Origin of the sequence: Microtetraspora sp. NBRC 16547 (assembly GCF_030268965.1) — a bacterium.
Lineage (GTDB): Bacteria > Actinomycetota > Actinomycetes > Streptosporangiales > Streptosporangiaceae > Microtetraspora.
In genome coordinates, this window is sequence record NZ_BSSE01000006.1 from 224,436 (window position 1) to 280,239 (window position 55,804).

The 55,804-nt window shown below is 69.7% G+C and carries 60 protein-coding genes (2 of these 60 only partly in view); 44 read left to right on the forward strand and 16 right to left on the reverse strand.

Translation table 11 applies throughout. The features are described from left to right. A protein-coding gene (locus QSK17_RS12090) for a helix-turn-helix domain-containing protein (RefSeq protein ID WP_285704735.1) crosses the window boundary here: on the forward strand, nt 1-847 show its 3' portion. It extends 11 nt beyond the left edge of the window; only the last 847 of its 858 coding nucleotides appear in the window; its start codon lies off the left edge, out of view; its stop codon occupies nt 845-847. 50 nt (nt 848-897) lie between these two features. After that, nucleotides 898-1,104: a DUF397 domain-containing protein gene (locus tag QSK17_RS12095; RefSeq protein ID WP_285704736.1), complete on the forward strand. Its 207-nt coding sequence runs from the start codon at nt 898-900 to the stop codon at nt 1,102-1,104. A 54-nt stretch (nt 1,105-1,158) separates the two neighbouring features. Here QSK17_RS12095 and QSK17_RS12100 read toward each other — a convergent pair whose 3' ends face one another. Beyond that, a complete protein-coding gene (locus tag QSK17_RS12100) occupies nt 1,159-1,323 on the reverse strand; it encodes a hypothetical protein (protein WP_285704737.1) in 165 nt (54 codons plus the stop codon). Here QSK17_RS12100 and QSK17_RS12105 point away from each other — a divergent pair. Then, nucleotides 1,317-2,423: a CapA family protein gene (locus QSK17_RS12105; protein ID WP_285704738.1), complete on the forward strand. Its 1,107-nt coding sequence runs from the start codon at nt 1,317-1,319 to the stop codon at nt 2,421-2,423. The two genes, QSK17_RS12100 and QSK17_RS12105, sit on opposite strands and share 7 nt — an antisense overlap. 111 nt (nt 2,424-2,534) lie before the next feature. Further along, the gene (locus QSK17_RS12110) at nt 2,535-3,185 is read left to right on the forward strand and encodes a TetR/AcrR family transcriptional regulator (RefSeq protein ID WP_285704739.1); all 651 of its coding nucleotides are present in this window, start codon (nt 2,535-2,537) and stop codon (nt 3,183-3,185) included. 37 nt (nt 3,186-3,222) lie between these two features. Here QSK17_RS12110 and QSK17_RS12115 read toward each other — a convergent pair whose 3' ends face one another. Continuing rightward, the gene (locus QSK17_RS12115; protein WP_285704740.1) at nt 3,223-3,510 is read right to left on the reverse strand and encodes a hypothetical protein; all 288 of its coding nucleotides are present in this window, start codon (nt 3,508-3,510) and stop codon (nt 3,223-3,225) included. A 173-nt stretch (nt 3,511-3,683) separates the two neighbouring features. Between QSK17_RS12115 and QSK17_RS12120 the strand changes: the two genes are divergently transcribed. Beyond that, nucleotides 3,684-4,220: a hypothetical protein gene (locus QSK17_RS12120; RefSeq protein ID WP_285704741.1), complete on the forward strand. Its 537-nt coding sequence runs from the start codon at nt 3,684-3,686 to the stop codon at nt 4,218-4,220. Between the two features lie 175 nt (nt 4,221-4,395). Here QSK17_RS12120 and QSK17_RS12125 read toward each other — a convergent pair whose 3' ends face one another. The 7 genes from QSK17_RS12125 to QSK17_RS12155 all read right to left on the reverse strand — a co-directional run bounded on the left by QSK17_RS12125 (nt 4,396) and on the right by QSK17_RS12155 (nt 12,626). Further along, a complete protein-coding gene (locus QSK17_RS12125) occupies nt 4,396-5,016 on the reverse strand; it encodes a hypothetical protein (protein WP_285704742.1) in 621 nt (206 codons plus the stop codon). Between the two features lie 97 nt (nt 5,017-5,113). Then, on the reverse strand, nt 5,114-7,708 hold the full coding sequence (gene clpB / locus QSK17_RS12130) for an ATP-dependent chaperone ClpB (RefSeq protein WP_285704743.1): 2,595 nt from the start codon (nt 7,706-7,708) through the stop codon (nt 5,114-5,116). A gap of 145 nt (nt 7,709-7,853) precedes the next feature. Further along, nucleotides 7,854-8,201 carry a heat shock protein transcriptional repressor HspR gene (locus tag QSK17_RS12135; protein WP_285704744.1) on the reverse strand — a complete coding sequence of 116 codons (348 nt, stop codon included), beginning with the start codon at nt 8,199-8,201 and terminating at the stop codon, nt 7,854-7,856. A 4-nt stretch (nt 8,202-8,205) separates the two neighbouring features. Further along, entirely contained in the window at nt 8,206-9,387 is a 1,182-nt protein-coding gene (gene dnaJ / locus QSK17_RS12140) for a molecular chaperone DnaJ (RefSeq protein WP_285704745.1), read from the reverse strand. An 81-nt stretch (nt 9,388-9,468) separates the two neighbouring features. Further along, the gene (grpE, locus tag QSK17_RS12145) at nt 9,469-10,152 is read right to left on the reverse strand and encodes a nucleotide exchange factor GrpE (protein WP_285704746.1); all 684 of its coding nucleotides are present in this window, start codon (nt 10,150-10,152) and stop codon (nt 9,469-9,471) included. Then, nucleotides 10,149-12,020: a molecular chaperone DnaK gene (gene dnaK / locus QSK17_RS12150; RefSeq protein WP_285704747.1), complete on the reverse strand. Its 1,872-nt coding sequence runs from the start codon at nt 12,018-12,020 to the stop codon at nt 10,149-10,151. Before dnaK ends, grpE begins: the two co-directional genes overlap by 4 nt. 153 nt (nt 12,021-12,173) lie before the next feature. Further along, on the reverse strand, nt 12,174-12,626 hold the full coding sequence (locus QSK17_RS12155; RefSeq protein WP_285704748.1) for a hypothetical protein: 453 nt from the start codon (nt 12,624-12,626) through the stop codon (nt 12,174-12,176). 78 nt (nt 12,627-12,704) lie between these two features. Here QSK17_RS12155 and QSK17_RS12160 point away from each other — a divergent pair, with 78 nt between their 5' ends. The 10 genes from QSK17_RS12160 to QSK17_RS12205 all read left to right on the forward strand — a co-directional run bounded on the left by QSK17_RS12160 (nt 12,705) and on the right by QSK17_RS12205 (nt 21,138). Further along, nucleotides 12,705-13,439: an ABC transporter ATP-binding protein gene (locus QSK17_RS12160; RefSeq protein WP_285704749.1), complete on the forward strand. Its 735-nt coding sequence runs from the start codon at nt 12,705-12,707 to the stop codon at nt 13,437-13,439. After that, a complete protein-coding gene (locus tag QSK17_RS12165) occupies nt 13,436-14,170 on the forward strand; it encodes an ABC transporter permease (RefSeq protein ID WP_285704750.1) in 735 nt (244 codons plus the stop codon). Before QSK17_RS12160 ends, QSK17_RS12165 begins: the two co-directional genes overlap by 4 nt. 95 nt (nt 14,171-14,265) lie before the next feature. After that, a complete protein-coding gene (proC, locus tag QSK17_RS12170) occupies nt 14,266-15,060 on the forward strand; it encodes a pyrroline-5-carboxylate reductase (protein WP_285704751.1) in 795 nt (264 codons plus the stop codon). Between the two features lie 200 nt (nt 15,061-15,260). Continuing rightward, on the forward strand, nt 15,261-16,406 hold the full coding sequence (locus QSK17_RS12175) for an acetoin utilization protein AcuC (protein WP_285704818.1): 1,146 nt from the start codon (nt 15,261-15,263) through the stop codon (nt 16,404-16,406). 37 nt (nt 16,407-16,443) lie between these two features. After that, complete coding sequence (locus QSK17_RS12180) at nt 16,444-17,223, forward strand: phosphatase (RefSeq protein ID WP_285704752.1); 780 nt, start codon at nt 16,444-16,446, stop codon at nt 17,221-17,223. A 311-nt stretch (nt 17,224-17,534) separates the two neighbouring features. After that, entirely contained in the window at nt 17,535-17,738 is a 204-nt protein-coding gene (locus tag QSK17_RS12185) for a helix-turn-helix domain-containing protein (protein WP_030456159.1), read from the forward strand. Between the two features lie 161 nt (nt 17,739-17,899). Next, entirely contained in the window at nt 17,900-17,998 is a 99-nt protein-coding gene (locus tag QSK17_RS12190) for a 30S ribosomal protein bS22 (RefSeq protein WP_018654693.1), read from the forward strand. A gap of 75 nt (nt 17,999-18,073) precedes the next feature. Next, complete coding sequence (locus tag QSK17_RS12195) at nt 18,074-19,069, forward strand: NAD-dependent epimerase/dehydratase family protein (protein WP_285704753.1); 996 nt, start codon at nt 18,074-18,076, stop codon at nt 19,067-19,069. After that, nucleotides 19,066-19,971 (forward strand): lysophospholipid acyltransferase family protein, encoded by a 906-nt coding sequence (locus tag QSK17_RS12200; RefSeq protein WP_502889190.1) that lies wholly within the window; start codon nt 19,066-19,068, stop codon nt 19,969-19,971. Before QSK17_RS12195 ends, QSK17_RS12200 begins: the two co-directional genes overlap by 4 nt. A gap of 132 nt (nt 19,972-20,103) precedes the next feature. Further along, complete coding sequence (locus tag QSK17_RS12205; RefSeq protein ID WP_285704754.1) at nt 20,104-21,138, forward strand: alpha/beta fold hydrolase; 1,035 nt, start codon at nt 20,104-20,106, stop codon at nt 21,136-21,138. A 177-nt stretch (nt 21,139-21,315) separates the two neighbouring features. Here QSK17_RS12205 and QSK17_RS12210 read toward each other — a convergent pair whose 3' ends face one another. The 3 genes from QSK17_RS12210 to QSK17_RS12220 form a co-directional block, all read right to left on the reverse strand. Beyond that, on the reverse strand, nt 21,316-22,182 hold the full coding sequence (locus QSK17_RS12210) for an HAD family hydrolase (RefSeq protein WP_285704755.1): 867 nt from the start codon (nt 22,180-22,182) through the stop codon (nt 21,316-21,318). Between the two features lie 180 nt (nt 22,183-22,362). Beyond that, nucleotides 22,363-23,073, reverse strand: coding sequence for a DUF5667 domain-containing protein (locus tag QSK17_RS12215; RefSeq protein ID WP_285704756.1), 711 nt, complete (start codon nt 23,071-23,073; stop codon nt 22,363-22,365). Between the two features lie 83 nt (nt 23,074-23,156). Further along, nucleotides 23,157-23,858, reverse strand: coding sequence for a sigma-70 family RNA polymerase sigma factor (locus QSK17_RS12220; protein ID WP_285704757.1), 702 nt, complete (start codon nt 23,856-23,858; stop codon nt 23,157-23,159). A 102-nt stretch (nt 23,859-23,960) separates the two neighbouring features. Between QSK17_RS12220 and QSK17_RS12225 the strand changes: the two genes are divergently transcribed. Beyond that, the gene (locus tag QSK17_RS12225; RefSeq protein ID WP_285704758.1) at nt 23,961-25,448 is read left to right on the forward strand and encodes an antibiotic biosynthesis monooxygenase; all 1,488 of its coding nucleotides are present in this window, start codon (nt 23,961-23,963) and stop codon (nt 25,446-25,448) included. Between the two features lie 246 nt (nt 25,449-25,694). On the opposite strand, the gene QSK17_RS12230 is transcribed toward QSK17_RS12225, so the two are convergent. Next, a complete protein-coding gene (locus QSK17_RS12230; RefSeq protein ID WP_285704759.1) occupies nt 25,695-25,943 on the reverse strand; it encodes a glutaredoxin family protein in 249 nt (82 codons plus the stop codon). A 474-nt stretch (nt 25,944-26,417) separates the two neighbouring features. On the opposite strand from QSK17_RS12230, the gene QSK17_RS12235 reads away from it, so the two are divergent. From QSK17_RS12235 to ccsB, 13 genes are all read left to right on the forward strand, one after another. Continuing rightward, nucleotides 26,418-27,155, forward strand: a complete 738-nt coding sequence (locus tag QSK17_RS12235; protein ID WP_285704760.1) for a redox-sensing transcriptional repressor Rex — start codon at nt 26,418-26,420, stop codon at nt 27,153-27,155. Then, a complete protein-coding gene (locus tag QSK17_RS12240; RefSeq protein WP_285704761.1) occupies nt 27,152-28,459 on the forward strand; it encodes a glutamyl-tRNA reductase in 1,308 nt (435 codons plus the stop codon). Before QSK17_RS12235 ends, QSK17_RS12240 begins: the two co-directional genes overlap by 4 nt. After that, a complete protein-coding gene (gene hemC / locus QSK17_RS12245; protein ID WP_285704762.1) occupies nt 28,456-29,367 on the forward strand; it encodes a hydroxymethylbilane synthase in 912 nt (303 codons plus the stop codon). The genes QSK17_RS12240 and hemC overlap by 4 nt, the downstream gene beginning before the upstream one ends. Then, a complete protein-coding gene (locus tag QSK17_RS12250; protein WP_285704763.1) occupies nt 29,364-30,953 on the forward strand; it encodes a bifunctional uroporphyrinogen-III C-methyltransferase/uroporphyrinogen-III synthase in 1,590 nt (529 codons plus the stop codon). The genes hemC and QSK17_RS12250 overlap by 4 nt, the downstream gene beginning before the upstream one ends. Nucleotides 30,954-31,011: 58 nt before the next feature. After that, nucleotides 31,012-32,001 (forward strand): porphobilinogen synthase, encoded by a 990-nt coding sequence (gene hemB, locus QSK17_RS12255; RefSeq protein WP_285704764.1) that lies wholly within the window; start codon nt 31,012-31,014, stop codon nt 31,999-32,001. 89 nt (nt 32,002-32,090) lie between these two features. Further along, nucleotides 32,091-32,735 (forward strand): bifunctional DNA primase/polymerase, encoded by a 645-nt coding sequence (locus QSK17_RS12260; RefSeq protein WP_285704765.1) that lies wholly within the window; start codon nt 32,091-32,093, stop codon nt 32,733-32,735. Nucleotides 32,736-32,769: 34 nt separating this feature from the next. Then, nucleotides 32,770-34,059 (forward strand): glutamate-1-semialdehyde 2,1-aminomutase, encoded by a 1,290-nt coding sequence (gene hemL / locus QSK17_RS12265; RefSeq protein ID WP_285704766.1) that lies wholly within the window; start codon nt 32,770-32,772, stop codon nt 34,057-34,059. 87 nt (nt 34,060-34,146) lie between these two features. Continuing rightward, entirely contained in the window at nt 34,147-35,043 is an 897-nt protein-coding gene (locus QSK17_RS12270) for a LysR family transcriptional regulator (RefSeq protein WP_285704767.1), read from the forward strand. Between the two features lie 22 nt (nt 35,044-35,065). After that, complete coding sequence (locus tag QSK17_RS12275) at nt 35,066-35,704, forward strand: histidine phosphatase family protein (RefSeq protein WP_285704768.1); 639 nt, start codon at nt 35,066-35,068, stop codon at nt 35,702-35,704. A gap of 75 nt (nt 35,705-35,779) precedes the next feature. Next, complete coding sequence (locus QSK17_RS12280) at nt 35,780-36,361, forward strand: TlpA family protein disulfide reductase (protein ID WP_285704769.1); 582 nt, start codon at nt 35,780-35,782, stop codon at nt 36,359-36,361. Then, entirely contained in the window at nt 36,348-37,085 is a 738-nt protein-coding gene (locus tag QSK17_RS12285) for a cytochrome c biogenesis CcdA family protein (protein ID WP_285704770.1), read from the forward strand. The genes QSK17_RS12280 and QSK17_RS12285 overlap by 14 nt, the downstream gene beginning before the upstream one ends. 1 nt (nt 37,086) lies before the next feature. After that, the gene (resB, locus tag QSK17_RS12290; RefSeq protein WP_285704771.1) at nt 37,087-38,739 is read left to right on the forward strand and encodes a cytochrome c biogenesis protein ResB; all 1,653 of its coding nucleotides are present in this window, start codon (nt 37,087-37,089) and stop codon (nt 38,737-38,739) included. A gap of 3 nt (nt 38,740-38,742) precedes the next feature. Further along, nucleotides 38,743-39,735 (forward strand): c-type cytochrome biogenesis protein CcsB, encoded by a 993-nt coding sequence (ccsB, locus tag QSK17_RS12295; RefSeq protein ID WP_285704772.1) that lies wholly within the window; start codon nt 38,743-38,745, stop codon nt 39,733-39,735. Nucleotides 39,736-39,822: 87 nt separating this feature from the next. Here ccsB and QSK17_RS12300 read toward each other — a convergent pair whose 3' ends face one another. After that, nucleotides 39,823-40,149, reverse strand: coding sequence for a PLD nuclease N-terminal domain-containing protein (locus QSK17_RS12300; RefSeq protein WP_285704773.1), 327 nt, complete (start codon nt 40,147-40,149; stop codon nt 39,823-39,825). A 484-nt stretch (nt 40,150-40,633) separates the two neighbouring features. On the opposite strand from QSK17_RS12300, the gene QSK17_RS12305 reads away from it, so the two are divergent. Both QSK17_RS12305 and QSK17_RS12310 read left to right on the forward strand, forming a co-directional pair. Continuing rightward, on the forward strand, nt 40,634-41,416 hold the full coding sequence (locus QSK17_RS12305) for a hypothetical protein (RefSeq protein WP_285704774.1): 783 nt from the start codon (nt 40,634-40,636) through the stop codon (nt 41,414-41,416). 10 nt (nt 41,417-41,426) lie between these two features. Further along, entirely contained in the window at nt 41,427-41,735 is a 309-nt protein-coding gene (locus tag QSK17_RS12310; RefSeq protein WP_285704775.1) for a hypothetical protein, read from the forward strand. 217 nt (nt 41,736-41,952) lie between these two features. Here QSK17_RS12310 and QSK17_RS12315 read toward each other — a convergent pair whose 3' ends face one another. Further along, nucleotides 41,953-42,192, reverse strand: a complete 240-nt coding sequence (locus QSK17_RS12315) for a BldC family transcriptional regulator (RefSeq protein ID WP_285704776.1) — start codon at nt 42,190-42,192, stop codon at nt 41,953-41,955. 235 nt (nt 42,193-42,427) lie between these two features. Between QSK17_RS12315 and QSK17_RS12320 the strand changes: the two genes are divergently transcribed. Then, entirely contained in the window at nt 42,428-42,637 is a 210-nt protein-coding gene (locus QSK17_RS12320; protein ID WP_285704777.1) for a DUF4229 domain-containing protein, read from the forward strand. On the opposite strand, the gene QSK17_RS12325 is transcribed toward QSK17_RS12320, so the two are convergent. Then, nucleotides 42,634-43,872, reverse strand: coding sequence for an NHL repeat-containing protein (locus QSK17_RS12325; protein ID WP_285704778.1), 1,239 nt, complete (start codon nt 43,870-43,872; stop codon nt 42,634-42,636). The genes QSK17_RS12320 and QSK17_RS12325 overlap by 4 nt on opposite strands. Nucleotides 43,873-43,973: 101 nt before the next feature. Here QSK17_RS12325 and QSK17_RS12330 point away from each other — a divergent pair, with 101 nt between their 5' ends. The 12 genes from QSK17_RS12330 to QSK17_RS12385 form a co-directional block, all read left to right on the forward strand. Then, on the forward strand, nt 43,974-44,711 hold the full coding sequence (locus QSK17_RS12330; RefSeq protein WP_285704779.1) for a demethylmenaquinone methyltransferase: 738 nt from the start codon (nt 43,974-43,976) through the stop codon (nt 44,709-44,711). 129 nt (nt 44,712-44,840) lie between these two features. Then, nucleotides 44,841-46,148, forward strand: a complete 1,308-nt coding sequence (locus tag QSK17_RS12335) for a geranylgeranyl reductase family protein (RefSeq protein ID WP_502889192.1) — start codon at nt 44,841-44,843, stop codon at nt 46,146-46,148. Between the two features lie 43 nt (nt 46,149-46,191). Continuing rightward, entirely contained in the window at nt 46,192-46,551 is a 360-nt protein-coding gene (locus QSK17_RS12340; RefSeq protein ID WP_066942238.1) for an NADH-quinone oxidoreductase subunit A, read from the forward strand. A 2-nt stretch (nt 46,552-46,553) separates the two neighbouring features. Next, a complete protein-coding gene (locus QSK17_RS12345) occupies nt 46,554-47,105 on the forward strand; it encodes a NuoB/complex I 20 kDa subunit family protein (protein ID WP_285704781.1) in 552 nt (183 codons plus the stop codon). Nucleotides 47,106-47,160: 55 nt separating this feature from the next. Further along, a complete protein-coding gene (locus QSK17_RS12350) occupies nt 47,161-47,850 on the forward strand; it encodes an NADH-quinone oxidoreductase subunit C (RefSeq protein WP_285704782.1) in 690 nt (229 codons plus the stop codon). Further along, on the forward strand, nt 47,847-49,163 hold the full coding sequence (locus tag QSK17_RS12355; RefSeq protein WP_285704783.1) for an NADH-quinone oxidoreductase subunit D: 1,317 nt from the start codon (nt 47,847-47,849) through the stop codon (nt 49,161-49,163). The genes QSK17_RS12350 and QSK17_RS12355 overlap by 4 nt, the downstream gene beginning before the upstream one ends. Beyond that, complete coding sequence (nuoE, locus tag QSK17_RS12360; RefSeq protein WP_285704784.1) at nt 49,160-49,831, forward strand: NADH-quinone oxidoreductase subunit NuoE; 672 nt, start codon at nt 49,160-49,162, stop codon at nt 49,829-49,831. Before QSK17_RS12355 ends, nuoE begins: the two co-directional genes overlap by 4 nt. After that, a complete protein-coding gene (gene nuoF / locus QSK17_RS12365) occupies nt 49,828-51,114 on the forward strand; it encodes an NADH-quinone oxidoreductase subunit NuoF (RefSeq protein WP_285704785.1) in 1,287 nt (428 codons plus the stop codon). The genes nuoE and nuoF overlap by 4 nt, the downstream gene beginning before the upstream one ends. After that, nucleotides 51,111-53,558, forward strand: a complete 2,448-nt coding sequence (locus tag QSK17_RS12370) for an NADH-quinone oxidoreductase subunit G (RefSeq protein WP_285704786.1) — start codon at nt 51,111-51,113, stop codon at nt 53,556-53,558. The genes nuoF and QSK17_RS12370 overlap by 4 nt, the downstream gene beginning before the upstream one ends. Next, entirely contained in the window at nt 53,555-54,919 is a 1,365-nt protein-coding gene (gene nuoH, locus QSK17_RS12375; protein ID WP_285704788.1) for an NADH-quinone oxidoreductase subunit NuoH, read from the forward strand. The genes QSK17_RS12370 and nuoH overlap by 4 nt, the downstream gene beginning before the upstream one ends. Continuing rightward, a complete protein-coding gene (gene nuoI, locus QSK17_RS12380) occupies nt 54,906-55,421 on the forward strand; it encodes an NADH-quinone oxidoreductase subunit NuoI (protein ID WP_082776637.1) in 516 nt (171 codons plus the stop codon). Before nuoH ends, nuoI begins: the two co-directional genes overlap by 14 nt. Then, nucleotides 55,414-55,804, forward strand: the 5' end (the start) of a protein-coding gene (locus QSK17_RS12385) for an NADH-quinone oxidoreductase subunit J (RefSeq protein WP_285704790.1). The gene runs 524 nt beyond the window's last position; the window shows 391 of its 915 coding nt (coding positions 1-391); its start codon is at nt 55,414-55,416; its stop codon lies beyond the right edge, outside the window. The genes nuoI and QSK17_RS12385 overlap by 8 nt, the downstream gene beginning before the upstream one ends.

Consider the following 55,804-nt stretch of genomic DNA (forward strand, 5'->3'; position numbering starts at 1 on the left):
CGGGAGTCCTACCGTCCGTCGGCGCAGGCTCGGACAGGAGCTTCGCCGCCTTCGGGAGCGGGCCGAGCTCACCGGAGATCAGGTCGCCGCCCAGCTCGGCTGGTCGGCGGCGAAGGTCAGCCGCATCGAGACCGCCAAGACCTCGCCACGCAAGGCGGACGTCGAGGCGCTCCTGGAGACGTACGAGGTCGATTCCGGTCAGCGCCAAGAGCTGCTCGACCTGCATCGGGACGCCGCGCGAAAGGGCTGGTGGGAGGACTACCAGAGCTCCCTGCCCCATGAGTACACCACGCTCCTGGCGCTGGAGGTGGAGGCCACCTTCGCGCGCAACTGGGAACCCCAGGTGGTGCCCGGCCTCCTGCAGACCGAGGAGTACGCTCTCGAGATCGTCAAAGCGGCTCAACCGATCACGCGTTTCGCCCAGGGGGGTGTGCGCAGCCGGGTCGAGGCGAGGATGGCCCGGCAGCAGATCATTCTCCGGGACGACGCGCCGCTGAACCTGCTGGTGGTCCTGGACGAGTCCGTGCTCCTGCGCGGCTTCGGGAACGCGGCGGTCATGCGGGGGCAACTGGACCGCCTGCTGAGTCTGTCTGGATTGCCCAACATCCGGATTCAAGTGCTGCCCCTGGATGCCGAGCATCCGGTCAACACCGGGTCTTTTCTTCACCTGAAGTTTCCGGAGTTCCACGACGTCGTGTACCTGGAGTCCCTTTTCGGTGCACGCTTCCTCGAAGAGGAGGAGACCGTGTACGGCTACGAGATCGCCTTCGACCGATTGCAGGCCGAGGCCCTCGACGTCGACGCCAGTCGGGAGCTGATCCGAAAATCAATCGAACGCTGGAAGTGAACCGCTTCCCTACATCGCCTCAGAACCTCTTCTGAGGAGAAAGACCATAAATGTACTCGATCGATCTCTCCGATGCGGCATGGCGTAAGAGCCGCCGCAGCGCCGGCAACGGAAACTGCGTCGAAGTGGCGACGCTCCCCGAGGGGCACGTCGGGGTCCGTGACAGCAAGGACCAGGATGGTCCTGTCCTCGTCTTCACGCCCGGCGAGTGGGATGCCTTCATCGGAGGCGTCAAGGACGGCGAGTTCGACCTTTGAGCTCGCGCGCGCGGCCCCCGGCGTCTGACGCCGGGGGCCGCGCGTGTGTTCGGGTCAGGCGATGCCGAGGCTTTGAGCGACGCCCTGGCCGAGGTCCTTGTGGATGTCGGTCCAGTAGTCCACGACCCGCTTCTTCATGTCGGACGTGACCTCGGGAGCCGAGGCGTGGCCGGGACCCGACAGAAGACCTATTCCCCAGAGATCGCCAAGAGATGGCATGCTCGGATGCCGTGAAGTCTCGTGTCGCAGCCTTGGTCACTCTTACCCTCCTCGCCGCCGCCTGCTCGGCCGCCGAAGGCGAACCGATTCCGGAGGCGTCGGGCAAGGCCGGCTCCACGGCCGTCCCGTCGGTACCGGCGGAACCGAAGCCGACCCCGGAGCCGTTCACGATCTCGTTCGCGGGCGACGTGCACTTCGAGGGGGTGCTGCGGAACCGGCTGAACAGCGACCCGCGCACCGCGCTCGGCCCGATCGCGAGCGTCCTGAGCAGGTCCGATCTCACGGTTCTCAACCTGGAGACCGCGATCACCACCGGTGGGACGCCGGCACCGGGCAAGCAGTTCACCTTCCGTGCGCCCGCCACCGCCTTCACCGCGCTCAAGGCCGCCGGGGTGGACGCCGTCACCATGGCGAACAACCACGGCATGGACTACATGGAGAGCGGGCTGCAGGATTCGCTCGCCGCGATCAAGCGCAGCAAGTTCCCCGTCATCGGCATCGGGAAGAACGCCGCCGAGGCCTACCGACCGTTCCGGGCCACCGTCAAGGGCAACCGGGTGGCGGTCATCGGCGCGACGCAGGTGCTCGACTCCGAGTTCATCCAGTCCTGGACGGCGACGGACGACAAGGCGGGCCTCGCCTCCGCCAAGGAAGAGCCACGCCTCCTCCAGGCGGTACGGCAGGCGCGCAAGACCTCCGACACCGTGATCGTGTTCCTGCACTGGGGCGCCGAGCTGGTCAAATGCCCCACCGACGTCCAGCGTGACCTCGCCGACAAGCTCTCCAAGGCGGGCGCGGACGTGATCGTGGGCAGCCACGCGCACATCCTGCTCGGCGGCGGCTACGCGGGTCGGAGCTACGTGCAGTACGGCCTGGGCAACTTCGCCTTCTACAACTGGGGCCCGGAGACCGGCAAGACGGGCGTGCTCACGCTCACGATCAACGGCAGGAAGGTGCTCAAGGACCGGTGGACCCCTGCCCGCATCAACGGCGGCGTGCCCATCCCGCTGACCGGGGCGGCCGGACAGCAGGCCGTGGCGGAGTACGCGTCGTTGCGCCAGTGCACCGGCCTGTCCGCCAAACCGTCCGCCGAGCAGTGATCCGTACCTGTGATCTGCGTGGTGATGATCCGTACGGAGTGAAGCGGAGGCAAATCAACGGACTCCCCGGGAGGGCCTGACCGGACGGCCTCGAAAGGGCAATATGGAGGGGTGTCCACCCAGCTGGAAGAGGACGTCGACCCGGCCTCGTCGGACCCGCTGCGCCGCCGGCCGTCGCAGCGCCGCAGCGCTCGCCGGGTCGAACGGATGCTCGACGCGTGCGCCGAGCTGTTGGATGAGATCGGTTACGAGGCCCTCACCACGACCCGCATCGCCGAACGCGCCGGTGTCGCGATCGGCTCGGTCTACCAGTTCTTTCCGGACAAGCACGCCATCAGCCAGGCGCTGACCCGGCGCCATGTCGAGCTCTTCGTCGCCTGCGTGGGCCGCCGGTTCATCAGCGAGGACTTCGCCGACTGGTGGGACGCCATCGATGCCATCATCGAGGAGTACGTCGAGATGCATCGGACCGTTCCAGGATTCCGGTCGCTGCACTTCGGCGACGTCGTGGACCTCAACCTCCTCGACTCGGTCTCCGACAACAACACCGTGATCGCCGGGCGGCTCCGGGCTCTGCTGCTCCAGGAGTTCGGCCTCGCCGACAGCGAGGAGTTGGACCGTGCCGTCCTGGTGGCGGTCGAGGCGGGCGACGCGGTGCTGAAGCTGGCCTTCCGACGCGATCCCCATGGTGCGCCGGAGATCGTGGCCGAGGCCAAGCAGCTCATCCGCGGATATCTCTCCCGTCAGCTGCGCATCAGTTGACCTCGTGCCCCTCCCGGCACTAGTGCCGACGTAGCTCCTAGGGCTCCCCGTGGTCTCCGGGATCCACGCGCTCCCCGGCCAGCGGGTCCGAGAGCGGCATCAGGCGATATTTCACCCGTATGTGAACTGCGCGCTTCTTCTTCAGCGGCCGGGCGATCAGGCAGGACGAGGCGACCTGGCGCATCGAGACGCCGGTGGAGTACACCTCGGACTGGAGCCGCGTGAGCTCCGCACTGGCCCGCTCCAGGGCCTCCGACTTGGCCGTGGCGTAGCCGACGAGCCCAGGGATCACAGCGGAGAGCGAGATCACCGCAGTGAGCGTCACACTCACCTGCCTGAACACCCGCATCACCGCCCTCTGATCTCCTAGGAGCGAGAGCAATATGCCCGATTACCCCCCACGAAACACACTTCGTAGTTGATCGCATGCAAATCGTGATATTGGGAATGCTGCCAGTTGTCCGGGCAAACAAGGGCCGGCCTCGATAGCCTCCTTCTGTGGCGCATGTGACACATGAGCAGCTGGATCGACTGCTCGAACAAGCACTGCTGCTCGATGACCACGGTGCCCTGGCGCGCCAGCTCGACGCGCTGGCCCGGCTCTACGAGTCGGGAGAGATGTCACGGGCGGCGATCCTGGTCATGGCGGCCGAGGAATGGCGGCAGGCGGGTCAGCCGGCGGCGGCCCTGGACCGGTTCCACGAGGCCGCGCGGGACGGGGGCGAGGTGCTCGTCGATCCGCGCTCGGGCATCGCCGACACGCTCTTCGAGCTTGACCGCCCCGACGAGGCGAGGGAGGTCATCGCCGCGATCCGTGGCGGCGTCTGGAACCCCGCCACCGCGCTCACGGTCGCCGAGACGCTGGTCGCGTACGGGGATCTGGACGGCGCGCACGAGTGGGCCACGGACGGGGCCGCGGCCTGTGCTCCGGGCACCACGATGCGCGAGGCCCTGCTGCGCACCAGGTACCGCATCAGGGTCGATCTCGGGCTGCCGGAGGACGAACTGGACGCCTCGCTCGACATCGCACGCTGACCGCGACGCCAGACCTGGCCGGGCCGTCCGGACCGACATGACGAAGGGGCCGCGGTCGCGACCCCTTCTCGTTTCGTCGTCCCTGCTCGTCGTTTCCGTCGTCGTTTCCCTGTGGGCGTTCTCTCGTGAGTGTTCCCGGAGGACCCGTACAGGCGAGCAGGCGCGCACAGTCCCGCTACGGCAGGATGGTGGTGCCGATCAGCTTCTTGGTGATCTCCGTCACCGGCCCGTCCTTCTTGCCGGACCGCGTCTCCGGCGCCTTCGGCGCGACCCGCACCTTCTTGCTCGGCGCCGTCCGCTCGGTCTTCGCCGGCTTCTGCGGAGCGGCCTGCGGCTCCTGGACCCGTGGGGTGGCCGGCTGCGCGGGAGCGTCGGGCCGGGTGGGGACCGCGGGCAGCGCCGGGACGTCCGGGAGCACCGGAAGCCGCACCGGCACCGTGAGGGTGCGCGGCAGATCGGGCACCGCCGACGGGGTTTCGGTCACCGCCGGGACGCCGGGCAGCCCGGAGAAGCCCTGGCCCGCGGCCGCGCCCCCGGCGTCGGCGATGCTCAGCACGCCGGACGCGGAGGAGAGGCCGGGCAGGCCGGCCGCGTCGGCCAACTTGTCGATCGTGATGGTGCGAGCGACCTTGACCGGGCCGCCTGCACCGGTGGAGTCGCAGGCCGCGACCGTCGTCGTGCCCACGCACGGTCCCGCCGCCGCGACCGCCGGACCGCTGGCGAACCAGCTCACCCCGGCGGTCATGGCGGCGAGCGCGGCATGCCGCCCACGGATGCTTCGTGATGTCCCTGACATCGAAGTCCTCCTGTGTACTTTCTGTGTTCCCATGAACACAGAAAGTACCGTCGAGGGAATCCCTAGGGGCGTGCTTGCCGTAATGGTGGGAAAGTCCTTACCGTACGGCCCGCACGGTAAGGGTGTCCCCGGCCTCGTCCAGGTCCACGGCCACGTCGTCGCCGTCGCGGATGTCGCCGGACAGCAGCGCCTTCGCGAGCGTGTCGCCGATCGCGGACTGGATCAGCCGCCGGAGCGGGCGGGCGCCGTACACGGGGTCGTAACCGGTGAGCGCCAGCCACTCGCGTGCGCCGGGCGTGACGCTCAGCTTGAGCCGCCGGTCGGCGAGCCGTGCCCCGAGCCGCGACACCTGCAGATCGACGATCTGCGACAGCTCCTCGGTGCCGAGCGCGTCGAACACGATGACGTCGTCGAGCCGGTTGAGGAACTCGGGCTTGAAGGCGCCCCTGACGGCCGTCATGACCGCCTCGCGCTTGGCGCCGTTCTCCATCTTGGGATCGACGAGGAACTGCGACCCGATGTTGGACGTGAGGATCAGGATCGTGTTCCTGAAGTCGACCGTACGGCCCTGGCCGTCGGTGAGCCGTCCGTCGTCCAGCACCTGGAGCAGCACGTCGAAGACCTCCGGGTGGGCCTTCTCGACCTCGTCGAGCAGCACCACGGTGTACGGGCGGCGGCGCACGGCCTCGGTGAGCTGGCCGCCCTCCTCGTACCCGACGTATCCGGGCGGCGCGCCGACCAGCCTGGCCACGCTGTGCTTCTCGCCGTACTCGCTCATGTCGATGCGGGTCATCGCCCGCTCGTCGTCGAAGAGGAACTCGGCCAGCGCCTTGGCCAGCTCGGTCTTGCCGACGCCGGTCGGGCCGAGGAAGAGGAAGGAGCCCGTCGGGCGGTCCGGGTCGGCGATGCCCGCCCTGGCCCGCCGTACGGCGTCGGAGACGGCCTGTACGGCGGCGCGCTGGCCGATCAGACGCCCGCCGAGCTCGTCCTCCATGCGCAGCAGCTTCGCGGTCTCTCCCTCAAGAAGGCGGCCGGCGGGGATGCCGGTCCAGGAGGAGATGACGTCGGCGATGTCGTCCGGGCCGACCTCCTCCTTCACCATCGGCTGCGCGTCGGTGTCCTCGGCCTCCTCGGCGGCCCTGGTCGCCTCCGCCAGCTCCTTCTCCAGCCGGGGGACCTCGCCGTACATCAGGCGGGACGCCTCTTCGAACTTGCCGTCGCGCTGGGCCCGTTCGGCGGCGCCGCGCGCCTCGTCGAGCTGCTTCTTCAGCTCACCGACCTTGTTGAGGCCGGCCTTCTCGCGCTCCCAGCGGCCGACGAGGCCGTTGAGCTCCTCCTGGCGGTTGGCCAGCTCCTCGCGGAGCTTCTCCAGCCGCTGGCGGCTCGCCTCGTCGGTCTCCTTGACGAGGGCGAGCTCCTCCATCTTGAGCCGGTCCACGATGCGCTGGAGCTCGTCGATCTCCACCGGCCGGGAGTCGATCTCCATGCGAAGCCGGGACATGGACTCGTCGACCAGGTCGATGGCCTTGTCCGGCAGGAAGCGCGCGGTGATGTAGCGGTCGGACAGCGTCGCGGCGGCCACCAGCGCGCTGTCGGAGATCTGCACCTGGTGGTGAGCCTCGTAGCGGCCCTTCAGCCCGCGCAGGATCGCGATCGTGTCCTCGACGGTCGGCTCGCCGACGTAGACCTGCTGGAACCGGCGTTCGAGCGCGGGGTCCTTCTCGATGCGCTCGCGGTACTCGTCGAGCGTGGTCGCGCCGATCATGCGCAGCTCGCCGCGCGCCAGCATGGGCTTGAGCATGTTGCCGGCGTCCATCGCGCCCTCGGCCGCGCCCGCGCCGACCATGGTGTGCAGCTCGTCGATGAAGGTGACGATCTGGCCGTTGCTCTCCTTGATCTCGTTGAGCACGGCCTTGAGGCGCTCCTCGAACTCGCCGCGGTACTTCGCGCCCGCCACCATCGCGCCGAGGTCCAGCCCGACGAGCCGCTTGTTCCTGAGGCTCTCCGGCACGTCGCCGGCGATCATGCGCTGGGCCAGGCCCTCGACCACCGCGGTCTTGCCGACGCCGGGCTCCCCGATCAGCACGGGGTTGTTCTTGGTGCGGCGGGAGAGCACCTGGATGACCCGGCGGATCTCCGCGTCCCGGCCGATGACCGGGTCGAGCTTGCCGGACCTGGCCCGCTCGGTGAGGTCCACGCCGAACTTCTCCAGGGCGCGGTAGGTGTCCTCGGGGGTCTCGCTGGTGACCCGGGCGTGCCCGCGGACCTTCTCGAACGCGTCGAGCAGGGCGTTCGGCGTGGCGCCCTGCGCCTTGAGCAGGTCGGCGACCTGGCCGCCGTCGGCGGCGAGACTGACCAGCAGGTGCTCGGTCGAGACGTACTCGTCCTCCAGCTGCTTGGCGCGCTGGGCGGCCGTGTTGAGCACGGTGAGGAGCTGCCGGGAGCTCGACGGGGCGCTCACCGTGGCGCCCTGCGCCTTCGGCAGCGCGGTGAGCAGCTCCTCGGCCTTGGTCCGGAGCTGCTTCCAGTCGGCGCCCACCGCTTCGAGGAGGGGAACGGCGGTGCCGCCCGTCTGGGCGAGCATGGTGGTGAAGAGGTGGGCGGGGGCCACCTCGGGGTTGCCCTCCGCGGCCGCCCGCCGGACCGCCCCGGACAGGGCCTCCTGGCTCTTCTGCGTCAGCTTGTAGTCCATGGTCGTTCGTGGCCTCGCTTCGCTCAGCGGGCACGCGGCACCGGCGCGGAGGATGCCGTCCGCGTCGGGCGGTTCGGAAGGGCTGTGCTCCCCGAACCGTCCGGCGGGTTCACCACCGCGGCGCGCGAGCCCGTGAATTCCCGGATCAGGCTGGTGGAAGTTCGTATCTGATCAGCGCGCGCATCATGGTCAGCTCGCCTCGGAGCTGTCCCACCTGGTCGCGCAGGCGCAGGTTCTCGGTTTCGAGTTCGAGGATGCGCTTGATGCCCGCGAGGTTGATGCCGTCCTCCTGAGAGAGCCGTTGCACCTCGCGCAGCAGCACGATGTCCCTGGTCGAGTAGAGCCGCCCGCGCCCGGCCGTACGCCCCGGGCTGACCAGGCCGAGCCGGTCGTACTGCCGGAGCGTCTGCGGGTGCAGGCCGGAGAGCTGGGCGGCCACCGAGATGACATAGACCGGTGTGTCGTCGGACAGATCGAAGAAGTTGGCATCCATTGGCTCACTCGCTTCTGGCCTGCTTGATCAGCTCTTCTCTCAGGTCGGTTCCCTCGCTGGCGTCACGGAACTCCTCCAGAGCGGCCCGCGCCTTGTCATCGAGGTGCGGCGGCACGGTCACCTGGACGGTGACGAGCAGGTCGCCCTTCGTGCCGTCCTTGCGGGGGGCGCCCCGGCCGCGTACGCGGAACGTGCGCCCGTTGGGCGTGCCCTCCGGGATGCGGAGGGTGACCGGCATGCCCTTCAGCGTGGGCACCTTGATCTCGGCGCCGAGCGCCGCCTCGGGGAAGGTGACCGGCACGGTGACCGTGAGGTTCTCGCCCGTGCGGCCGAACACCGGGTGCGGCTTGACATGGACCTGGACGTAGAGGTCGCCCGCGGGGCCGCCGTTCTCGCCGGGCGCGCCCTTGGCCTTGAGCCGGATGCGCTGGCCCTCGCCGACTCCCGCCGGGATGCGGGCCTGGATGGTGCGGGTGCTCTTGCCCCGGCCGCTGCCCTCGCACACCGGGCAGGGGTCGTCCACCAGGAGACCCCGGCCACGGCAGTCGCGGCACGGCTCGGAGAAGGCGAAGTTGCCCAGGTTGCGGCTGGCGGCGCCGGTGCCCTCACAGGTCGGGCAGACCCGGGGCGTGGTGCCGGTCTTGGCGCCCGTGCCGCTGCACGCCGCGCAGGCGGACGAGCTGGTCAGCCGCAGGGAGACCGTGGTGCCCTCGATGGCCTCGCCGAACGCCATCGTGACCTCGGACTCGATGTCCTGGCCCCGGCGCGGCCGGGTGGCGCCGGTCGTCGTGGTCCGCCCGCCGCGGTTGAACAGGCCGCCGAACAGGTCGTTGATGCGGTCGCCCGCACCGCTGTGGCCGGTGCCGCTGCCGGAGAACAGGTCGCCGAAGTCGAAGTTGAAGCCGCCTCCACGCGACGCGCCCGTCCCGGCGTATCCGCCGACTCCCGACCCGAAGAGGGTGCGGGCCTCGTCGTACTCCTTGCGGCGCTTGGTGTCGGAGAGGACGTCGTAGGCCTCCGAGACCTCCTTGAACTTCTCCTCGGTCTCGGTGTTGCCCTTGTTGGCGTCCGGGTGGTACTGCCTGGCCAGCTTCCGGTACGCCGTCTTGATCTCAGCGGCGGTGGCGGACTTGGGCACACCAAGGACGGCGTAATAGTCCTTCTCCAGGTAGTCCTTGGTGCTCATCTATCGCTTTCCTCCGCGCAAGGGGGTGTGTCTGGGTGGGCCTCTCCCGATCCTGCCGGATCGGGAGAGCCTCCCGGGGTTTCAGTTTTCGCCGGATTCGGCGGAGTCGTCGGAGTTCCGGGAATCCGCGGGCTCGGCCGCCGGGGCGGCCGCCACGGTTTCGTCGGGCTCCGCGACGGCCACGCGGGCCGGGCGCAGGATCTGCTCGCCTATGCGGTAACCGGGCTGCAGGATCTCGACGCAGGTCGGCTCGGTGACGTCGCCGGAGTAGCTGTGCATGAGCGCCTCGTGCACGTTCGGGTCGAACGGGTCGCCCTTCGCCCCGAACCGCTCCAGCCCGAGCTTTCCGAGGGTCGCCTCCAACAACTCGCTCACCTTGGCGAACCCGCCGGTGAGCTCGCCGTGGTCATGGGCTCGCCCGATGTCGTCGAGCACCGGCAGCAGCTCGGTGAGAACGCCGGCCACCGCATGCTCCTTGACGGCGGATCGGTCCCGATCCACCCGCTTGCGGTAGTTGGCGTACTCGGCGTGGAGCCGCTGCAGGTCGGCGGTGCGCTCCGCGAGCAGGTCCGTCCCGTTGCCGCCCGCCGCCTGGCCGGGCGCCTCGGCCGTCGTGCCGGCCCCGGCGTCCGCCGGGGCCTCCGCCCCGTCCGGGGCGGCCGCTCCGGAGGACTTCCCGGTGCGGGCCGTCCCGGTCTCCGGGTCGATCTTGCGGTTGTCGCGGATCATCGGCTCCTGCTCGGAACCGTTCTCACGCGCGGTCACTTGTTGCCGCCCTCCCGCTTCGGGTCCTCGTCGACGATCTCCGCTTCGACCACGTCCTCTTCGGCCTTGGCCTGGCCGTCGCCGGAGGCCGCGGTGCTCTCAGCGCCGGCCGCGGCGCCCTGCGACTGGGCGTAGATCGCCGAACCCATCTTCTGGCTGACGGTCGCGAGCTTCTCGGCAGCAGCGCGGATCGCGGCCGAATCGGTGCCCTCAAGGGTCTTCTTCAGCTCGGCGAGCGCGTCGTTGACCTCGGTCTTGACGTCGGCCGGGACCTTGTCGTCGTTGTCGTGCAGGAACTTCTCGGTCTGGTAGGCCAGGGCGTCCGCGTTGTTGCGGACCTCGGCCTCCTCACGGCGCTGCTTGTCGTCCTCGGCGTAGGACTCCGCCTCGCGCATCATGCGCTCGATGTCGTCCTTGGCCAGCGCGGAGCCGCCGGTGATCGTCATCGACTGCTCCTTGCCGGTGCCGAGGTCCTTGGCGCCGACGTTGACGATGCCGTTCGCGTCGATGTCGAAGGTGACCTCGATCTGCGGGATGCCGCGCGGAGCCGGAGCGATGCCGGTCAGCTCGAAGGTGGCCAGCTTCTTGTTGTAGGCCGCGATCTCGCGCTCGCCCTGGTAGACCTGGATCTGCACCGACGGCTGGTTGTCCTCGGCGGTGGTGAAGACCTCCGACCGCTTGGTCGGGATCGTGGTGTTCCGCTCGATGATCTTGGTGAAGATGCCGCCCTTGGTCTCGATGCCCAGGCTCAGCGGGGTCACGTCGAGCAGCAGGACGTCCTTGACCTCGCCCTTGAGCACGCCGGCCTGGAGCGCCGCGCCGACCGCGACGACCTCGTCCGGGTTGACGCCCTTGTTCGGCTCCTTGCCGCCGGTCATCTCCTTGACCAGGTCGGTCACGGCCGGCATGCGGGTCGAGCCGCCGACGAGCACCACGTGGGCGATGTCGGAGACCTTGATCCCGGCGTCCTTGACGACCTGGTGGAACGGGCCCTTGCAGCGCTCGAGCAGGTCGGCGGTGATCCGCTGGAACTCGGCGCGGGTCAGCTTCTCCTCGAGGTGCAGCGGGCCCTCGGCGGAGGCGGTGATGTAGGGCAGGTTGATGGTGCTCTCGGTCTGGCTGGAGAGCTCGATCTTGGCCTTCTCCGCCGCCTCACGCAGGCGCTGGAGAGCCATCTTGTCCTTGGCCAGGTCGACGCCGTGCGCGTTCTTGAAGCGGGTCACCAGCTCGTCGACGACGCGCTGGTCCCAGTCGTCACCGCCGAGGTGGTTGTCACCGCTGGTGGCGCGGACTTCGACGAAGCCGTGGCCGTCCTCCTGGCCGACGTCGAGCAGGGACACGTCGAAGGTGCCACCACCGAGGTCGAAGACCAGGATGGTCTGGTCCTTCTCCTTGTCGAGGCCGTAGGCCAGGGCGGCCGAGGTCGGCTCGTTGATGATCCGCAGCACGTTGAGGCCCGCGATGGTGCCGGCCTCCTTGGTCGCCTGCCGCTGGGCGTCGTTGAAGTAGGCCGGGACGGTGATCACCGCGTCGGTGATCTTCTCGCCCAGGTAGGCCTCGGCGTCCTGCTTGAGCTTCTGCAGGACGAAGGCGCTGATCTGCTGAGGGGTGAACTTCTTGCCGTCGATCTCGACGGACCAGTCGGTGCCCATCTCGCGCTTGACCGAGCGGATCGTCCGGTCGACGTTGGTCACGGCCTGCCGCTTGGCGACCTCGCCGACGAGCACCTCACCGTTCTTCGCGAAGGCGACCACGGACGGGGTGGTCCGCGAGCCCTGGGCGTTCGCGATGACCGTGGGCTCACCGCCCTCGAGGATCGAGACGACAGAGTTGGTCGTCCCCAGGTCGATACCTACCGCACGTGCCATGAGTTCGTCCTTGTGGTCAAAGTTGAGTCGGTACGACTCAATATTGGGTCGCACCCCAGGCTTTGTCAAGCGACTTGAGCCTAGTGGACTCAACCTCATGGCGCGCGCGTGGATTCCACCTTTTGCCGGTCGTCGAGGGCGTGGGCCGTACAGTCAAGGCCGGGCGCCGTCGACCACCTCGCGACCGTCGAGAGGGGCGGAGAGCCGCACCGTCGTCGTCTTCTGCATCGCGATGGCGATGCAGACCGCGTCGGGGAAGCGTGGGTCCCCGCCCTCGTAGAGGGTGACCGTGACCTGCTTCGCGCCCTCCTCCACCTCGACCCGGTCGAGCACCGTGCAGGGCGCGACGCCTGACCACCAGACGATGGCGAGCGACCTGCCGTCCGTCGACGGGGTCGCGCTGGTCCACGCGATCTTCCGCGGGTCGCGCGTGCCGCCCATGGGCGTCTCCGGCGAGGGCGATCCAGTCGGCGCTTCGGAGCTCGCGGGCGCGCTGGTCGGCTCGTTGGGCCCGGGCGGTGACGTGGACGACGTGGACGACGTGGACGGCTGTTGCCCGCAGGCCGCCGCCATGAACAGGAGCGCTATGGCCCAGAACCTTCGCATATCTCATTAAACGAGGTCGCCGCCAGGACGGTTCGATGCCCTGTTGACGGTGGCCTGGCGGAGGTCTAATTTCAACGCATGATGAATTTGTCCGGACCGGCGATAGCCGTACGGGATCTGCGGGTTTCACGGGGCGGGACGGAGGTCCTGCACGGGCTCACCTTCGAGGTGCCACGAGGACAGGTGACCGGGCTGCTCGGGCCCAGCGGATGCGGCAAGACGACCCTTATCCGGTCGATCGTGGGGGTCCAGATCGTCGAGAGCGGAGAGGTGGCCGTGCTCGGCGAGCCGGCGGGCAGCCCCGCGCTCCGCCGCAAGATCGGCTACTCCACGCAGAGCGCCGCCATATATCGCGATCTGACGGTGCTGGAGAACCTGCGGTACTTCGCCGCCGTCCTCGGCGCGGGCAAGGACGACGCCGAGCGGGTGATCGAGGAGGTCGGCCTGGCCGGTGCCAGGAAGCAGCTCGGCGGCTCGCTCTCCGGCGGCCAGCTCAGCCGGGCCAGCCTCGCCGTCGCGCTTCTCGGCACCCCCGAGCTGCTGGTGCTCGACGAGCCGACCGTCGGCCTGGACCCGGTGCTGCGCCAGGACCTCTGGCGGCTCTTCCAGAGCCTCGCGGAGCGCGGCGTGACCCTCGTCGTGTCCAGCCATGTCATGGACGAGGCCGCCCGCTGCCACCGCCTGATCATGTTGCGGGAGGGCGAGATCCTGGCCGACGGCAGTCCGGAAGGGCTGCGCGAGCACGCCGGGACGACCGATCTGGAAGAGGCGTTCCTGCGCCTCATCGAGGAGAAGGCGGAGCGCGTGCGATGAACGTCGCCATCACCCTGGCCACGGCGGGGCGCATCCTCGCCCAACTGCGTCACGACCGCCGCACGCTCGCGCTACTCGTCGGCGTGCCGAGCGTGCTGATGATCCTGCTCAGGTACGTCATCGACGACCCCTCGGCGTTCAACCGGCTGGGCCCGACGCTGCTCGGCATCTTCCCGTTCGTCGTGATGTTCCTGGTCACCTCGATCACGACCCAGCGCGAGCGGGCGACCGGCACGCTCGAACGGCTGATGGCCGGTCCACTCGGGAAGTTCGACCTGCTGGTCGGATACGCCCTCGCATTCGGCGCCGTGGCCGCGGCCCAGGTCACGGTCGTGCTCGCCATCTCCCTGACCTGGCTCGGCCTGGACCTCGCCGGATCCGTCTGGACATTGATCCTGGTCGCTGTGCTCGACTCGCTGCTGGGCATGGCGCTCGGCCTGTTCTTCAGCGCGTTCGCCCGCACCGAGTTCCAGGCGGTGCAGTTCATGCCGGCGGTCGTGCTGCCGCAGGCCCTGCTGTGCGGGCTCATCGTCCCCCGCGACGCCATGGCCCCCTGGCTGGAGTGGCTGTCCGACGTCATGCCGCTCTCGTACGCGGTGGAGGCGATGCAGGAGACGGCGCGGACCGGTGACTTCACCGGCGTGCTGGTCCGTGACGTCCTGATCGTCGGCGGGTGCACGATCCTTTCGCTCGTCCTCGGCGCCGCCACCCTGCGCCGGCGCACGCCGTAACCGGGGCGTCGGGCCGTAGGCCGCCCGGGCCGCCCGGGGGCGCCCGGCCCGTCGGTAAGCTGCGGGACGGTACCCCTAAGCAGCGAGGAATGGTCATGATCGCGATTCTCGGCACCGGCAAGATGGGCGAGGCGCTGCTCTCCGGGCTGGTCCGGGCCGGGCTGCCGCCGAGCGAGATCATGACGACGGCACGGCGCGAGGATCGGGCGGAGTCGCTGCGGAAGACCTACGGCGTGCGCGTGGTCTCCAATGCCGAGGCGGCCAAGGCGGCCGACACCGTCATCCTCGCGGTCAAGCCGCAGGACATGGCGAGCCTGCTCGCCGAGATCGCTCCCTACGTCCCCGCCGACCGGCTGGTGATCTCCGTCGCGGCGGGGATCACCACGGCCTTCGTGGAGTCCCGGCTCGGGGAGGGGGTGCCGGTCGTCCGTGTCATGTCCAACACGCCGGTCCTGGTCGACGAGGCGATGAGCGTCATCTCGCCCGGCGCGCACGCCGAGGAGCGCCACCTGGAGCGCACGGAGGCCCTGCTCAAGCCGGTCGGCAAGGTCCTGCGCATCCCCGAGTCGCAGCAGGACGCCGCGACCGCGCTGTCGGGCAGCGGCCCGGCCTACTTCTTCTATCTCGTCGAGGCCATGGTGGACGCCGGGATCCTGCTCGGCATGCCGCGTGCCGCCGCCCTCGACATGGTCACCCAGTCCATCGTCGGCGCCGCGATCATGCTGCGCGACTCGGGCGAGCACCCGGTGATCCTGCGCGAGGCGGTCACCTCCCCGGGCGGGACGACCATCGCCGCCATCGCGGAGCTCGAACGTCACAAGGTCCGGGCCGCCTTCCTGGACGCCATCGAGGCAGCCAGGGATCGCAGCCGCCAGCTCGCCTCCGGCTGACCGTTTCGCGAGCCCCTATGAGTCGATGCCGTACGGCTCGTACGGATCCGATCCACGCGCCCGGTGAACGCACGGAAAGTGGCCTATGTCACGAGGGGGCGAATCCGCGCCGAGGGCCGTACGGTAGCGTCACGATCGTGCGGCGAGGAGGCGGCGGCATGATCGAGGCGACAGGCGGGCAGGGATGCGGCTCCGTCCGTGTGGTCTGGGACGAGGCGCTGACGTCGTACGACTTCGGCCCGGGGCATCCGCTCGCGCCGGTCCGGGTGGAGCTGACCATGGCGCTCGCCCGGGACCTCGGCGTGCTCGACCGGGTCGAGATGGCCGGATGCGTGCCGGCGAGCGACGACGAGCTGGCGATGGTCCACCGGCGTGACTACATCGACGCGGTGAAGACCGTGTCGAAGACCGGGCGGCCCGATCTGCGCTGCGGGCTCGGCACGGAGGACAACCCGGCGTTCACCGGGGTGCACGAGGCGTCGGCGCTGATCGCCGGAGCGTCCCTGGAGGTCGCGAGGGCGGTGTGGACGGGGGACGCGCGGCACGCCGTGAACGTGGCGGGCGGTCTGCACCACGCGATGGCCGGTACGGCCAGCGGTTTCTGCGTCTACAACGACCCGGCGATCGCGATCGCGTGGCTGCTCTCCCAAGGGGCGACGAAGGTGGCCTACGTCGACGTGGACGTCCACCACGGCGACGGAGTGCAGGCCGCGTTCTACGACGATCCGCGGGTGCTCACCATCAGCCTCCACGAAAGCCCGCAAACGCTCTTCCCGGGAACCGGATTCCCCAGCGAGACCGGGGCGCTCGGCAGTGCCGTCAACGTGGCGCTGCCGGCCGGGTGCGGCGACAGCGGCTGGCTGCGCGCCTTCCACGCCGTCGTGCCGCCCCTGTTGCGGGAGTTCGGCCCGGAGGTGCTCGTCACCCAGCACGGATGCGACAGCCACGCCCTCGACCCGCTGGCCAACCTCATGCTGAGCCTGGACGGCCAGCGTACGGCCTACGCCGCGCTGCACCGGCTGGCCCACGAGACGGCGGGTGGCCGGTGGATCGTCACCGGCGGCGGGGGATACGAGCTCGTCCAGGTGGTGCCGCGCGCCTGGACCCACCTGATCGCGGAGGCGTCCGGGCATCCCGTCGAGCCGACCACGCCCACCCCGCAGAGCTGGCGGGCCCTGGTCAGGGAGCGGACCGGTGAGCTGCCGCCGCTGACGATGACCGACGGACGCCACCCGCAGTTCTCCGACTTCTCCGATGGTTATGATCCGGCCGATCCGATCGACCGGGCCATCATGGCCACCAGGAAGGCCGTTTTCCCCCTCCACGGATTGGACCCCCTGCCATGACGGGAATCCCGGCGGCGAGAGGAGCGCTGTGGCGCCTGTGAACGCTCCCTCCCGCACAGACCTCCGTGACCACCTGATCAGAACGCGCATCGCCGGTGATGTGGCCACACCGCGTGAGAACAACCTCGACAACTACCGCTCGCTGGCCAACCGCGACCCCCACTACATGTTCGGCCTCTCGTTCTCGGCCGAATGGGACTTCCGCGCCGTGCTGGAGCAGATGGCCAAGTCCGTGGGCGTGGTCGCCGATCCGGAGCATCGGGAGGGCCGGGACACCATCGATCCCGACCTGACCATCGACGCGCTGGAGGCGATGGGCGACCGCGTCGGAGAGGTGCTGGCCAGGGGCGACGCCCGTATCGTGATCGCCACTGGGCATCCGACGGGCCTGCTCACCATCCACCTCGCGGTCGCCAGGCTCGCCCGCTCATGCGGTGCGACCCTGCTCACCCCGGCCGAGCGCTGGAGCTACTCGGGCCACGGATTCGGGCGCGTACGGCGGATCCGCTATCTCGACGACGTCGCGATGCTGGACGACGGGTCGGCGCTGGTGCACACCCACGACGCGGATCCGATGCGCGCCATCCTGGCCGAGGAGCGGCCCGACTTCGTGATCGCCGATCACGGGTGGGCGGGCGCCGCGGGCGAGGCGGGCGTCGAGACCGTCGGCTTCGCGGACAGCAACGATCCCGCGCTCTTCATCGGCGAGGCGGAGGGCAAGATCGCGGTCGCCGTGCCGCTCGACGACAACGTGTTGCCGAGATATTACGGTCCGCTGACGGACTACCTCCTGGCCAGGATCGCCCGGCACCTCTGACCGCGTAACGGACTGTCCGTTTCGCGCATTTCGCGGCCCCCTTTGCCCCGGTCTGCCGGGCGTTTGCCAACTCTTTCGTGTGCCGGGGCGACTCTTATGTGAGAGAAGTTGGTCCGTTCCAAGATTGAGGCGAGGGGCACGACCCGGCTGCTGCCAGGGAGTTTCTCCATTTTGACGGCATAAGGCTGCGGTGACTGATGAAATGGGGGGTTTGCCTAATCGCAGTCCCGACTTACGCTGACGGAAGTACACGTGCGTGAGCGATGGCACCAGTGGGGATAACCCGGAAACACGTGCGGAAGAGGCGTCCGATGGGTGCAGGCGAAAGACCTCTCAGCGAGGTGAAGTTCCTGACGGTGGCGGAAGTCGCCACGGTCATGCGAGTGTCCAAGATGACGGTGTACCGGCTCGTCCACTCAGGTGAGCTGCCGGCCATCCGTGTCGGCCGATCCTTCAGGGTGCCCGAGCAGGCGGTACACGACTATCTCAGGGATGCGTTCATCGAGGCTGGATGACACGCCGAGGCGGTCCGGACCCGCGCTGACCAGGCGCGGGATCGGGCATCGGCCACGCGGTGTCCCCCAGGGGGCGATCGACCGTGGATCGCCGGTAGTCTGTTGTGCCGGTGTGCGCTCGCGCACCGGTCTGGCATTCTCTACCTTCACCTGGGGGTCCCGTGGGCTCTGTGATCAAGAAGCGCCGCAAGCGCATGGCCAAGAAGAAGCACCGCAAGCTGCTCAAGAAGACCCGCATCCAGCGGCGTAACAAGAAGTAGTACGGAGCGCGCACCGGTCCCGAGGGGCCGGGCGACCGAACACCATTCCCCCACCAGTCCCCCAGTGAGGCGACGATGACCCACACCGTGTTGGTCACCGGGGTCTCGCGTCACATCGGAGCACGAGTGGCGAGCGTGCTCGCCGCCGACCCGGGCATCGGCCGGGTCATCGGAGTGGACACGGTTCCGCCATCGCCGACCCGAGACGGCGGCTCACTGTTCGGTCGCACCGAGTTCGTCCGCGTCGATCTGCGCAGTCCGGACATCGCGCAGGTCATCGCGGCGGCGAACGTCGATGTCGTCGTGCACATGAGCCTGGTCAGCGGCCCCGCCAGGAGCCGGTCGGCCATGAAAGAGCACAACGTCATCGGCGCGATGCAGCTGCTCGGCGCGTGCCAGCGGTCCGCGACCGTGCGCAGGGTCGTGGTGCGGTCCACGACCGCCGTGTACGGCTCCGCGCCGAACGATCCCGCTGTGTTCACGGAGGACGGCGAGCCCGCCGAGGTGCCGCACTCGGGGTACGCCAAGGACGCCAGCGACGTCGAGGGCTACGTCCGGGGCTTCGCCAGGCGGCGTCCCGACGTGGTCACCTCGACGCTCCGTTTCGCCAACTTCATGGGTCCCGGGGTGGACTCACCCCTCACCCGGTACTTCACGCAGCCGGTTCTGCCGACGGTGTTCGGTTTTGACCCCCGGTTGCAGTTCGTACACGAGGACGATGGGGTCGAGGTGCTGCGCCGGATGGCCCTGGAGGACCACCCGGGCACGTTCAACGTGGCCGGCGACGGCGTCCTGCTGCTGTCCCAGTGCCTGCGAAGGGCCGGTCGGCTGCCGCTTCCCGTTCCGTCTCCGCTGTTCCGTTTCCTGGGCGAGGTGGCGCGGGCCGGGGGCCGGGTCGACTTCTCGCCGGAGCAGCTGGCGCTGATGTGCCACGGCCGCGTCGTGGACAGCGGGCGGCTGATCCGGGAGCTCGGGTGGAAACCCAAGTTCGGCACGGCCGCCGCGTTCGAGGACTTCCTTCGTTCGCGCGGCATCTCCGGCGGTTTTCTCGCCACCATGGCTGGGGCGTGAGCGACGTGACGCGCATCTCCGAGGAGGGCTCGGCCGGCGTTCCCGGGGATGCCCCGGACCCGTCGGACGACGAGCGGCTCGCCGAGCTGTTCTCCTTCCTGCGCCGCCGTCTCACCGGTGAGTACGAGGTCGACGAGTTCGGGTTCGACCCCGAGCTCAACGACAAGGTCCTGCTCGAACTGATCCGGCCGGTGTACCGGCACTGGTTCCGGGTCGAGACGCTCGGCCTCCAGCACGTCCCCGCGGACTCGGGGGCCCTGGTCGTGGCGAACCACTCCGGGACGCTGCCGGTCGACGCGCTGATGATGCAGGTCGCGCTGCACGACGAGGCGCACCGCGCGGTCCGGCTGCTCGGTGCGGACCTCGTCTACCAGCTGCCGCTGCTCGGCCACCTGTCCCGCAAGACCGGCCACACGCTGGCCTGCCCGGAGGACGCCGACCGCCTGCTGCGCAAGGGCGAGCTCGTCGGCGTCTTCCCCGAGGGCTTCAAGGGCGTCGGCAAGCCCTTCTCGCAGCGCTACCGGCTGCAGCGGTTCGGCCGGGGCGGCTTCGTGGCCTCGGCTATCCGCGCCGGAGTGCCGATCGTCCCCTGCGCCATCGTCGGAGCCGAGGAGATCTATCCCAAGATCGGCGACCTGCCCGCGCTGGCCCGGCTCCTGGGCCTGCCGTACCTGCCGATCACGCCGTTCTTCCCGTGGCTCGGCCCGCTCGGGCTGGTGCCGTTGCCGTCCAAGTGGCTGATCGAGTTCGGCGAGCCGATCAGGATCGACGACTACGACCCCATCGACGCCGACGACCCGATGCTGGTGTTCAACCTCACCGATCAGGTACGCGAGACGATCCAGAGCCAGCTGGACGCGCTGCGGGAGCGCCGTGGCCCCGCGTTCCCGCCGATCTTCTGACCCCTCCGGTTGACCTGGGCCTGAGGCCGTCAGGTGTCCACTTCGTGAAGTTTTACCCGGGCTTATTAGTCCTGGGGTCTAACGATGGAAGCTACCCATCGGTATGGTGTACTCCACCAAGAGGAGTACATCATGCATCAAAGCGGGATAAAACGGAAAGTTCTGCTCGCCGGCATGGCCCTGGGGTACGCCGCGGGAGTGGTCCGGCGGCGTGCGGAAACCGTTCCGGCGGTGGCGGACGGCTCCCGGCTCGGCTGCCTGGTGGGCAAGCCGATGACCGTGATCACCGACGATGGTGTGCACCTCGCTGTGGACGTCGACGAGCATCCGGATCCCGAGTTCGCGGTGGTCTTCGCGCACGGCTGGGTGATGAACCGCCACTGCTGGCACATCCAGCGCGAGGCGCTGGTCGGCCGGGCCACGCTCATCTTCTACGACCAGCGCGGGCACGGCGCCTCCTCGGCCGGCCCGATCGACGACTGCACGATCGACCGGCTCGGCGACGACCTGGCCGCGGTCATCGAGCAGGTGGTGCCGGAAGGGGTGCCGGTCCTGCTGGTCGGCCACTCGATGGGCGGCATGAGCATCATGGCGTTCGCCGCCCGGCATCCGGAGCTGCTCGCCTCCCGCGTACGCGGAGTCGCGCTGCTGAGCACGTCGTCGGGCGGGTTGTCCCGGCACACGTTCGGCCTTCCCTGGCCGGTGGGGCGGCTCGCCGGGCTGATCACGCCGATCGTGTTCGAGGGCCTGCTGACCAGGGCGGCGTGGATCGACCGCAGCGTGACGCTGAAGACGCGCACCCACCTCCCGGTGGCGCGCTACATCGCCTTCGGCGGCGGCGCGCGGCCCGATCACGTGCGGTTCGTGAGCGACATAGCGGCGGCCACCCCGACCGAGGTGATGGTCGGCTTCTTCCGCGGCCTCTGCGGGCACGACAAGCTGGCCGCGCTTGAGGCACTGCGCTCGGTGGAGACGCTCATCATGGTGGGGGAGGACGACCGGGTGACCCCTCCCGCGCACAGCCGCAGGATCGCCGAGTCGCTGCCCCGCGCCCGGCTCACGATCGTCCCCGACGCCGGGCACATGATCGGCTTCGAGCGCCCGAACCTCGTCAACCAGGCCCTGAACGACTTCCTCGACCGGGCCGGCCGCCTCGCGCGCCGATGACCCGGGCTCCTCAGGATGACCCACGCTCCTGGGGACTACCCCACGCCCCTCAGGGTGACTCAGGCCCCTCAGGGTGACTAGGCCCTTACGATGACTCAGGCCCCTCGGGATGATCCACGCTGCTCGGGATGAACCCGCGTCCGGCGGGTGGGATCCGTGCGCGCGTGGACTGGCGGATCAGGACGAGCGGTAGTGCTTGCGGAGCGCGATGCCTGCGGCGATGCCGCCGGCCACGGCGCCCGCGGTCGCGGCGATGGGCAGGCCGATCAGTGTGGCCTTGCGCCCCGTGCGGAAGTCGCGGATCCGCCAGCCGTTCTCCTTGGCGTGCTCGCGCAGCTCGCTGTCCGGATTGACGGCGTACGGCAGGCCGACCAGCGACAGCATGGGCAGGTCGTTGGCCGAGTCGCTGTAGGCCGCGCAGTGGGACAGGTCGAGGCCCTCCCGGCGGGCCAGCGCCCGGATGGCCTCCGCCTTGGCCGGGCCGTGGAGGAGGTCGCCGACGAGGCGGCCGGTGTAGACGCCGTCCGCGGTCTCCGCGACCGTGCCGAGCGCGCCGGTGAGGCCGAGGCGCTGGGCGATCACCCGGGCCAGCTCGACCGGGGTCGCGGTGACCAGCCAGACCCGCTGCCCGGCGTCCAGGTGGGCCTGGGCCAGCGCGCGCGTCCCGGCCCAGATCCGGTCGGACATGACCTCGTCGTAGATCTCCTCGCCGAGGCGCACCACGTCATCGACCTTGAGGCCGGCGACGAAGGCCAGCGCCGTCTCCTTGGCCTTGGCGATGTGGTCGGGGTTCTCGTTGCCGCGTACCCGGAACCAGGCCTGCCCGAGGGCGAACTTCACCAGGTCGTTGGTGGTGAACAGGCCGCGCGCGGCCAGGCCGCGCGCGAAGTGGTAGATCGAGGCGCCGCGCATCATGGTGTTGTCCACGTCGAAGAACGCCGCGGCCGTCGCGTCCGGCTCGGCGCTCGGGGTCGGGACCACCGCCGCGGCCGCCACCTCACCCGCGGTCTCCGTCGCTTCCCGCCGTCGCATAAGCCGCCTCATAGCGCATCAGCTTAACCGCCCGGTTGGCGGATGACGGTGTACGCGGCGTTAGCACCGAGTGACCGTATTCCCCGACATTCCCCGGCCTTCCACGGCGTTGCCGGCCTTCCACGGCGTTCCCGGCCTTCCATGCCATTCCTGTCACTCCGTGCCATTCCCCGGCCTTCCGCGGCAAGCGGGTCACTGCGTGGTTCCCGTGAAGGTGTCGATGTAGGAGAGGTAGTTGGCCGCCTTGTCGCGGTTCTCCCGATCGAGCTTCGGGAGCAGCGGCTCCACCGCCGTGCGCTGCTCGCGGGCGAACCGCCGTATCTCGCCGCTGGGCTTGCCGCGCGGCTTGACCCGGGCGAGCGCCGCCCGGGTCGTCCGCGCCATGTCGTCGAGGGCCTGCTTGATGAGCCTGTCCCGGTCCGGTCCGGGCGCGCCGGCCAGCGTCGCCGCCTCCGCCGCCCTCTGCCGCGCGGCCGTCATCTCCCGCTTCGCCAGCTCGGTGTCGTTCGTGGCCAACCGCAGCACGGTCGCCTCCGCCGCCCGCTTCAGCGGATAGAGGATGTCGCCGGGCACCGAGTCGTACGCCCGGGAGCCGGTCGCGAACATCACACCCAGCAGCATCGCGAACACCGCCAGCGGGCGGAGCCGTACGAGGAGAGAGGGGCGGCGAACCTCCTGGCGCTCCGCGGGAGGCTCGGCGGGAGGCTCGGCGGGAGGCTCGGTGGCCGGAGTCCGCTCGGCGGCGTGCGCCTGCAGCAGATCCGCGCGCAGCCTGGCCCGGAAGTCCGGGCGGGGGTCGCCGCCGATCCGGGAACCGACCTCGGAGATCCTCGTGGAGACACGATCGGTGGCACGCCTCGCCCACCGGGCCCGCCGCCGGTGCCCCGGACGCCACCAGCCCATGAACGCTCCCGAGATCCCCCGTTGCCGATCCACGCCTGTGCCATGTCCAACGAGGTGACCCGGTCCGGGTTACGGCACGTGAGCTAACCGAGATCTTTCGGGAGCGCGCGGCCCAGCGCCTTGATGGCGCGGAACTGGAGCGCCTTGATCGCGCCGCTCTGCTTGCCCATGATCATGGCCGTCTCCGCGAGCGACATCCCGTGCAGGAAGCGCAGGACGACGCACTCCTGCTGCTCGGGGTTGAGCCGCTTGATCGCGCGCAGTACGTGCTCGTTCACCATGCTGGCGACGACGGCGTTCTCCGGGATGTGCTCGCCACCGAGAGGGGTGTCGAGGATCTCGGCCGTGCACACCTCCAGCCGGCTGCGTCCCGACTTGAAGTGGTCGGTGACCAGATTCCTGGCGATGGTGACCAGCCAGGCGCCGAAGTCACGCCCCTGCCAGGTGAAGCCGGAGATGCCGCGCAGGGCGCGCAGGAACGTGTCGCTGGTCAGGTCCTCGGCGAGCGCGTGCGAACCCACGCGGAAGAAGACATAGCGGTAGACGAGATCGACGTACCGGTCGTAGAGCACACCGAACGCCTCGCTGTCGCCGGTCTTGGCGCGCAGGACCAGCGTGCGTATCTCGTCGTGCTCGAGTTGTGCCGCCGCGGGGACGGCGGAGGGCGCCTGCCGCACCACTCCAGCGGCGGCTGGAGGGGAGAGCCCGGCGAACGGCCACGATGTCGGCATCCGGTGATCCCAGGGGGAGGGGAAGTCGGCGTGCTCGAACACTCTAGAAATCATCGCGAGATTACACAATCCACCGCGCACGGTAATCACTTCGCGTAACGGGACGCACCATCGGCTACCGGTCCGCGCGCGAAGTCCGGCAGCATATGGTCCACCATGGAAGTCCTTGTCGCTGTCATCGCGTTCGCCGGCGCCGTTCTCGCCGCCATCACCACCGGTGTCGTCGTCGGTCGCATCCGCGAGGAGCCGTCGGGATGGCTGGTCGCGTGGAGCATCACCACAGGTGCGCTGTGCCTCTCCCTGGGACTGATCGCCACAGGTCAGCTGATCGGGTTCGGGGCCGTGACCTTCCGGTTGTTCCAGATCACCGGATCCCTGATCGCCCCGCTCTGGCTGGCCGTCGGCGTGTCGCAACTGATCGCCAGAAAGGCGTTCCCCCGCTTCGCGGGCTGGCTCATCGGCGGCGCGCTGACGGGCGTCGGCGCGGTGATCATGCTGATGGATCCGATCAGCAAGACGTTCACCAAGGAGTTCCCAGCGGCCGACGAATTCTGGGACATCTGGCCCGAGTGGCTCCTGCGCGCCGTCCACGTGGTCGTCATCGCGATGCTGGTGATCTGGCTCGTGATCGCGGTGCTGCGTGGGCGCAAGGGCGACGACTACGACCTCGACAACATGAACGCGACGGTCGCGCTCGCCCCTGGCGGCATCGCCGTCTCCGTCGCGCTGGAGTTCACGCTCCCCGGGATCGTCGTCGTCGCCGCCATGGCCGCCACCGCCGGAGCCGTGTGGTACGCCCTCGCCCGGCCGCTCGCGCCGTACGAGGACGACGAGGACGAGGACGAGGAGAACGACCGCGAGCCGGAGGACGAGTGGTCGCGCCGTGGCAGGCGCGGCGCCGAGGCCCGGTCCGAGGCCCGGTCCGAGCCGCCGGCGCAGGCCACTCCCCGGCGCTCCGGCCTCGGAGACCTCGTCGCGGAGTACCGCGCGGGCGAGCAGGGCGACGTCGACTACGCCGGCCGCATGCAGCCGTCGGACGCCTTCGGCAGCCAGCCGCCCGGCCCCCCGGCCGGCCAGGACGCGTACGGCGGTCCGCGGGGACGCGAGTACACCATGCCTCCGGCGGCGGACGCCGACTACGCGATGCCCGGTGGGGGCCCGGAGTACAACATGCCGCAGGGCGCCCGGCCCGAGTACGCCATGCCGGCCACGGGCACGATGTTCCCCGGGGCGGAGGCGGCCGCGAACCTCGGTGTCGGTTTCGGCGGCTCGGGCGCCGCGTCCTCCAGGGCGCAGGGCGGATCGGTGCGGCCGTCGCCGAGCATCTACGGGTTGCTCACCGTGTTCACGCTGATCGACGGTGCGGGTGAGGCGTTCGACAAGCTCGCCGAGGAGACGGTCGAGGCGGTGCAGCGCAACGAGCCCGACACCCTGATCTTCGTCTGCCACGGCGTGAAGTCCGCGCCGCTGCAGCGCATCGTGTACGAGCTCTACCGCGATGAGGTGGCGTACACCGAGCACCAGCGCCAGCCGCACATGGAGCGGTTCGCCACGGAACGCACGGCGCTCGTGCTGGCGGCCAACGTCATCGAGCTGACCGTGAACGCCGCGAAGGTCGTCCCCCTCCCCACCGCCTTCAGATAGCCCCAGCCACGATCACGCCGTGAGGGGCGCGGCGGGGAACCAACCGAGGAGCGACTCCGAGTGACGAGGGCGGGAGTCGCCTCAAGGGGCGCCCCGAACGGCCGTGCCGGAGGCGCGGCGAATCAAGCACTGAGGGGCGCGGCGGGGAACCAACCGAGGAGCGAGTGGGGAGCGGAGCGACTCCGAGTGACGAGGGCGAGAGTCGCCTCAAGGGCGCCCCGAACGGCCGTGCCGGAGGCGCGGCAATCAAGCACTGAGGGCGGCGCGGAGGCGGGCTTCGTCCACGCGCCAGAAGTCGTGCTGGACTCCGTCGATCAGGGTGACCGGGATCATCTCCCAATATTTGGCGTGATCCTCCTCGGAGGCGGTGATGTCACGCTCCTCCCACGGCACGTCGAGGTCCGCGGCGACGCGCTCGATGACGGCGCGTGCGTCGTCGCACAGGTGACAGCCGGGCTTTCCGAAGAGGGTGATCCGGTGCTCGCTAGGTGCCATGGCGTCAGCCTATTGGGCGATCCGGGCGGTCCTTCGGCGAGCGGCGCCCGTCCACCAGGGGTACCTAGTGCCCCGCCCGTCAATCTTTGCCCCGTCGCGTCGCCCAGGGCGGCACCTCGCCGCGTTGTCGCCCCACCCACGAAAACTCCTCGCAAGCTCGGACTTTCCGCGGGGCCCGGGAATGTCGGCCGTAGGCTCCGCTACGACCTCCTCCTCCGCCTTGCGATGCACCACCCTGGACACCGCTCCTTCCGGGCAAACCTTGCCGGTTGGGGCACTAGCGGGCTGTCCGAAGCGGTCGCATGGCCAGGGGCTGAGTTTGAGGCCGGTGCCGCGCTTTGGGACAGTGAACGAGCACTGACTTTGTGCATCGCTTCACAAAGGCACTAACCTGTAGGAACGCGAAAATCGGTTACATCCACTCGTATGGTCGGGGACGCTCTCCGGCTGTCCGTCCCCCTGGAGCACTGGCAAGTGATCCGCCGTATCCCTCAAGCGCGTGAGCGTGGCATTCCCGATGCGACGGTCGCGAGACTGCCGCTCTATCTGCGTGCGTTGAACGGGCTGGCCGAGCGTGGCACCGCCACGGTGAGTTCGGAGGACCTCGCGGTCGCGGCCGGAGTGAACTCGGCCAAGCTCCGCAAGGACCTCTCGCACCTCGGGTCGTACGGCACTCGGGGGGTGGGGTACGACGTCCAGTACCTGATCTACCAGATCTCGCGTGAGCTAGGTCTCACCCAGGATTGGGCCGTCGCCATCGTGGGGGTGGGTAACCTCGGGCGAGCACTCGCGAACTACGGAGGGTTCGTGTCCCGCGGCTTCCGGGTCGCGGGCCTTTTCGATGCCGATCCGGCAGTGGTGGGCGAGCGGATCGCCGGGCTCGTGGTGGAACATGCCGACGTGCTCGAGTCAGTGATCAAGAAGCGTGGGGTGTCGATAGTGGTGATCGCGACGCCGGCGACGGCGGCGCAGGAGGTCTGTGACCGCGTCATCGCCGCGGGCGTCACCAGTATTTTGAACTTCGCCCCCGTGGTGCTGACGGTGCCGGACGGCGTTGATGTCCGTAAAGTCGATTTGTCCATTGAACTGCAGATTCTTGCGTTCCACGAGCAGCGTAAGGCGAGTGGAGGGCCCATGATGGGCGATGAGTGGCCCGATGGGGTGGTCGTAGTGAGCGAGCGCGGTGCGCCGCTGGGCGAGGCGAGCCAATGAGCATCCTTGTCGTCGGCCTGAGCCACCGGACGGCTCCGGTGGCCCTCCTCGAACGCGTCTCGGTGAGCGGTGACGCCCTCTCCAAGCTGCTCCTCGACGTCCGCGGCGAATCCGCCGTCTCCGAGGCGATGGTCGTCTCCACCTGCAACCGGGTCGAGGTCTACGCGGACGTGGACCGGTTCCACGGTGCGGTGACGGCCGTGACCGACCTGCTCGCGACCCACTGCGGCATCCCCCAGGAGCAGCTCACCCCGCACCTCTACGTGCAGTACGAGGACCGCGCCGTCCACCACCTGTTCTCGGTGGCCTGCGGCCTCGACTCGATGGTCGTCGGCGAGGGCCAGATCCTCGGCCAGATCCGCGTGGCGCTCAAATTCGCCCAGGACCAGGACACCGTCGGGACCGTTCTCAACGAGCTCTTCCAGCAGGCCCTGCGGGTCGGCAAGCGGGCGCACGCCGACACCGCCATCGACCGGGCGGGCGCCTCCCTCGTCGGCGTCGGCCTGACCCTGGCCGAGCGGGAGCTCGGCCCGATCTCCGGGATGCGGGCGCTGGTCGTCGGCGCCGGCTCGATGAGCGCGCTGTCCGCGGCCACGCTGGTCCGCTCCGGCGTGACCGACATCGTCATCGCCAACCGCACCTACGACCGCGCCGTACGGCTGGCCGAGTCGGTCGGCGGGCGGGCGGTGCGCCTGGACGAGATCCCCGCCGAGATCGCCGAGGCGGACATCGTCATCTCCTGCACCGGCGCGGGATCGTGCCTGATCACCCCGGAGACGATCGCCGGCGCGGTGGGCCGCGGCCGGGACCTCTTCCTGCTCGACCTCGCCCTGCCCCACGACGTCGACCCCGGCGTACGGGCGCTGCCCGGCGTGACGCTGGTCGACCTGGAGTCCATGCAGCGGGCCGGCGTCGCCGACGACATCGGCGACGGCGGCCGGGCCGAGGCCATCGCGGCGGTCCAGGCGATCGTCACCGAGGAGGTGGCCGCCTACCTCGACGCCGAGCGCGCCGCCCGGGTGACGCCGACGGTGGTCGCGCTGCGCAGCAAGGCCGCCGAGGTGGTCGAATCGGAGATGCTTCGTCTCATCTCACGCGTCCCCGAATTGGAGGGACGTCTGCGCGACGAGGTCGCGCAGACTGTCAGAAGGGTCGTGGACAAGCTGCTCCACGAACCGACCGTACGTGTCAAGCGGCTGGCGTCCTCGCCTGGCGGTGACCAGTACGCGGACGCGCTCCGCGAGCTGTTCGACCTGGATCCCCAGAAGCCCGAGGCCGTGTCGCGGATGGAGGTCGAGCCATGATCGCTCCCCTGAGGATGGGCACTCGCAAGAGCGAGATGGCCACGACCCAGTCGGGGCTGGTGGCCAAGCGGCTCACCGAGCTGACCGGGCGCGAGGTGGAACTCGTCGGCATCACCACTTATGGCGATGTCTCCCGGGCGAACCTCACCCAGCTCGGCGGCACCGGCGTGTTCGTCAGCGAGCTGCGCAACAAGCTGATCGAGGGCGAGATCGACTTCGCCGTCCACTCGCTCAAGGATCTTCCGACGGCCGACGACCCCCGGATCACGCTCGTCGCCACGCCGCCGCGGGACGACCCGCGCGACGCGCTGGTGAGCACGGCCAAGCTGGCCGACCTGGCTCCCGGGGCCAGGGTGGGCACCGGCTCGCCGCGCCGCGTCGCGCAGCTCCGCGCCCTGCGGCCGGACCTTCACTACGTCCCGATCAGGGGGAACGCGCCCACTCGGATCGGCAAGATCGCCGCGGGTGAGCTGGACGCCGTCGTGCTGGCCACCGCCGGCCTCTGCCGGCTCGGGCGTGACGGCGAGATCTCGCAGATCTTCGAGGTCGACGAGGTGCTGCCCGCACCCGGCCAGGGCGCGCTCGCCGTCGAGTGCCCGGCCGACCGCGCCGACCTGATCGAGTTGCTGGGCGTCCTCGACGACCCGCGAACCCGCACGGCGGTGACCGCTGAGCGCGCCGTGCTTTCCGCCCTCGAAGCCGGTTGCGCGGCACCGCTAGGTGCTTTCGCATCCGATGACGGGCACATTCTCAACCTGACCGCTGCCGTCGTCGCCATCGACGGCGTGAGGTCAGTGCGCAAGTCCACCTCCGGACCTCGTCTGGCGGCCATGGAGCTCGGCCGTGATCTCGCGGCCTCCATGATCGCGGAGGGGGCCGGCACGTTGATGGGGGAGCAGGCCCATTGAGCCCCACGAATACCACTCCAGAGCCCCGATCGGGTTTCGTCGCCTTCATCGGCGCCGGCCCCGGTGACGAGAACCTGCTCACATTGCGTGGCGCCGACCTGCTGGGCAGGGCCGACGTCGTCGTGCTCGACCAGCAGGCGTACGCCCCGCTGCTCCGGCACTGCCGCAAGGACGTCGAGGTGGTGGACATCACCGCCGAGGCTGCCGAGAACTCGATCTCGCTGAGGACGCTGCAGGATGCCAAGGCGGGACGGACGGTCGTCCGGGTGTGCCCCGGCGATCCGTCGTTCTTCTCCTCGGTCACCGAGGAGGTCGCGGCCTGCGTCAAGGCCGACGTCGACTTCGAGATCGTTCCCGGAGTCCCGCCGGCGACGGCCGTGCTCACCTACGCGGGCATTCCGCCGGCGGTGGCCGTCCCCGAGTTCCGCATCGTCGACGCCGCCCAGGTGGACGACTGGTCGCGGCACGCCGGGTGCGAGGGGACGCTGGTCATCTACAACGGCGTCGCCGAGGCCGTCCCGATCGCCAAGGCGCTGATCGCCGCGGGCAAGCCCGACTCGACGCCGGTCGCGGTGACGAGCGAGGGCACCACCACCGAGCAGTTCACCGTCGTGTCGTCGCTCGGCCGCATCGGCCCCGACCTCAAGCACGCGGGCATGACCGAGCCGGCGCTCATCGTGGTGGGCGACGCCGTCGGCATGCGCGACCGCCTGTCGTGGTTCGAGACGAAGTCCCTGTTCGGCTGGCGGGTCCTGGTGCCGCGCACCAAGGAGCAGGCCGAGGGGCTGTCCGAGCAACTCCGCTCGTACGGCGCGGTGCCGGAGGAGGTGCCGACGATCTCCGTCGAGCCGCCCCGGACGCCGCAGCAGATGGACCGCGCCATCAAGGGCCTGGTCACCGGCCGCTACGAATGGGTCGCCTTCACCAGCGCCAACGCCGTCAAGGCGGTGCGGGAGAAGTTCGAGGAGTACGGCCTGGACGCGCGGGCGTTCGCCGGCCTCAAGGTGGCGGCCGTCGGCGGCGCGACGTCCCGCGCCCTCGTCGAGTTCGGCGTGAAGCCCGACCTGGTCCCGACCGGCGAACAGTCGTCAGAGGGGCTGCTCGCGGAGTGGCCGCCGTACGACTCGATGCTGGACCCGATCAACCGCGTCCTGCTGCCGCGCGCGGACATCGCGACCGAGACGCTGGTCGCGGGGCTCACGGAGCTGGGCTGGGAGTGCGACGACGTGACGGCGTACCGCACGGTGCGCGCGGCGCCGCCGCCGGCCCCGATCCGCGAGGCGATCAAGGGCGGCGGCTTCGACGCGGTGCTCTTCACCTCGTCGTCCACCGTGCGGAACCTCGTCGGCATCGCCGGCAAGCCGCACAACGTGACGGTGATCGCCGTGATCGGTCCGCAGACGGCCAAGACCGCCGAGGAGTTCGGCCTCCGGGTCGACGTGATGTCCGACAGGCCCTCCGCCTCCGCGCTCGCGGCGGCCCTGGCGGAGTACGGTGCGAAGCAGCGGCACGCGGCCATCTCGGCCGGTGAGATGCCGCGCAGGCCTTCCCAGATGCGCAGGGGGGCACGCCGGCGCTTCAAGTGACCGGTCGCGTCCGGTGACGGTCCGGGGGTCTTGTCCAGTCCGAGTGGAGAACACGATCGTGAACGCTGAATATCCGGTGGCGCGGCCACGGCGGCTGCGCTGTACCCCCGCGATGCGCCGCATGGTGGCCGGGACGCGTCTGGACCCGGCCGAGCTGATCCTGCCCATGTTCGTCAAGGAGGGCATCGCGGATCCGCAGCCCGTGGTGTCCATGCCGGGGGTCGTGCAGCACACGCGTGACTCGCTGCGCAAGGCGGCCCACGAGGCGGCGGAGGCGGGGGTCGGCGGTCTCATGCTGTTCGGCGTCCCGCTGCACAAGGACGCGCGCGGCTCGGCGGCCGACGACCCCGAGGGCGTCGTCCAGCTCGCGCTCGCCGATCTCGCCTCCGAGATCGGCGACGCGCTGGTCCTGATGACCGACACCTGCCTGGACGAGTACACCGACCACGGTCATTGCGGCCTGCTGACCGACTCCGGCGAGGTGGACAACGACGCCACGCTGGAGCGGTACGCCTCCGCGGCGGTCGCGCAGGCGCGGGCCGGGTCACGGATGATCGCGCCGAGCGGCATGATGGACGGCCAGGTCGGGGCGATCAGGCGGGCCCTCGACGCCGAGGGCTTCACCGAGATCCCGATCCTCGCCTACTCCGCGAAGTACGCCTCGGCGTTCTACGGGCCGTTCCGCGACGCCGCCGAGTGCGCGCCCCAGTTCGGGGATCGCAGCGCGTACCAGCAGGATCCGGCGGGTCCCGCCGGCGAGGCGCTGCGGGAGGTGCGGCTCGACCTCGCCGAGGGCGCGGACGCGGTCATGGTCAAGCCCGCGCTCGCGTACCTGGACATCATCCGCCAGGTGCGCGACACGGTCGAGGTGCCCGTGGCGGCCTACCAGGTGAGCGGCGAGTACGCGATGATCGAGGCGGCGGCGGCGAACGGCTGGATCGACCGGGAGCGGACCATCATGGAGTCGCTGGTCGCGATCCGCAGGGCCGGCGCCGACATGATCCTGACCTACTGGGCCACCGAGGTCGCGCGCCTGCTCCGGGCGTAGCGCGCGTGCCACGGGGGTGGCGCTGCGCGCGCTGATCCGTCAAGGGCATTATCAGGTACAGCAAAGAGCATCCGTGGGGGAGGAGCACGATGGTGGGGGCACCGCTGGTCCGCCGGACGAAACGACGTGCGCATCGAAGGCCACGGAAGATCACATCTGTACTTGAGTATGCCCAGCTCGGCTGGGCGAGCTGTCTTGGCGCCCACCCGCTCCGCGAGGGTGGGCGCGCCTGTTCCTGCGACCGGGTCGGCTGTCCTGACCCGGGCGCGCACCCGCTGTCCCCGGCATGGCAGATGGAGGCGACGGTGGACTCCGCACTCCTCACGCGGTGGTGGGAGCTCAACCCCGACGCGAATGTGATCCTGCCCACGGGCCGGGTGTTCGACGTGTTCGACGTACCGTCCGTCGCCGGGATGGCGGCCCTGGCCGCCATGGACGCCACCGGACAGGCCACGGGCCCGGTCGCCGAGAACGGCGACCGGGTCCTTTTCTATGTGGCCACCAGGGGCGCCCCCGAGGACGAGGACGAGTGGTGGTCCTGCCATCTCGACTGCGACCCGGCGACCGTCGAGGCGTCCCCAGGACTGCGCTGGCACTGCCGTGACAGTTATGTGCTCGCCCCGCCCTCGACGCTGGTGACCGGCGCGGACGTGAGCTGGCTGCGTCCCCCGGACGGGTGCCCCCTCCCCGACCCCCTCCGCGTCCTGGACCTGCTCGTCGACGCCTGCGAGTGAGGACCCGCCCCACGTCGCCCGTAGGCTGGGAGGCGTGAGCCGTACGGAGAAGTCAGCGGAACTGTTCGAGCGGGCACGGCGGATCGTGCCCGGTGGCGTCAACTCCCCGGTGCGCGCGTTCGGCGCGGTCGGGGGAGTGCCCAGGTTCATGGCCTCGGGCCAGGGGCCGTACATCACGGACGTGGACGGCAACCGCTACGTCGATCTGGTGTGCTCCTGGGGGCCGATGATCCTCGGCCACCGTCATCCGGCCGTGATCGAGGCCATCGAGGGCGCGCTGGCCCACGGCCTGTCGTACGGCACGGCCACCGAGGGTGAGGTCCTGCTGGCCGAGGAGATCGTCGCCCGGGTCGCCCCCGTGGAGAAGGTCCGGCTGGTCAGCTCGGGCACCGAGGCCACCATGTCGGCGGTACGGCTCGCGCGCGGCTTCACCGGCCGGGCGAAGGTGGTCAAGTTCGCCGGGTGCTACCACGGGCACGTGGATGCCCTGCTGGCTTCGGCCGGGTCGGGGCTGGTGACGTTCGGCCTTCCGGACACCCCCGGCGTGACCGGCGCGTCCGCCGCCGACACGATCGTCCTGCCGTACAACTCGATCGAGGCGGTCGAGGAGGCGTTCCGCACGTTCGAGATCGCGTGCGTCATCACCGAGGCGTGCCCGGCCAACATGGGCGTGGTGCCGCCCCTGCCCGGCTTCAACCAGCGTCTCCGCGAGCTGTGCACGCGGCATGGCGCGCTGCTGATCATCGACGAGGTGCTCACCGGCTTCCGGGTCTCCGCTTCCGGCTGGTACGGTCTCGACCCCGTCGAGGCGGATCTCATGACGTTCGGCAAGGTCATGGGCGGCGGGATGCCGGCCGCGGCCTTCGGCGGGCGGGCCGAGGTGATGGCGCTGCTCGCGCCGGAGGGGCCCGTCTACCAGGCCGGAACGCTCTCCGGCAATCCGCTGGCCTCCGCCGCCGGTCTGGCCACGCTGCGGGCCTGTGACGCGGGTGTGTACGAGCGGGTGGACGCCGCCGCCCTGGTCGTGGGCGGGGCGGCGTCCGAGGCGCTGGCGGCCGAGGGCGTCCCGCACCGGCTGCAGCGCGCGGGCAACCTGTTCTCGATCTTCTTCACTGACAGGCCGGTGACCGACTTCGACCAGGCGAAGGCGCAGGGCGCGGAAGCCTACCGGGCGTTCTTCCACGGGATGCTCGACCAGGGGGTCTACCTCCCGCCCTCGGCGTTCGAGGCGTGGTTCCTGTCCGCGGCCCACGACGAGGAGGCGCTCACACGCGTCCTCGAAGCGCTCCCGCTCGCCGCCAAGGCCGCCGCCGCGACCCTGTGACGGCCCCTCGGCGGATGCCCTGACAGTTCAGCGATATCAAGCTTCGCGAGGCATGACGGTTTAGGTTGGCTTATTAGACTGGCTTACATGCTGGATCTGAACCGGTTGAAGGCGCTGCACGCGGTGGCCGTCTACGGTTCCGTCGCGGCCGCCGCGGAGGCGCTGATGGTGACCCCGTCGGCGATCTCGCAGCAGCTCGCGAAGCTCGAACGCGAGACCGGCGCGGTCCTCGTCGAGCGCAACGGGCGCGGCGTGAAGCTCACCGACGCGGCCGGGCTCCTCGCCCACCACGCGGAGAAGATCCTGGCCCTGGTGGAGACGGCCGAGGCCGACTTCGAGGCGTTGCGCGGCGCCGTGGTCGGGCGGCTCGTCCTGGCCGCGTTCCCGACCGCGGCCAGGGGGATCATGCCGCAGGCGCTGACGCTCATCAAGCAGCACCATCCCGACCTCGACCTGGTCCTCTACGAGCGCGAGCCGGAGCGGCAGATTCGCGAGGTCTCCCGCGGTGAGATCGACCTGGCCGTCGTCCAGGACTGGCTCAACCGGCCGATGGCCATCCCGGACGGGCTCTCGCGCGCGGCGCTGCTCGACGATGTCGCCGACGTGGTCGTGCCCGCCGGCCATCCCCTGGCGGACAAGCCGGAGATCTCGCTGGCCGACCTCCCGGGAGAGGGCTGGATCAGTGGCTCCGCCGGCACGGTCTGCCACGACTTCCTGCTGTTCCTGCTCCGGTCCGCCGAGAAGGAGCCCAGGATCGTCGCCATGGCCGACGAATACCCCACGCAGCTCGCCCTCGTCGCGGCGGGCCACGGATACGCCGTGATCCCCCGCCTCGGACGCGGCCGGCTGCCGGAGGGCGTTCGCGCGGTCCCCGTGGCGCCGCGGCTGCAGCGGCGCATCTACGCGTTGTGGCGCACCGACGCGGCCCGCCGTCCCGCGATCAGAGCCGCCGTGGACGCCCTGCGGACGGCGTGCGCCGCCTGACCGGCGGGTAGGCTCACCTGCCATGACCGAGAACACCGTCGTCCATCTGCTGCGCCACGGCGAGGTTCACAATCCGGACGGCGTCCTGTACGGCCGGCTGCCCGGCTACCACCTGTCGGAGAACGGGCGGCTGATGGCCGAGACCGTCGCCAAGGCGGTCGCCGGGCGTGACATCGTCACCGTGTGGAGCTCCCCGATGGAGCGGGCCCAGGAGACCGCGGCGCCCGTGGCCGAGGCCCTCGGCGTGGAGGTCACCCTCGACGAGCGGCTGATCGAGGCGTCCAACGTCTTCGAGGGGCTGCGGGTGGCCGGCGGCAATGGCGTGTTCCGTGATGTGCGGGCGTACCGCCACTTCGTGAACCCGTTCCGCCCGTCCTGGGGCGAGCCGTACAGCGAGGTGGTCCTGCGGATGAAGGCGGCCATCGACGACGCGCGCGAGGAGGCGCGGGGACACGAGGCGCTGCTCGTCAGCCACCAGCTGCCCATCTGGATCATCCGCCTCGCGGCCGAGCGACGGCGGCTGTGGCACGACCCGCGCCGGCGCCAGTGCTCCCTCGCCAGCCTCACCAGCTTCACCTTCGAGGGCGACCGCCTGACCAGCATCGGTTACAGCGAGCCCGCGGGGGCGCTGCTCCGCGACAACCCCGTTCCCGGAGCTTGACCCGTTGGCGGGAGCACCGCACTCGCTGGGTAGAGTGACAGCTCTACCGGTTGTAGTTATAGGAGATACTCCCGCGTGTCCGCCAAGAGTCTGTCTCTGATCGCTGCGAGCACCGCTCTGGCCGTGACAGCCCTCGCGGGTTGCGCGGGGGGCCAGCAGTCGCAGCCGCAGTCCGGTGACACCCGTTTCGTCGCGGGTGACGGCAAGGTCCAGGTCTTCGACGCCGCCAGCCGCACCAAGGCGCCGCCGGTCGAGGGCACGACCCTCGACGGCGCGACGGAGAAGCTGGGCTCCGGCAAGGTCTACGTCCTGAACTTCTGGGCGTCCTGGTGCGCGCCGTGCCGCGCCGAGGGGCCCGTGCTCAAGGACATCGCGGCCAAGACCAAGGACAAGGGCGTCCAGTTCCTCGGCGTCAACTTCAAGGACCAGAAGGCGGCCGCCCAGGCGTACGACCGCTCGCTGCAGCCCGGATATCCCAGCATCTTCGACCAGGCGGGCCGGCTGCTGCTCTCCTTCCAGGGCACGGTCCCGCCCGCCGCCATCCCGTCCACGCTGATCATCGACGGGCAGGGCCGGATCGCCGCCCGGGCCCTCGGCGCGGTGAAGTACAACGACCTGCTCGCCGCGATCGACAAGGTCACCGATGAGCGCGGCTGATCTGGCCACCACCGTCGCGTCCGGCTCGCTGCTGGTCGCGGTGCCGATCGCGGTCGCGGCCGGCGTGGTGTCCTTCCTGTCGCCGTGCGTGCTGCCGCTGGTGCCGGGCTACCTGTCGTACGTCACGGGCATGAGCGGCGACCCCAGGCGCGGCCGGATGGTGCTGGGCAGCGCTCTGTTCGTCCTTGGGTTCGCTTCGGTGTTCGTGCTCGGGGGAGCGCTCTTCGGCGGCCTCGGCGGCGTCCTGTTCAGCAACATCGACGTGATCACGCGGGTGCTCGGCGTGGTCACGATCGTCCTCGGGCTGGCCTTCATCGGGCTGGTTCCCGGACTCCAGCGCGACGTCCGCATCCACAAGGTGCCCGCCGCCGGGCTCGCCGGAGCGCCGCTGCTCGGCGTCGTCTTCGGCCTCGGCTGGACCCCGTGCATCGGCCCCACGCTCGCCGTGGTCCTCGCGCTCTCGGTCGACCAGGGCAGCGCCGCCCGCGGCGCCGCGCTCGCCTTCGCGTACGCGCTGGGGCTGGGGGCGCCCTTCGTGCTCGCCGGGCTGGCCTACGGCAGGGCACTCCACGCGTTCAAGGCGGTCCGCCGCCACTCCCGCCTGATCACCCGGATCGGGGGCGCGATGCTCGTCGGCGTCGGGATCCTCCTGGTGACCGGGCTCTGGGGAGACCTCATCGCCGGCCTGCAGGTCTGGGTGGGCGGATTCGAGCCGGTGATCTGAGATGACGACGAAGAACCAGGAAACCGAGGAAACCGAGGTGATCGAGCAGCCCGCGAAGCCGGTCGGACTCGGAGTGATGGGCTGGCTGCGGTGGGGCTGGCGGACGCTCACGTCCATGCGCACCGCCCTGATCCTGCTGTTCCTGTTCGCGCTCGGCTCGGTGCCCGGGTCGATCTACCCGCAGCGGAGCGTCGACCCCGGCCGGGTCGCCCAATACTTCAAGAACAGCCCGACCGAGGCCGAGTGGCTGGACCGGCTGTGGATGTTCGACGTCTTCACGTCGCCCTGGTTCGCCGCCATCTACCTGCTGCTGTTCCTCTCGCTCGCCGGATGCGTGTTCCCGAGGGCGGTCGTCCACTTCAAGGAGCTGCGCAAGAAGCCGCCGGCCGCGCCGCGCAACCTGAACCGGCTCCCGCAGAGCGCGTCCTTCGAGGGGGACCTGACCGTCGAGGAGGCGGCGGCGAAGCTGCGCCGGAACCGGTTCCGCGTCGTCACCGGCCCCGACTGGGTCGCCGCCGAGAAGGGCTACCTGCGCGAGACGGGCAACCTGCTGTTCCACGTCTCGCTGCTCATGCTGCTGTTCGCGGTCGGCGCGGGCGGCCTGTTCGGCTACCGCGGAAACGTCCTGGTCGTGGAGGGCGACGGCTTCGCCAACACGGTCGCCGCCTACGACCGCTTTATGCCGGGACCGCAGGTGTCGGCCGAGTCGCTCCAGCCGTTCTCGTTCACGCTGAAGGATTTCCAGGCGACGTACGTCGCGTCCGGTGAGAAGCGGGGCCAGCCGCTCGACTACTCGGCCACGCTGTCGGTCCAGGACTCGCCCTCCTCGCCGCCCAGGGACGTCGAGCTCAAGGTCAACGAACCGCTCGACGTGAACGGAACGCTGACCTACCTCATCGGCCACGGGTACGCCCCCACGTTCAAGGTCATCGACGGAAAGGGCAACACGGCCTTCGAGGGGTCGGTCCCCTGCCTGGCGAACGACCAGGCGACCTACACCTCCGAGTGCGTCATCAAGGCCCCCGACGCCGAGCCCGACCAGCTCGGCTTCCTGATGCGGTTCCTGCCGACCACGGTTCCCAACGGCGACGCCTGGGTGTCGATCTTCCCGGGGGCCGCGAACCCGACCGTGCAGGTCTTCCCGTTCGCCGGCGACCTCGGGATGAAGTCCGGGGAGCCCCAGTCGGTGTACCAGCTCAACACCGACAAGCTGCGGCCGCTGGGCAAGATGTCCGCCCAGCCCAAGCCGCTCAACGTCGGCGACACGCTGGAACTCGCCAACGGCGCCGGCAAGATCCAGTTCACCGGGGTCAAGGAATGGATCAGCATCCAGACCGCCTACGACCCGGGCCGGCTCCCCGCCCTGATCGCCGCGGTCGCGGCCGTGCTCGGCCTCGTGCTGTCCCTGACCGTACGGCGCCGCCGAGTGTGGGTGCGGATAACGGACCGGCAGGTCGCGGTGGGAGGATTGACCCGCACCGAAGGCGGCGGCGCGACCTTCGCGGAGGAGTTCGCCGAGATCGTCACGATGCTTCGCGGTGCCGCCCCCTCCGAGCCCTCTGCGCCCTCATCGGAGCCCGAGGACCGGCCCGAGGACGCCTCCGCGCCCGACCGCGAACCCGTTTCGCCGAGCAACGGCTCGTCCGAGGAGTAGAAGATGCCGCCCGCCCAGGTCAACGAGGGCCTCGCCATGCTGAGCGACCAGCTCATCCTGGTGACCGTCCTGCTCTATCTCGTCGCCATGATCGCCTATGCGCTGGAGCTGGCCTTCGGCAGGGCGCGAACGGCCACCGCCACCGGGACCACTGCCGCGGCCGCCGTGAAGAACCGCCAGCTGGTCTCCGTCGGCGCCGCCGGATCGGACTCCTCTCCCGCTGAGGCGGAGGGCGAGAGTAGTACGACCTCGGTGGCCCCGGCGGGTTGGGCGATCAAGGCCGGCTCCGTGGCGGTCGTCGTCTCGTGGCTCGGCTGGGCGGCCAACCTGGCCGGCATCCTCACCCGCGGCTTCGCGGTGGACCGCTGGCCGTGGGGCAACATGTACGAGTTCGTCGTGGCCCTGTGCTTCGCCGCGGTGACCGTGTTCCTCGTCCTGCTCACCCGGCAGCCGATCCGGTTCCTCGGCGCGTTCGTGACGGTGGCCGCCGCTCTCGGGCTCGGCTTCGCCGTTCTCTTCCTGCACGTCCAGGCCGGGCCGGTGATGCCCGCGCTGAACTCCTACTGGATCGCGATCCACGTGACGGCCGCGGTCATCGCGGGCGGGCTGTTCCTGGTCGCGGGTGTCTGCGCCATCCTCTACCTCATCCGCAACGACGGGCGGATGTCGGTGCTGCCGTCCAAGGAGCAGCTCGACCGCATCGCCCACCGCGCGATCGTGATCTCATTCCCCATCTGGACGTTCGCCGTCATCGCCGGCGCCTTGTGGGCGGACCGCGCGTGGGGCCGTTACTGGGGCTGGGACCCCAAGGAGGTCTGGTCCTTCATCACCTGGATCGCCTACGCGGCCTACCTGCACGCCCGGGCGACCGCCGGATGGCGCGGCAAGGCCGCCATGATCATCTCGCTGGTGGCGTTCGCCTGCCTGCTGTTCAACCTGGTCGGCGTCAACATCTTCTTCAGCGGCCTGCACTCCTACGCGGACGTGCCCAAGTAACGGCCGATCGCACGGTCCGGGCCCGCGCGGCCCGGATCCGATGACTCCGGGCGGCCTCGGCGACCAGCCGCCCGGAGGTCCGGAAGGTCAGTCCTCGTTCCGCAGGCGGCGCTCCAGCGCGCGCAGGAACTCCGGGTCGTCGTCCGGCCCTCGCGGCGCCTCGGCGCGCGGGGGCCGCTGCCATGTCTCGTCCCGTCCGCCCGGCGTCCCCACCCCGCCCAGTACGGCGTCGCCGTTCCTGGGACGGCCGAGGGTCAGCCAGAACATGCCACCGACAGCGGCCAGGAACAGCACGATCAGCACCCACAGCAGCTTGGGGAGGTTACGCACCGTGCCTTCCGGCGTCGTGATCACGTCGAACAGGCAGTAGAGCCAGAAGGCCAGCAGCGCCAGGCCGAGAATCACGCGAAGCATGCCCACACGGTAAGCCATGCCGCCGCTTGATCGGGCCCGGGTGCGGAAGCGTGTGGAAGCGCGAAGGCCGAAGCCACAGGGGATTCCGGCGGATGACGGGTGGATGACGGGGGGATGACGGGGCCGGGACGGCCACGTACGGTGGACCGGTACCGCGCCCCCGGATGTGCCGGGCCCGGCGCGGCAGTGCACCGCCCAGAGCGAGGGACGAGTGAGCACATGGGCACCGTAGGCGGACAGATCCCGCCGGGCCACGAGGTGGGAGAGGCGCCACGAACCGCTGATCCCGGCACTGTCACCGGCACTGTTATCGGCACTGTTATCGGCACTGTTATCCGCACTGTCACCGGCGGGGCGACGGGTGGGGGCCATGGCGCAGCCAGGAGATAGAGGCCGCCACCGGCGGGGCTCGCGTTGGTGGCAGCGCGGGGCGTACGCCTCGCCCGGACGCGGCGCGGACGCGCCGGAACGTCCACCTGAACGCTTGCAGGAACGCCTAGGGGAACACTTCCAGGAGCGTTTCGGGGAGCGCCCGGAGCGGACCATGGAGCGGGCCCACGCCGTGACCGCGCCGGTCGTGGACCGACCCCAGTACACCTGGAGCGACTTCGAGCTGGACGACCAGCCCACCCGCGCGCGACCGCACCGGCCGGACGCTCCGGACCTGCGAGACGGCCGACGGCACTGCGGACCGCTGGAACGCGTCCTGTACCGCGAGTGGGACGCCGCCGACGGGCCGCCCTCGGCGGACGCCGTACGCGCGGTGGACAGCCTTTCCAGGCTCCCCGAGGGCCTCAAGCTGATGCTCGCCACGGCGCTGGACGGCATCTACGTGGGCCGTGGCGGGGTTCCCGACCTGGATGACATGGGCTACCTGCGCGGGGCCCCGCTGCCGTCCGGCCGGGCCACCTGGGACGCCTGCGCGGGCGCGTACGGCGATCGCAAGATCGTGGTGGGCGACCGGCCGTCCCCGACACCGGACGTGATGATGCACGAAGTCGGCCATGCTCTGGACGACGTGGACGCGCATCCGGGAGAGTGGGTCTCCGACTCACCCGAGTTCGCCGCGCTGTACGAGGAATGCCTCCCGCTTTTCGCCTCGGCCTTCCATCGGCAGCCCGGAGGGCTGGGGCGCAAGGAGTTCTTCGCCGACGCGTTCGCGGCGATCGCATCCCGGCAGCGTCCGGCCCTGGTCGACATGCTGGGCGGTGACACGCGGGCGGCGCTGAACGTGATGTTGTTCTTCAACCGGCGCTACGGAATCTAGGTGATCGTGGATGTACGTGATCCGGCTCACTGACGGGACCCTGCGCGTGCCGCAATCACTGACGAGCGACGACGGTCGCCTGATCGGCAACGCGTACGTCGACGTCGTCCCCGGGGAGCCGGACTACGACCGGTGGCTCGCGGAGTCGGTCACCGAGGAAGAGGACGCCGAGCGGCGGCGCCGGTGGCGAGAGCAGAACGACGAGCTGGAGCGGGAGCTCCTCGCCTTCAAAGCCGACGCGGAGCTCTGGGAAGACGGTGAGCTCCGGGAAGACGGGGAGCTCCGGGAAGACGGGGAGCTCCGGGAAGACGCCGACTGAAGCCGCAGCCGCACCGAAGCCGCAGTTAAGCCGCGCTGTGGCCACACGGAGGAGCAGGACGCGCTTGGGGCGCAGGGACACCGCGTGGCGGTACGGCGGCGAGAGGGGCTGATCAGGAGAGCGACACCAGGAGAACGGCACGAGCGACGAGCGGCACCGTCTGACGTGGGTGACCCTGCGGCATCCGGGTGGCACGCAGGATCACCTGGTCGGTGTATCAGACCCGCGGTGAGTCGCCGTTAGGCCGGTCGGCCGTCAGGGCATCCTCGCCACGGAGGAGGGCGTGCACTTCCGACTCGCGGAACCGCCTGTGCCCCCCGGGGGTACGGATGCTGCTGATTCGCCCCGCCGCGGCCCAACGTGTCACGGTCTTCGGGTCGACCCGGAAGAGGGCGGCAACCTCTCCAGGGGTCAGCAGTCGCTCGCTGCTACTCTCCACAATCTCTCCCCCTCGCATCCCGCGTCCTGCAGCGGGCGGACAGGTAACCAGTGTGCCGAGCGAAGCCTGATTTATCCGTGGTTTTCGGAGAAGATCACGGGTTGTTATCGGCTCAGTGCCCGATTGTTATATGATAGAGCCTCTTTGGGGTGCTCATGGTTGTTTCTTTACAAAAGCGCCCACTTGGGCACACTAGCAGTGCTCGAGCGGGATGCGAAGAGAGTCACTCGCCTCCGTGACGTAACCTCGACGTGTGCGTCCGGTTGTCGTTTACACACTCTCTCGTCTCGGCCTGTTCGCCGTGGCCCTCGCGGTCCTCTATCTGCTCGGGCTGCGTACGTACCTGCTGCTGGTCGTCGCCTTCCTGGTCAGCGGCCTGGCCAGCTATGTGCTGCTGTCCAAGCAGCGCGACGCGGTCAGCGAGCAGGTGGCGAAGAAACGCCACCGGCCAGCGGGAAACTAGGGCAACGGGAACATACCGATCCGGGCATGGTACTCATGCCCGAGCTGCGTCGTGTCACTTCCCACCAAAAGACCGCTCTTTGTCGTCAGGAACGCCTTTACTCCGATTCCTCGGGTGCGTGTGGGGTTCCAGCTGAGGGCCTTGCCCGTGGTCGGGTGGATCGCTCCGATGCCCTGTCTTGGGACCGCTCCAGGACCCGCGGTGTCGGAGCCCTTCGGGTTGTCGAGCCAGCGCAGGTGGCCGCCCACGTAGACGGCCGCGCTGGTCACGGCCACCGAATAGAGCGAGTCGCCGCCGGTCAGGTTCACCCAGGTCGGCTGGATGTCCTCGCCGCGGGAGTACGTCTCGAACCTGGCCGCCGAATCGCAGAGCTTGCCGGTGCGCGGGGCCGGGCCGCCGGTCGTCACCACGACGAAGTACTTGCCGTCGGGGGAGAAGTCCAGACCGCGCACGTACCAGGGGAACACCGCCTTGCAGGAAGGCGCGTACACCTCGGTGCGCCAGTCGGCCACGCGGTTCCTGGCCAGGTCGATCAGCGCGACCTGCGGCCGGCGCAGCCCGTCGACCGTGGTGAACGAGCCGTCGATGGCCAGCCGGTCGGGGATGGCGGCCATGGCGTACACCTTGATGCCGATGCCCCGGGGATTGCCGGGCGTGATCGTGAATGCCGGGTCCACGGCGCCCGTGGCCGCGTCGATCCGGGCGAGGGCCGTACGGGGAGTGCTCCCGATCTGGATGAAGTCGCCGCCGACGTAGATCTTGTCTCCCTGGCGGACGAGGGCGGAGACGTCGCCGCCGTAGGCCGGCGCGTTGAAGGAGCTCACGGTGGAGCCGTCGGCCAGGCTCATCCGGACGAGCGCGCGTCCGGGGAAGTCGAAGGAGCCGCCGACGTAGACGGTGCCGTCCGCGCCGGCGGCCAGGGCGTAGACCGTCCCGCTCATGCTGGGGGCGAAATCGGGAAGGACCTTCCCGGTCCGCAGGTCGTAGGCGAAGAGGTTCTCCCGCGGCAGTTGCTCGTCGCCTCCGGCGTCGCTCACGGCGCTGAAATTGCCGCCGACGACCACCGTGCCGCCCACGAGCGCGATCGCGTTCACGATGCCGTCCAGCACGTGGGGGGTGTTGGCGACTGGCTTCTGCGAGACGACGACGGGCTGCCGGACACCGGCCTGGGCGGTGCCGGCGGGGAGTATGGCGAGTGCCGCGACGAGGAGAGGGGTGGAGTGTCTGGCAAGCATTCCCGAAGTTCTAGCACACGCTTCGTAATCAACGGGATACGTTCCGCGCATCCGGTGCGGGCGTGAAGAGAGCATCCCGCGCGCGTCCTAGGCTTGCCTCCATGACGCGCGCTTCGCTGGACAAGCAGCCGCACGAGGTCGCCGCGATGTTCGATCGCACGGCCCGGCGCTACGACCTGGTCAACGACGTCCTCTCGCTTGGACAGGACCGGCTCTGGCGTAAGGCCACCGCCGCCGCGATCGACGCGGGACCGGGCGAGCTGGTGCTGGACCTCGCCGCCGGTACGGGCACCTCGACGGACGCCTTCACCCTGCTCGGCGCGCGCGCGATCGCCTGCGACTTCTCCATCGGCATGCTCCGCACCGGAGTGGAGCGGCGCGGCGGCTCCGGGCTGTCGGGCGGCGGGGTGCGCGGTGTCAGCTTCGTCGCGGGCGACGCGCTGAAACTCCCCTTCGCCGACGGCGCCTTCGACGCGGTCACGATCTCCTTCGGGCTGCGCAACATGGCCGACACCCGTGAGGCGCTCGGCGAGCTGCTGCGCGTCACCAGGCCGGGCGGCCGCCTCGTGATCTGCGAGTTCTCGCGGCCGCAGATCAAGCCCTTCGAGCTGGTCTACTCGCAGTACCTCATGAAGCTGCTCCCGCCGGTCGCGCGGGTGGTCAGCTCCAACCCGGACTCGTACGAGTACCTCGCGGAGTCGATCCAGGCGTGGCCCGACCAGCCGGCGCTCGCGCGCATCATCCGGGAGTCGGGCTGGGCGAAGGTCGCCTGGCGCAACCTGTCGCTCGGCATCGTGGCGCTCCACCGCGCGGTCAAACCCCAAGTTACCGCTCGGTAGGCCGACCCCTCTGACATGGAACACGCAAGAGGGGTTAGAATTCGGCCGACAGTTTGTGAAGTTGTTCACAAGGGCACGAGGGTCCCGTACCAGGGAGATCTTCGTCCCAGGACAGGAATCAGGTCCCCCGTGAGCGAGTCAGCCCCTGCGCGGCCGAGAACGGCGGTGTCCCACCGGACGCCGGCCTTCGAAAGCGGACGGGACGCCGACGTCATCGTCGTCGGCGCCGGCCCCGCGGGATCGACGACCGCTTTTTACCTCGCTCAGGCCGGTCTGACCGTCCTCCTCCTGGAGAAGACCCGATTCCCGCGCGAGAAGGTGTGCGGCGACGGGCTCACGCCGAGGGCGGTCAAGCAGCTCATCGCGATGGGCGTCGACATCGACGCCCCCGGCTGGATCAGGAACAAGGGCCTGCGCGTCGTCGGCGGCGGCCTGCGCTTCGAGCTCGACTGGCCCGAGCTGGCGAGCTTCCCGGACTTCGGCCTGGTCCGCACCCGCAAGGACTTCGACCAGATCCTGGCCGACAACGCGGTGCGCGCCGGTGTCACGCTCCTGCAGGGCGTCAACGTCACCGGCCCCATCCTCGATGAGCGCAGCGGTCACGTCGTCGGCGTCACCGCCAAGCAGGACGGCGAGGAGGTCGCCTTCCGCTCCCGGCTGGTCGTGGCCGCCGACGGCAACTCGACCCGGCTCTCGCTCGCGATGGGCCTGCACAAGCGGCAGGACCGCCCGATGGGCGTCGCCGTACGGACCTACTTCACCAGTCCCCGGCATGATGACGACTACCTGGAGACGTGGCTGGAGCTGTGGGACGGCGACCGGCTGCTCCCCGGGTACGGCTGGATCTTCGGCGTCGGTGACGGCACCTCGAACGTCGGCCTCGGACTCCTGAACACCAGCGACGCCTTCAAGAACATCGACTACCGTGACCTGCTCAGGCGCTGGGTGAAGAACATGCCCGCCGAGTGGGGGTACAACGAGGACAGCATGACCGGCCCCGTCCGGGGGGCGGCGCTGCCGATGGCCTTCAACCGGCAGCCGCACTACACTCGGGGCCTGGTGCTCGTCGGTGACGCGGGCGGCATGATCAACCCGTTCAACGGCGAGGGCATCGCGTACGCCATGGAGACCGGCCGGACCGCGGCCGACGCCGTGGTGACGGCGCTCTCCCAGCCCACTCCCGCCCGACGGGAACGGGTGCTGCGCGCCTACCCGCACATCCTCAAGGACGCCTATGGTGGCTATTTCACACTGGGCCGGTACTTCGTCGAGGCGATCAGCAGGCCCGGTGTGATGAACTTCGCCACGCGGCATGCCATGCCGCACCCGCGGTTGATGAGGTTCGCCCTGAAACTCCTGGGCAATCTCACCGACCCGCGAGGCGACGCGTCCGATCGGATCATCAACGCCCTGTCCAAGGTGGCTCCGTCCGCATGAGATTGAACACCCCTTTCCACCGAGCAAGCGAGGACATGTAGCCATGGAGCTGTATGTGCCCATCCTGGTGCTCGCGGTCCTCGCGGCGGGGTTCGCCGTGTTCTCCGTGAGCATCGCCCCCTTCACGGGGCCGAAGCGCTGGAACCGCGCCAAGCTGGACGCCTACGAATGCGGCATCGAGCCGACCCCGCAGCCCGTCGGCGGTGGGCGTTTCCCGCTCAAGTACATGATCACAGCGATGTTGTTCATCGTATTTGACATCGAGATCATCTTCCTCTATCCGTGGGCGGTCGCGTTCGACAGTCTCGGCCTGTTCGGGCTGGTCGAGATGGTGCTGTTCATCGTCACCGTCCTCGTGGCGTACGCCTACGTGTGGCGCCGCCGCGGTCTTGATTGGGATTAGCCATGGGTCTTGAAGAGAAACTGCCGAGCGGCTTCATTCTGACGACGGTCGAGCAGGTGGCCGGCTGGGCGCGGAAGAACTCGGTCTGGCCCGCGACGTTCGGTCTGGCGTGCTGCGCGATCGAGTTGATGGCGACCGGCGCTTCCAAGCACGACCTCGCGCGGTTCGGCATGGAGCGGGCCTCCGCCTCGCCGCGGCAGGCCGACCTGATGATCGTGGCCGGGCGGCTGTCGCAGAAGATGGCGCCGGTGCTGCGCCAGATCTACGACCAGATGGCCGAGCCCAAGTGGGTCATCGCGATGGGCGTCTGCGCGTCCAGCGGCGGCATGTTCAACAACTACGCCATCGTGCAGGGCGTGGACCACGTCGTGCCGGTCGACATCTACCTGCCGGGCTGCCCGCCCCGTCCGGAGATGCTGATCGACGCCATCGTGAAGCTGCACGACAAGATCCAGAACATGAAGTTCGGCGCCCACCGCGCCAAGCAGATCGACGAGCTCGAGCTCCAGGCCCTGCGGACGCTGCCGTTGATCGACCAGGGGGCGAACCAGTGAGCGCGAACGCGAAGAATGAGCGCTTCGTGTGGAATTCGTGGAGCGGAGCCATCAGATGAGCAGCGACAACCTCCCCGGCGTGCCGCCGAGCGGGGCGGGGGAGCAGACACCTGAGCCCATCGCCCGTACGGGCATGTTCGGTGCCACGGGGACCGGGGACACGTCCGGTTACGGCCGCATGGTCGTGCGCCGCGCGCCCCGGCTCTCCAGTGCCCGGCCGTACGGGTCCTATTTCGACGACGTGGCCGACGCGCTGGAGCCGTCGTTCGGCGACGCCATCGAGCGCGTGGTCGTGGACCGCGACGAGGTCACCTTCCACGTGGCGCGCGAGCGTCTCGTGGACGTAATGCGGCACCTGCGCGACGACCCGGCGCTGCGCTTCGAGCTCTCGCTCGGCGTCTCCGGCGTCCACTACCCGCACGAGACGGGCGACGAGCTGCACGCGGTCTACCACCTGTGCTCGATCACGCACAACCGGCGGATCCGCGTCGAGGTCGCCTGCCCCGACTCCGACCGCCACATCCCGTCCACCGTTTCTGTCTACCCGACGCACGACTGGCACGAGCGGGAGACGTACGACTTTTTCGGGATCATCTTCGACGGGCACCCCGCGCTGACCCGCATCGAGATGCCCGACGACTGGGAGGGCCACCCCCAGCGCAAGGACTACCCCCTCGGCGGCATCCCCGTGGAGTACCGCGGCGCCGAGACCCCCGCGCCGGACCAGAGGAGGTCGTACGCATGAGTACAACGACGACCGAGGGCAAGGTCTACGACGTCGCCGGCCAGGACTGGGACGAACTGGTCGAGACGGTCACGGAGACGGCCGAAGAGCGCCTGGTCATCAACATGGGCCCGCAGCACCCGTCCACGCACGGCGTGCTCCGGCTGGTCCTGACGCTCGACGGTGAGACGGTGACCGAGGCCCGGACGGTGATCGGGTACCTCCACACCGGCATCGAGAAGAACATGGAGTTCCGGACGTGGACCCAGGGGGTCACGTTCGTCACCCGCATGGACTACCTCGCGCCGATCTACAACGAGACGGCGTACTGCCTGGGCGTCGAGAAGCTGCTCGGCATCACCGATCGGGTCCCCGAGCGGGCCCAGGCGATCCGCGTGATGATGATGGAGCTCAACCGGATCTCCTCGCACCTGGTGGCGCTCGCCACCTACGGCCTGGAGCTGGGCGCCACCACGCCGATGATCTTCGGCTTCCGTGAGCGCGAGATGGTGCTCGACATCTTCGAGTACGTCACGGGCCTGCGCATGAACATGGCGTACGTGCGGCCGGGCGGCGTGAGCGTCGACCTGCCGGCGGGGGCCGTCGACAAGATCGGCGAGTTCCTCAAGGTCATGCCGAAGCGCATCAAGGACATGCGCAAGCTGCTCGACGAGAACCCCGTCTACACCCGCAGGACCAAGGACGTCGCGTACCTCGACCTGACCGGCTGTATGGCGCTCGGGATCACCGGGCCGATGCTGCGGGCCGCCGGACTGCCCTGGGACCTGCGCAAGTCGCAGCCATACTGCGGTTACGAGACGTACGAGTTCGACGTCCCGACCGAGAAGACCTGCGACGTGTACGGCCGCTACCTCGTCCGCGTGGCCGAGATGGAGGAGTCGCTGAAGATCGTCGAGCAGGCGCTCGACCGCCTGACCGGCCCGCTCAAGGGTGGCGCCGTGATGATCGACGACAAGAAGATCGGGTGGCCGGCGCAGCTCGCGCTCGGCCCCGACGGCCTCGGCAACTCGCCCGACCACATCGCGCACATCATGGGCAGCTCGATGGAGGCCCTGATCCACCACTTCAAGCTGGTGACCGAGGGCTTCCGGGTGCCGGCCGGCCAGGTCTACTCGGCGGTGGAGTCGCCGCGCGGCGAGCTGGGCGCGCACGTGGTCAGCGACGGCGGGACGCGGCCCTACCGCGTCCACTTCCGCGACCCGTCCTTCACGAACCTGCAGGCCGTGCCGGCGACCTGCGAGGGCGGCATGATCGCCGACGTAATCTCGGCGGTCGCCTCGATCGACCCGGTCATGGGAGGTGTGGACCGGTGACTTACTCACCTGAGGTCCGCGAGCGTCTGGAGACGGACGCCAAGGAGATCATCGGCCGCTACCCCAAGGCCAGGTCGGCCCTGCTGCCGCTGTTGCACCTGGTGCAGTCGGAGGACGGCTACGTCTCCGACGACGGTTACGAGTTCTGCGCCGAGATGCTCGGCCTGAGCAAAGCCGAAGTCGTCGGCGTCGCGACCTTCTACACCATGTACAAGCGCAAGCCCGCGGGCGACTACAACGTCGGCGTCTGCATCAACACGCTGTGCGCGGTCATGGGCGGCGACCAGATCTGGGACGAGCTCTCCGAGCACGTCGGGGTCGGCCACGACGAGACCACGCCGGACGGCAAGGTCACGCTGGAGCGGCTGGAGTGCAACGCCGCCTGCGACTTCGCCCCGGTGATGATGGTCAACTGGGAGTTCTTCGACAACCAGACTCCGGAGTCGGCCAAGCAGCTCGTGGACGACCTGCGCGCCGGCAAGGAGATCACGCCGACCCGCGGCCCCAAGAAGCTGTGCACGTTCAAGGAGTCCGCGCGGGTCCTCGCCGGACTGCCGGACGGGCTGGCCGGTGAGGGCCCCTCGGCCGCCGGGCCGTCCCTGGAAGGTTTGAAGGTCGCCAAGGCCAACGGCTGGGAGGCGCCCGAAGGAGCGGTGAGCGACCGATGACGACCCTTACCCCTGTCCTCACCCGGAACTGGGACCAGCCGGACTCCTTCACCCTGGAGGGGTACGGCGACTACGCCGCGGCGCGGAAGGCCCTGAGCCAGGACCAGGACGCCATCATCCAGATGGTCAAGGACTCCGGTCTGCGCGGGCGCGGTGGCGCCGGCTTCCCCACCGGCATGAAGTGGGGATTCATCCCGCAGGGCGACGGCAAGGCGCACTACCTCGTGGTGAACGCCGACGAGTCCGAGCCGGGGACCTGCAAGGACATCCCGTTGATGATGGCGAACCCGCACTCGCTGGTCGAGGGCGTCATCATCACCTCGTACGCGATCCGGGCCAACCACGCCTTCATCTACGTACGCGGCGAGGTGCTCCACGTCATCCGCCGGGTGCAGGCCGCGGTCCGCGAGGCGTACGAGAAGGGCTACCTCGGCAAGGACATCTTCGGCTCCGGGTACGACCTCGAACTGGTCGTCCACAGCGGCGCCGGGGCGTACATCTGCGGCGAGGAGACCGCGCTGCTCGACTCGCTGGAGGGCCACCGGGGCCAGCCGCGACTCAAGCCGCCGTTCCCCGCGGTCGCCGGCCTGTACGCCTGCCCGACGGTCATCAACAACGTCGAGTCGGTGGCCAGCGTGCCGAGCATCGTGGCCAACGGCGCCGACTGGTTCGCCGGGATGGGCACCGAGAAGTCCAAGGGCTTCGGCATCTTCTCGCTGAGCGGCCACGTCACCCGGCCCGGCCAGTACGAGGCTCCGCTGGGGATCACCCTGCGCGAGCTGCTCGACATGGCGGGCGGCATCCGGGCCGGCCACGAGCTGAAGTTCTGGACGCCGGGCGGCTCCTCGACGCCGATCTTCACCGCCGAGCACCTGGACGTGCCGCTCGACTTCGAGTCGGTCGGCGCCAAGGGCTCGATGCTCGGCACCCGCGCGCTGCAGATCTTCGACGAGACCACCTGTGTGGTCCGCGCCGTGCTCCGGTGGACGGAGTTCTACGCGCACGAGTCCTGCGGCAAGTGCACCCCCTGCCGTGAGGGCACCTTCTGGCTCAAGCAGGTGCTCAAGCGGCTGGAGAAGGGCCAGGGGTCCGAGGAGGACCTCACCACGATCACCGACATCGCCGACAACATCCTGGGCCGCTCGTTCTGCGCCCTGGGAGACGGCGCCACGAGTTGCATCCACTCGTCGGTGAAGCTCTTCCGCGACGAATATCTCAAGCACTTCGAGATCGGCGGCTGCCCGTTCGATCCCGCTGCTTCCACTGTGTGGGGGTCCAAGTGACGGTTCAGACAACGCAGCCGGAACAGCCCGTCGTGACCATGGTGACGCTGACCATCGACGGCTTCCAGATCAGCGTGCCGAAGGGCACCCTGATCATCCGGGCCGCCGAGCTGCTCGGGATCCAGATCCCGCGGTTCTGCGACCACCCGCTGCTCGATCCGGCCGCCAACTGCCGCCAGTGTCTGGTGGACATCACCGACGCCGGCAACGGCCGCGGCTTCCCCAAGCCGCAGCCGTCCTGCGCCATCGAGGTGGCCGAGGGCATGGTGGTGCAGTCCCAGCTCACCTCGCCGGTGGCCGAGAAGGCCCAGCGGGGTGTGATGGAGATGCTGCTCCTCAACCACCCGCTCGACTGCCCGGTCTGCGACAAGGGCGGCGAGTGCCCCCTGCAGAACCAGGCCATGTCGAACGGCCAGGGCGAGAGCCGGTTCGTGGAGCAGAAGCGGACCTTCGAGAAGCCGATCGCGCTGTCCACCGAGGTGCTGCTCGACCGCGAGCGCTGCATCCAGTGCGCGCGGTGCATCCGCTTCTCCGACCAGATCGCCGGTGACCCGCTCATCGACTTCTTCGAGCGCGGGGCCAAGGAGCAGGTGGGCGTCGCCGACGGCGAGCCGTTCGAGTCCTACTTCTCGGGCAACACCGTCCAGATCTGCCCGGTGGGCGCGCTGACCGGCGCCGCCTACCGGTTCCGCTCCCGCCCGTTCGACCTGGTGTCCACGCCGAGCGCCTGCGAGCACTGCGCCTCCGGCTGCTCCCTGCGTACGGACCACCGCCGCGGCCGGGTCACCCGCCGCCTGGCCGGGGACGACCCCCAGGTCAACGAGGAGTGGAACTGCGACAAGGGCCGCTGGGCGTTCCAGTACGCGACCCAGTCCGACCGGCTCAGGACGCCGCTGGTCCGCGACGAGGACGGCAAGCTCGTCCCCGCCTCGTGGCCGGAGGCCCTGGAGGTCGCGGCCAAGGGGCTCGCGGCGGCCCGCGGCAAGGCCGGCGTGCTGGTCGGCGGCCGGGCCACCGTCGAGGACGCGTACGCCTACGGCAAGTTCGCCCGTGTCGCGCTCGGCACCAACGACGTCGACTTCCGCGCCCGCCCGCTGTCGGACGAGGAGGCGCGCTTCCTCGCCCACGCCGTCGCGGGCAAGGGCATCGAGGTCTCCTACAACGACCTGGAGAACGCTCCGGCCGTGCTCCTCGCCGGGTTCGAGCCCGAGGAGGAGTCGCCGATCGTCTTCCTGCGGCTCCGCAAGGCCGCGCGGAAGAAGGGCCTCAAGATCTACTCCCTGGCGCCGTTCGCCACGCCGGGCCTGACGAAGATGCGCGGCACGCTCATCAGGACGGTTCCGGGCGGCGAGGCGGAGGCCATCGGCGACCTGATCAACTCGGGCGCCGACCTGCTTCCCGCCGGCGCGATCATCCTGGCCGGCGAGCGGCTCGCCACCACCCAGGGTGCGCTGTCCGCCATCCTGCGGCTCGCGCAGACCACCGGCGCGAAGCTCGCCTGGGTGCCGCGGCGGGCCGGTGAGCGCGGTGCCGTCGAGGCTGGGGCGCTGCCCAACCTGCTGCCGATCGGCCGCCCGGTGGCGGACGAGGCGGCTCGCGCCGAGGTCGCCAGGGCCTGGAACGTCACGGCCCTTCCCGAGACCGAGGGACGCGACACCGAGGGCATCCTCACCGCTGCGCTGGACGGGGAGCTCGACGCCCTCGTCGTCGCCGGTGTCGATCCGTACGACCTGGCCGACCCGGGCCGGGCGCTGGCCGCCCTGGAGAACACGCCGTTCATCGTCAGCCTGGAGATCCGCGCGAGTGTGGTGACCGACCGGGCCGACGTGGTCCTGCCGGTCGCCGCGGTGGCCGAGAAGGCAGGCACGTTCGTCGACTGGGAGGGCCGCGGTCGTTCCTTCGACGTGGCGACGGCCGTTCCCGGCGTGATGAGCGACCTCGCGGCCGTCTCCGCCATCGCCGACCACATGGACGTCCACCTGGCGCTGCCGGACGCCGCCGCCGCGCGGCGCGAGCTCGGCGGCCTGGGATCGTGGCGCGGTGCCCGCGCCGCCGCCCCCAGCGTGACCGGCGGGCGGCAGGCCCGGGAGCCGCAGGCCGGGGAGGCCGTGCTGGCCACCTGGCACCTGCTGCTCGACGACGGCCGGCTGCAGGACGGCGAACCGTACCTCGCCGGGACCGCCCGGTCGGCGACGGCGCTGCTGTCCGAGGCCACGGCCGCGGAGATCGGCGTGGCCGACGGCGACAAGGTCACCGTCGGCGGCTCGATGATCCTGCCCGTGCGGATCGCCGACCTGCCCGACCGCGTGGTCTGGGTGCCGGCCAACTCCGCGGGCGCGTCGGTCACCCGGGACCTGCGCGCCGTCGCCGGCGACGTGGTGACGATCACCGGCGGCCAGGACGTCCTCGAGACCGTGAACGAGGAAGTGGAGACCGACCGATGAACCCGAACCCTGGTCTTCCCACGCTGAACGACTTCGGTCATGACCCGCTGTGGCTCTCGATCATCAAGGCCCTGTTCATCTTCGTGGTCCTGATGCTGGGCGTGCTGTTCGGCGTGTGGACCGAGCGCAAGCTCATCTCGCGCATGCAGCACCGTTACGGCCCCAACCGGGCGGGCAAGTTCGGCCTGCTCCAGTCGGTGGCCGACGGTCTGAAGATGGGGCTCAAGGAAGACATCACGCCCCGCACGGTGGACAAGGTCATCTACCTGCTCGCCCCGATCATCATCGTCGTCCCGGCGTTCCTGTCCTTCTCGGTCATGCCGTTCGGCCCGATGGTGTCGATCTTCGGGGTGGAGACGCCGCTGCAGCTCACCGACCTGCCGGTCGCGGTGCTGCTGGTCCTCGCCATGGCGTCGATCGGCGTCTACGGCATCGTGCTCGCCGGATGGGGCTCGCGTTCGCCGTACGCCATCCTCGGCGGTCTGCGCTCCAGCGCCCAGGTGGTCTCGTACGAGATCGCGATGGGCCTGTCGTTCGTCGCGGTCTTCCTGGCGGCGGGCACGCTGTCCACCTCGGAGATCGTGGCCAAGCAGGCGGGCGCCGGCACCTGGGACGTCTTCGGACTGGAGATCCCGCAGCCGTCCTGGTACGCGGTGTCGCTGATCCCCTCGTTCCTGATCTACGTGATCACGATGCTGGGCGAGACCAACCGCGTGCCGTTCGACCTCCCCGAGGGTGAGGGCGAATTGGTCGGAGGCTTCCACACCGAGTACTCCTCGTCGCTGAAGTTCGCGCTGTTCATGATGGCCGAGTACGTCAACGTGTTCACGGTCTCCGGCATCGCGATCACACTGTTCCTCGGCGGCTGGCGGGCGCCCTGGCCCATCTCGATCTGGGAAGGGGCGAACACCGGCTGGTGGCCGATGCTCTGGTTCTTCCTCAAGCTCGTGCTGGTGTTCGGGTTCTTCGTCTGGGTCCGCGCCTCGCTGCCCCGCGTACGGTACGACCAGCTCATGGCCTTCGGGTGGAAGGTTCTCATCCCCCTGAACCTGGCCTGGATCCTGCTGTACGCGACGCTCAAGGCGCTGCGCCTGCCGGAGTCCAACAGGGCGTTCATCCTGACGATCGGCGCGATCATCGTCGTGGGCGGGCTCGCGATCTGGTTCCGCTTCGACACGCAGCTCCAGCGGCGCAGGGAGGCCAAGGCCGCCCAGATCGAGGAAGAGTTCGAGCAGCTCAGCGAGGAGCCGGAGGCGGGCGGATTCCCGGTGCCGCCGCTGGATCTCCCGCACTATCACGGCGTCGTGCCGGCCCGCCAAGCAAGCACCGCGGTGAAGGAGGTGACCAGTGGGAGCAACTGATTGGCTGAATCCGATCAAGGGATTCGGCGTCACCTTCCACCACATGTTCAAGAAGCCGGTGACGGTCAACTATCCGGAGGAGAAGCGGCCGACGGCGCCGCGTTTCCACGGCCGGCACCAGCTGAACCGGTGGCCCGACGGCCTGGAGAAGTGCGTCGGCTGCGAGCTGTGCGCGTGGGCCTGTCCCGCGGACGCGATCTTCGTCGAGGGCGCGGACAACACCGAGACCGAGCGCTTCTCCCCGGGAGAGCGGTACGGACGCACCTACCAGATCAACTATCTGCGGTGCATCCTGTGCGGTCTGTGCATCGAGGCGTGCCCGACCCGGGCGCTCACGATGACCAACGAGTACGAGCTCGCCGACTCCAGCCGCGAATCCTTGATCTACACCAAGGAGATGCTCCTCGCGCCGCTGGCCCCGGGAATGGAGCAGCCGCCCCACCCGATGCGTCTCGGCGAGACCGAAGAGGACTACTACCGGTTGGGTCGTAGCAATGGGTGAGACCATCACGTTCTGGGTGCTGGCGGTCGTGTCCGTGACCGCCGCGCTCGGGCTCGTATTCAGCCGCAAGGCGGTCTACTCGGCTTTGATGCTGGGCACCGTCATGCTGTCCCTCGCGGTGCTCTACGCCGTGCAGGACGCTCCGTTCCTGGCCGCCGTGCAGATCGTCGTCTACACGGGCGCGGTCATGATGCTGTTCCTGTTCGTGCTCATGCTCGTGGGCGTGGACTCCGCGGACTCCCTCGTGGAGACGATCAGGGGACAGCGGTTCTGGGCGATCGTGGCCGGGCTGGGGTTCGCCGCGCTGCTCGGGCTCGGCATCGGCAACGCCGTACTGTCGGCTCCGAAGGGGCTGACCGCGGTGACGGCGGCGGGCAACGTGC

Coding starts and splice junctions, on each gene's coding strand:
- nuoH (WP_285704788.1), top strand. CDS start 53,555: ATGAACCCGAACCCTGGTCTTCCCACGCTGAACGACTTCGGTCATGAC.
- QSK17_RS12165 (WP_285704750.1), top strand. CDS start 13,436: ATGAACGTCGCCATCACCCTGGCCACGGCGGGGCGCATCCTCGCCCAA.
- QSK17_RS12225 (WP_285704758.1), top strand. CDS start 23,961: ATGGAAGTCCTTGTCGCTGTCATCGCGTTCGCCGGCGCCGTTCTCGCC.
- QSK17_RS12270 (WP_285704767.1), top strand. CDS start 34,147: ATGCTGGATCTGAACCGGTTGAAGGCGCTGCACGCGGTGGCCGTCTAC.
- QSK17_RS12240 (WP_285704761.1), top strand. CDS start 27,152: ATGAGCATCCTTGTCGTCGGCCTGAGCCACCGGACGGCTCCGGTGGCC.
- QSK17_RS12230 (WP_285704759.1), bottom strand. CDS start 25,943: ATGGCACCTAGCGAGCACCGGATCACCCTCTTCGGAAAGCCCGGCTGT.
- QSK17_RS12355 (WP_285704783.1), top strand. CDS start 47,847: ATGAGTACAACGACGACCGAGGGCAAGGTCTACGACGTCGCCGGCCAG.
- ccsB (WP_285704772.1), top strand. CDS start 38,743: ATGCCGCCCGCCCAGGTCAACGAGGGCCTCGCCATGCTGAGCGACCAG.
- QSK17_RS12185 (WP_030456159.1), top strand. CDS start 17,535: ATGGGTGCAGGCGAAAGACCTCTCAGCGAGGTGAAGTTCCTGACGGTG.
- QSK17_RS12155 (WP_285704748.1), bottom strand. CDS start 12,626: ATGCGAAGGTTCTGGGCCATAGCGCTCCTGTTCATGGCGGCGGCCTGC.
- QSK17_RS12135 (WP_285704744.1), bottom strand. CDS start 8,201: ATGGATGCCAACTTCTTCGATCTGTCCGACGACACACCGGTCTATGTC.
- proC (WP_285704751.1), top strand. CDS start 14,266: ATGATCGCGATTCTCGGCACCGGCAAGATGGGCGAGGCGCTGCTCTCC.
- QSK17_RS12105 (WP_285704738.1), top strand. CDS start 1,317: ATGGCATGCTCGGATGCCGTGAAGTCTCGTGTCGCAGCCTTGGTCACT.
- QSK17_RS12300 (WP_285704773.1), bottom strand. CDS start 40,149: ATGCTTCGCGTGATTCTCGGCCTGGCGCTGCTGGCCTTCTGGCTCTAC.
- dnaK (WP_285704747.1), bottom strand. CDS start 12,020: ATGGCACGTGCGGTAGGTATCGACCTGGGGACGACCAACTCTGTCGTC.
- QSK17_RS12325 (WP_285704778.1), bottom strand. CDS start 43,872: ATGCTTGCCAGACACTCCACCCCTCTCCTCGTCGCGGCACTCGCCATA.
- clpB (WP_285704743.1), bottom strand. CDS start 7,708: ATGGACTACAAGCTGACGCAGAAGAGCCAGGAGGCCCTGTCCGGGGCG.
- QSK17_RS12330 (WP_285704779.1), top strand. CDS start 43,974: ATGACGCGCGCTTCGCTGGACAAGCAGCCGCACGAGGTCGCCGCGATG.
- resB (WP_285704771.1), top strand. CDS start 37,087: ATGACGACGAAGAACCAGGAAACCGAGGAAACCGAGGTGATCGAGCAG.
- hemC (WP_285704762.1), top strand. CDS start 28,456: ATGATCGCTCCCCTGAGGATGGGCACTCGCAAGAGCGAGATGGCCACG.
- QSK17_RS12125 (WP_285704742.1), bottom strand. CDS start 5,016: ATGTCAGGGACATCACGAAGCATCCGTGGGCGGCATGCCGCGCTCGCC.
- QSK17_RS12345 (WP_285704781.1), top strand. CDS start 46,554: ATGGGTCTTGAAGAGAAACTGCCGAGCGGCTTCATTCTGACGACGGTC.
- QSK17_RS12210 (WP_285704755.1), bottom strand. CDS start 22,182: ATGAGGCGGCTTATGCGACGGCGGGAAGCGACGGAGACCGCGGGTGAG.
- dnaJ (WP_285704745.1), bottom strand. CDS start 9,387: ATGAGCACCAAGGACTACCTGGAGAAGGACTATTACGCCGTCCTTGGT.
- QSK17_RS12350 (WP_285704782.1), top strand. CDS start 47,161: ATGAGCAGCGACAACCTCCCCGGCGTGCCGCCGAGCGGGGCGGGGGAG.
- QSK17_RS12285 (WP_285704770.1), top strand. CDS start 36,348: ATGAGCGCGGCTGATCTGGCCACCACCGTCGCGTCCGGCTCGCTGCTG.
- QSK17_RS12095 (WP_285704736.1), top strand. CDS start 898: ATGTACTCGATCGATCTCTCCGATGCGGCATGGCGTAAGAGCCGCCGC.
- QSK17_RS12205 (WP_285704754.1), top strand. CDS start 20,104: ATGCATCAAAGCGGGATAAAACGGAAAGTTCTGCTCGCCGGCATGGCC.
- QSK17_RS12100 (WP_285704737.1), bottom strand. CDS start 1,323: ATGCCATCTCTTGGCGATCTCTGGGGAATAGGTCTTCTGTCGGGTCCC.
- QSK17_RS12340 (WP_066942238.1), top strand. CDS start 46,192: ATGGAGCTGTATGTGCCCATCCTGGTGCTCGCGGTCCTCGCGGCGGGG.
- QSK17_RS12275 (WP_285704768.1), top strand. CDS start 35,066: ATGACCGAGAACACCGTCGTCCATCTGCTGCGCCACGGCGAGGTTCAC.
- QSK17_RS12315 (WP_285704776.1), bottom strand. CDS start 42,192: ATGCGAGGGGGAGAGATTGTGGAGAGTAGCAGCGAGCGACTGCTGACC.
- nuoF (WP_285704785.1), top strand. CDS start 49,828: ATGACGACCCTTACCCCTGTCCTCACCCGGAACTGGGACCAGCCGGAC.
- QSK17_RS12195 (WP_285704753.1), top strand. CDS start 18,074: ATGACCCACACCGTGTTGGTCACCGGGGTCTCGCGTCACATCGGAGCA.
- QSK17_RS12215 (WP_285704756.1), bottom strand. CDS start 23,073: ATGGGCTGGTGGCGTCCGGGGCACCGGCGGCGGGCCCGGTGGGCGAGG.
- QSK17_RS12260 (WP_285704765.1), top strand. CDS start 32,091: ATGGTGGGGGCACCGCTGGTCCGCCGGACGAAACGACGTGCGCATCGA.
- QSK17_RS12160 (WP_285704749.1), top strand. CDS start 12,705: ATGATGAATTTGTCCGGACCGGCGATAGCCGTACGGGATCTGCGGGTT.
- QSK17_RS12220 (WP_285704757.1), bottom strand. CDS start 23,858: ATGATTTCTAGAGTGTTCGAGCACGCCGACTTCCCCTCCCCCTGGGAT.
- QSK17_RS12310 (WP_285704775.1), top strand. CDS start 41,427: ATGTACGTGATCCGGCTCACTGACGGGACCCTGCGCGTGCCGCAATCA.